The sequence below is a fragment of the Tenacibaculum finnmarkense genome, from assembly GCF_900239185.1.
GTDB lineage: Bacteria > Bacteroidota > Bacteroidia > Flavobacteriales > Flavobacteriaceae > Polaribacter > Polaribacter finnmarkensis.
The window spans coordinates 115344-173014 of sequence record NZ_OENA01000053.1 but is presented as its reverse complement, the minus strand read 5'-3'; the positions used below and the strand labels follow the sequence as shown (position 1 = coordinate 173014).

Annotated in this window: 57 protein-coding genes and 3 tRNA genes (2 of these 60 cut by a window edge); 35 read left to right on the top strand and 25 right to left on the bottom strand. The window is 31.7% G+C overall.

The window, feature by feature from the left end; translation table 11 throughout:
* The 4 genes from AQ1689_RS06655 to AQ1689_RS06640 all read right to left on the bottom strand — a co-directional run.
* Positions 1-41 carry the beginning of a KTSC domain-containing protein gene (locus AQ1689_RS06655; RefSeq protein WP_101914913.1) on the bottom strand. It extends 406 nt beyond the left edge of the window, so only the first 41 of its 447 coding nucleotides appear in the window; its start codon is at positions 39-41; the stop codon falls past the left edge of the window.
* 131 nt (positions 42-172) lie between these two features.
* Positions 173-793, bottom strand: coding sequence for a hypothetical protein (locus AQ1689_RS06650; RefSeq protein WP_101955574.1), 621 nt, complete (start codon positions 791-793; stop codon positions 173-175).
* Positions 794-880: 87 nt separating this feature from the next.
* Positions 881-1183 (bottom strand): hypothetical protein, encoded by a 303-nt coding sequence (locus AQ1689_RS06645; RefSeq protein ID WP_101955573.1) that lies wholly within the window; start codon positions 1181-1183, stop codon positions 881-883.
* A 21-nt stretch (positions 1184-1204) separates the two neighbouring features.
* On the bottom strand, positions 1205-1438 hold the full coding sequence (locus AQ1689_RS06640) for a hypothetical protein (protein WP_058885834.1): 234 nt from the start codon (positions 1436-1438) through the stop codon (positions 1205-1207).
* Between the two features lie 438 nt (positions 1439-1876).
* On the opposite strand from AQ1689_RS06640, the gene AQ1689_RS06635 reads away from it, so the two are divergent.
* The 9 genes from AQ1689_RS06635 (at position 1877) to AQ1689_RS06595 (ending at position 12990) form a co-directional block, all read left to right on the top strand.
* Complete coding sequence (locus AQ1689_RS06635) at positions 1877-4966, top strand: SusC/RagA family TonB-linked outer membrane protein (RefSeq protein WP_101955572.1); 3090 nt, start codon at positions 1877-1879, stop codon at positions 4964-4966.
* 9 nt (positions 4967-4975) lie between these two features.
* Positions 4976-6547, top strand: a complete 1572-nt coding sequence (locus AQ1689_RS06630; RefSeq protein ID WP_101955571.1) for a SusD/RagB family nutrient-binding outer membrane lipoprotein — start codon at positions 4976-4978, stop codon at positions 6545-6547.
* 21 nt (positions 6548-6568) lie between these two features.
* Entirely contained in the window at positions 6569-7429 is an 861-nt protein-coding gene (locus tag AQ1689_RS06625; RefSeq protein ID WP_101955570.1) for a hypothetical protein, read from the top strand.
* Positions 7430-7438: 9 nt separating this feature from the next.
* Positions 7439-8371 carry a hypothetical protein gene (locus AQ1689_RS06620; protein ID WP_145993634.1) on the top strand — a complete coding sequence of 311 codons (933 nt, stop codon included), beginning with the start codon at positions 7439-7441 and terminating at the stop codon, positions 8369-8371.
* Positions 8372-8497: 126 nt separating this feature from the next.
* Positions 8498-9583: a diphosphomevalonate/mevalonate 3,5-bisphosphate decarboxylase family protein gene (locus AQ1689_RS06615; RefSeq protein ID WP_101914920.1), complete on the top strand. Its 1086-nt coding sequence runs from the start codon at positions 8498-8500 to the stop codon at positions 9581-9583.
* A gap of 13 nt (positions 9584-9596) precedes the next feature.
* Complete coding sequence (locus tag AQ1689_RS06610; protein WP_101955569.1) at positions 9597-9920, top strand: toxin-antitoxin system YwqK family antitoxin; 324 nt, start codon at positions 9597-9599, stop codon at positions 9918-9920.
* A gap of 51 nt (positions 9921-9971) precedes the next feature.
* Complete coding sequence (locus AQ1689_RS06605) at positions 9972-10898, top strand: mevalonate kinase family protein (protein WP_058885841.1); 927 nt, start codon at positions 9972-9974, stop codon at positions 10896-10898.
* Between the two features lie 11 nt (positions 10899-10909).
* The gene (locus tag AQ1689_RS06600; protein WP_101955568.1) at positions 10910-11827 is read left to right on the top strand and encodes a geranylgeranylglycerol-phosphate geranylgeranyltransferase; all 918 of its coding nucleotides are present in this window, start codon (positions 10910-10912) and stop codon (positions 11825-11827) included.
* Positions 11828-11874: 47 nt separating this feature from the next.
* Positions 11875-12990 (top strand): pseudouridine synthase, encoded by a 1116-nt coding sequence (locus AQ1689_RS06595; RefSeq protein ID WP_101955567.1) that lies wholly within the window; start codon positions 11875-11877, stop codon positions 12988-12990.
* A gap of 69 nt (positions 12991-13059) precedes the next feature.
* Here AQ1689_RS06595 and AQ1689_RS06590 read toward each other — a convergent pair whose 3' ends face one another.
* From AQ1689_RS06590 to AQ1689_RS06580, 3 genes are all read right to left on the bottom strand, one after another.
* Positions 13060-13434: a heavy-metal-associated domain-containing protein gene (locus tag AQ1689_RS06590; RefSeq protein ID WP_101914924.1), complete on the bottom strand. Its 375-nt coding sequence runs from the start codon at positions 13432-13434 to the stop codon at positions 13060-13062.
* A gap of 55 nt (positions 13435-13489) precedes the next feature.
* Positions 13490-15736: a TonB-dependent receptor gene (locus AQ1689_RS06585; protein WP_180947546.1), complete on the bottom strand. Its 2247-nt coding sequence runs from the start codon at positions 15734-15736 to the stop codon at positions 13490-13492.
* A 94-nt stretch (positions 15737-15830) separates the two neighbouring features.
* On the bottom strand, positions 15831-16244 hold the full coding sequence (locus tag AQ1689_RS06580; RefSeq protein ID WP_101955565.1) for an HYC_CC_PP family protein: 414 nt from the start codon (positions 16242-16244) through the stop codon (positions 15831-15833).
* A 424-nt stretch (positions 16245-16668) separates the two neighbouring features.
* Here AQ1689_RS06580 and AQ1689_RS06575 point away from each other — a divergent pair, with 424 nt between their 5' ends.
* The 7 genes from AQ1689_RS06575 to rodA all read left to right on the top strand — a co-directional run bounded on the left by AQ1689_RS06575 (position 16669) and on the right by rodA (position 24464).
* A complete protein-coding gene (locus tag AQ1689_RS06575; protein ID WP_101914927.1) occupies positions 16669-17121 on the top strand; it encodes a GAF domain-containing protein in 453 nt (150 codons plus the stop codon).
* 173 nt (positions 17122-17294) lie between these two features.
* A complete protein-coding gene (gene purH / locus AQ1689_RS06570) occupies positions 17295-18821 on the top strand; it encodes a bifunctional phosphoribosylaminoimidazolecarboxamide formyltransferase/IMP cyclohydrolase (protein ID WP_101955564.1) in 1527 nt (508 codons plus the stop codon).
* Between the two features lie 83 nt (positions 18822-18904).
* Positions 18905-19933, top strand: a complete 1029-nt coding sequence (locus AQ1689_RS06565) for a rod shape-determining protein (protein ID WP_101914929.1) — start codon at positions 18905-18907, stop codon at positions 19931-19933.
* Positions 19934-19992: 59 nt separating this feature from the next.
* Positions 19993-20766: a rod shape-determining protein MreC gene (gene mreC, locus AQ1689_RS06560; RefSeq protein WP_232112220.1), complete on the top strand. Its 774-nt coding sequence runs from the start codon at positions 19993-19995 to the stop codon at positions 20764-20766.
* The gene (gene mreD, locus AQ1689_RS06555; protein ID WP_101914931.1) at positions 20759-21265 is read left to right on the top strand and encodes a rod shape-determining protein MreD; all 507 of its coding nucleotides are present in this window, start codon (positions 20759-20761) and stop codon (positions 21263-21265) included. The genes mreC and mreD overlap by 8 nt, the downstream gene beginning before the upstream one ends.
* Positions 21266-21322: 57 nt before the next feature.
* Positions 21323-23206 (top strand): penicillin-binding protein 2, encoded by a 1884-nt coding sequence (gene mrdA, locus AQ1689_RS06550; RefSeq protein WP_101914932.1) that lies wholly within the window; start codon positions 21323-21325, stop codon positions 23204-23206.
* Positions 23187-24464, top strand: a complete 1278-nt coding sequence (gene rodA, locus AQ1689_RS06545; RefSeq protein WP_101914933.1) for a rod shape-determining protein RodA — start codon at positions 23187-23189, stop codon at positions 24462-24464. Before mrdA ends, rodA begins: the two co-directional genes overlap by 20 nt.
* A 61-nt stretch (positions 24465-24525) precedes the next feature.
* Here rodA and AQ1689_RS06540 read toward each other — a convergent pair.
* The 3 genes from AQ1689_RS06540 to AQ1689_RS06530 all read right to left on the bottom strand — a co-directional run bounded on the left by AQ1689_RS06540 (position 24526) and on the right by AQ1689_RS06530 (position 25800).
* A tRNA-Tyr gene (locus tag AQ1689_RS06540) sits at positions 24526-24608 on the bottom strand.
* Positions 24609-24661: 53 nt separating this feature from the next.
* Positions 24662-24734 (bottom strand) — tRNA-Lys (locus tag AQ1689_RS06535).
* A 472-nt stretch (positions 24735-25206) separates the two neighbouring features.
* Positions 25207-25800: a thioredoxin family protein gene (locus AQ1689_RS06530; RefSeq protein ID WP_101914934.1), complete on the bottom strand. Its 594-nt coding sequence runs from the start codon at positions 25798-25800 to the stop codon at positions 25207-25209.
* A 308-nt stretch (positions 25801-26108) separates the two neighbouring features.
* Here AQ1689_RS06530 and AQ1689_RS06525 point away from each other — a divergent pair, with 308 nt between their 5' ends.
* The gene (locus AQ1689_RS06525; protein ID WP_101955562.1) at positions 26109-26639 is read left to right on the top strand and encodes a hypothetical protein; all 531 of its coding nucleotides are present in this window, start codon (positions 26109-26111) and stop codon (positions 26637-26639) included.
* Here the strand turns inward: AQ1689_RS06525 and AQ1689_RS06520 are convergent.
* From AQ1689_RS06520 to AQ1689_RS06500, 5 genes are all read right to left on the bottom strand, one after another.
* A complete protein-coding gene (locus tag AQ1689_RS06520; RefSeq protein WP_101914936.1) occupies positions 26626-27108 on the bottom strand; it encodes a regulatory protein RecX in 483 nt (160 codons plus the stop codon). The genes AQ1689_RS06525 and AQ1689_RS06520 overlap by 14 nt on opposite strands.
* Positions 27109-27189: 81 nt before the next feature.
* The gene (locus AQ1689_RS06515; RefSeq protein WP_101914937.1) at positions 27190-30654 is read right to left on the bottom strand and encodes an efflux RND transporter permease subunit; all 3465 of its coding nucleotides are present in this window, start codon (positions 30652-30654) and stop codon (positions 27190-27192) included.
* 5 nt (positions 30655-30659) lie between these two features.
* Positions 30660-31871 carry an efflux RND transporter periplasmic adaptor subunit gene (locus AQ1689_RS06510; protein ID WP_101955561.1) on the bottom strand — a complete coding sequence of 404 codons (1212 nt, stop codon included), beginning with the start codon at positions 31869-31871 and terminating at the stop codon, positions 30660-30662.
* Positions 31872-31879: 8 nt separating this feature from the next.
* The gene (locus AQ1689_RS06505) at positions 31880-33130 is read right to left on the bottom strand and encodes a TolC family protein (protein WP_232122513.1); all 1251 of its coding nucleotides are present in this window, start codon (positions 33128-33130) and stop codon (positions 31880-31882) included.
* A gap of 90 nt (positions 33131-33220) precedes the next feature.
* Positions 33221-33826 (bottom strand): TetR/AcrR family transcriptional regulator, encoded by a 606-nt coding sequence (locus tag AQ1689_RS06500; RefSeq protein WP_101914952.1) that lies wholly within the window; start codon positions 33824-33826, stop codon positions 33221-33223.
* 126 nt (positions 33827-33952) lie between these two features.
* On the opposite strand from AQ1689_RS06500, the gene AQ1689_RS06495 reads away from it, so the two are divergent.
* From AQ1689_RS06495 to AQ1689_RS06480, 4 genes are all read left to right on the top strand, one after another.
* The gene (locus tag AQ1689_RS06495; RefSeq protein WP_101914940.1) at positions 33953-34936 is read left to right on the top strand and encodes a polyprenyl synthetase family protein; all 984 of its coding nucleotides are present in this window, start codon (positions 33953-33955) and stop codon (positions 34934-34936) included.
* Between the two features lie 48 nt (positions 34937-34984).
* Positions 34985-35058: transfer RNA gene (locus tag AQ1689_RS06490), tRNA-Ile, on the top strand.
* Between the two features lie 215 nt (positions 35059-35273).
* Complete coding sequence (locus tag AQ1689_RS06485) at positions 35274-35465, top strand: hypothetical protein (protein WP_101915922.1); 192 nt, start codon at positions 35274-35276, stop codon at positions 35463-35465.
* A gap of 137 nt (positions 35466-35602) precedes the next feature.
* Positions 35603-36430: a DUF4846 domain-containing protein gene (locus AQ1689_RS06480; RefSeq protein WP_101955559.1), complete on the top strand. Its 828-nt coding sequence runs from the start codon at positions 35603-35605 to the stop codon at positions 36428-36430.
* 115 nt (positions 36431-36545) lie between these two features.
* Here the strand turns inward: AQ1689_RS06480 and AQ1689_RS06475 are convergent, their stop codons facing one another.
* Entirely contained in the window at positions 36546-37280 is a 735-nt protein-coding gene (locus tag AQ1689_RS06475; RefSeq protein ID WP_180947545.1) for a Fic family protein, read from the bottom strand.
* A gap of 143 nt (positions 37281-37423) precedes the next feature.
* Positions 37424-38011 (bottom strand): riboflavin synthase, encoded by a 588-nt coding sequence (locus AQ1689_RS06470; RefSeq protein WP_101955557.1) that lies wholly within the window; start codon positions 38009-38011, stop codon positions 37424-37426.
* 75 nt (positions 38012-38086) lie between these two features.
* Between AQ1689_RS06470 and pdxA the strand changes: the two genes are divergently transcribed.
* The 9 genes from pdxA (at position 38087) to AQ1689_RS06425 (ending at position 45310) form a co-directional block, all read left to right on the top strand.
* Positions 38087-39124: a 4-hydroxythreonine-4-phosphate dehydrogenase PdxA gene (gene pdxA, locus AQ1689_RS06465; RefSeq protein WP_101915172.1), complete on the top strand. Its 1038-nt coding sequence runs from the start codon at positions 38087-38089 to the stop codon at positions 39122-39124.
* 73 nt (positions 39125-39197) lie between these two features.
* Positions 39198-39734, top strand: coding sequence for a YceD family protein (locus tag AQ1689_RS06460; protein ID WP_101915173.1), 537 nt, complete (start codon positions 39198-39200; stop codon positions 39732-39734).
* A 6-nt stretch (positions 39735-39740) separates the two neighbouring features.
* Positions 39741-39935, top strand: coding sequence for a 50S ribosomal protein L32 (gene rpmF / locus AQ1689_RS06455; protein WP_028892219.1), 195 nt, complete (start codon positions 39741-39743; stop codon positions 39933-39935).
* A gap of 151 nt (positions 39936-40086) precedes the next feature.
* A complete protein-coding gene (locus AQ1689_RS06450; protein ID WP_101915174.1) occupies positions 40087-41085 on the top strand; it encodes a beta-ketoacyl-ACP synthase III in 999 nt (332 codons plus the stop codon).
* Positions 41086-41112: 27 nt separating this feature from the next.
* Positions 41113-41583: an acetyl-CoA carboxylase biotin carboxyl carrier protein gene (gene accB, locus AQ1689_RS06445; protein WP_101955556.1), complete on the top strand. Its 471-nt coding sequence runs from the start codon at positions 41113-41115 to the stop codon at positions 41581-41583.
* 69 nt (positions 41584-41652) lie between these two features.
* Entirely contained in the window at positions 41653-42996 is a 1344-nt protein-coding gene (gene accC, locus AQ1689_RS06440; protein WP_101915176.1) for an acetyl-CoA carboxylase biotin carboxylase subunit, read from the top strand.
* 68 nt (positions 42997-43064) lie between these two features.
* Positions 43065-44303: a 3-deoxy-D-manno-octulosonic acid transferase gene (locus AQ1689_RS06435; protein ID WP_101955555.1), complete on the top strand. Its 1239-nt coding sequence runs from the start codon at positions 43065-43067 to the stop codon at positions 44301-44303.
* Positions 44303-44866 carry a YeeE/YedE family protein gene (locus AQ1689_RS06430; RefSeq protein ID WP_101906934.1) on the top strand — a complete coding sequence of 188 codons (564 nt, stop codon included), beginning with the start codon at positions 44303-44305 and terminating at the stop codon, positions 44864-44866. The genes AQ1689_RS06435 and AQ1689_RS06430 overlap by 1 nt, the downstream gene beginning before the upstream one ends.
* Positions 44867-44896: 30 nt before the next feature.
* Positions 44897-45310: a DUF6691 family protein gene (locus tag AQ1689_RS06425; RefSeq protein WP_058885867.1), complete on the top strand. Its 414-nt coding sequence runs from the start codon at positions 44897-44899 to the stop codon at positions 45308-45310.
* 150 nt (positions 45311-45460) lie between these two features.
* Here the strand turns inward: AQ1689_RS06425 and AQ1689_RS06420 are convergent, their stop codons facing one another.
* The 7 genes from AQ1689_RS06420 to AQ1689_RS06390 form a co-directional block, all read right to left on the bottom strand.
* Complete coding sequence (locus tag AQ1689_RS06420; protein ID WP_101955554.1) at positions 45461-46072, bottom strand: DUF4230 domain-containing protein; 612 nt, start codon at positions 46070-46072, stop codon at positions 45461-45463.
* A 95-nt stretch (positions 46073-46167) separates the two neighbouring features.
* Positions 46168-46740, bottom strand: a complete 573-nt coding sequence (locus AQ1689_RS06415) for a lipoprotein signal peptidase (protein WP_101955553.1) — start codon at positions 46738-46740, stop codon at positions 46168-46170.
* Positions 46741-46808: 68 nt separating this feature from the next.
* On the bottom strand, positions 46809-47732 hold the full coding sequence (locus AQ1689_RS06410) for a PorP/SprF family type IX secretion system membrane protein (protein ID WP_101915181.1): 924 nt from the start codon (positions 47730-47732) through the stop codon (positions 46809-46811).
* A gap of 46 nt (positions 47733-47778) precedes the next feature.
* Complete coding sequence (locus AQ1689_RS06405) at positions 47779-49257, bottom strand: gliding motility-associated C-terminal domain-containing protein (RefSeq protein ID WP_101955552.1); 1479 nt, start codon at positions 49255-49257, stop codon at positions 47779-47781.
* Positions 49258-49359: 102 nt separating this feature from the next.
* A complete protein-coding gene (locus tag AQ1689_RS06400) occupies positions 49360-49737 on the bottom strand; it encodes a TraR/DksA family transcriptional regulator (protein WP_101915183.1) in 378 nt (125 codons plus the stop codon).
* A gap of 3 nt (positions 49738-49740) precedes the next feature.
* A complete protein-coding gene (gene ileS / locus AQ1689_RS06395; RefSeq protein WP_101955551.1) occupies positions 49741-53139 on the bottom strand; it encodes an isoleucine--tRNA ligase in 3399 nt (1132 codons plus the stop codon).
* Between the two features lie 123 nt (positions 53140-53262).
* Entirely contained in the window at positions 53263-54021 is a 759-nt protein-coding gene (locus tag AQ1689_RS06390) for a TerB family tellurite resistance protein (RefSeq protein ID WP_101955550.1), read from the bottom strand.
* A 277-nt stretch (positions 54022-54298) separates the two neighbouring features.
* Between AQ1689_RS06390 and AQ1689_RS06385 the strand changes: the two genes are divergently transcribed.
* Positions 54299-54709, top strand: coding sequence for a BrxA/BrxB family bacilliredoxin (locus AQ1689_RS06385; protein WP_101915186.1), 411 nt, complete (start codon positions 54299-54301; stop codon positions 54707-54709).
* 52 nt (positions 54710-54761) lie between these two features.
* Here the strand turns inward: AQ1689_RS06385 and AQ1689_RS06380 are convergent, their stop codons facing one another.
* Entirely contained in the window at positions 54762-55199 is a 438-nt protein-coding gene (locus AQ1689_RS06380) for a LexA family protein (RefSeq protein WP_101915187.1), read from the bottom strand.
* A gap of 450 nt (positions 55200-55649) precedes the next feature.
* On the opposite strand from AQ1689_RS06380, the gene AQ1689_RS06375 reads away from it, so the two are divergent.
* From AQ1689_RS06375 to AQ1689_RS06360, 4 genes are all read left to right on the top strand, one after another.
* The gene (locus tag AQ1689_RS06375) at positions 55650-56111 is read left to right on the top strand and encodes an Lrp/AsnC ligand binding domain-containing protein (protein ID WP_058885880.1); all 462 of its coding nucleotides are present in this window, start codon (positions 55650-55652) and stop codon (positions 56109-56111) included.
* Positions 56112-56161: 50 nt separating this feature from the next.
* Positions 56162-56743 (top strand): HupE/UreJ family protein, encoded by a 582-nt coding sequence (locus AQ1689_RS06370; RefSeq protein ID WP_101955549.1) that lies wholly within the window; start codon positions 56162-56164, stop codon positions 56741-56743.
* Between the two features lie 70 nt (positions 56744-56813).
* Entirely contained in the window at positions 56814-57239 is a 426-nt protein-coding gene (locus tag AQ1689_RS06365; protein ID WP_101915190.1) for a deoxycytidylate deaminase, read from the top strand.
* Positions 57232-57671 carry the 5' portion of a S41 family peptidase gene (locus AQ1689_RS06360; protein ID WP_101955548.1) on the top strand. The gene runs 1123 nt beyond the window's last position, so 440 of the gene's 1563 nt are visible here — the first part of the coding sequence; its start codon is at positions 57232-57234; its stop codon lies beyond the right edge, outside the window. Before AQ1689_RS06365 ends, AQ1689_RS06360 begins: the two co-directional genes overlap by 8 nt.

Here is a 57671-nt window from a genome sequence, read left to right as displayed (position 1 = left end):
TCTACCTTAAAAAGCTTCTTATATTCTTTTATACGTTTCATCTGTATGAAATAATTTAGCCCGCGAAATTACTCAAATTATCTGAATATGAGGCGCAAAGCTGTTAAAATTTAAAATTTTTTATTTTTTTTAGGAAAAATTCATGCTAAATACTTCAAAAACAATTCCTAATTTAATAACTCATAACCGTACCGTAATACAATAACTGAAATGTTTTCACCTCTAAAAGCAAGCAATTTAATGCCATCATAATACCATAATTAGATCTATCGGTAAAATGATACTCAAAATAATTTAATTGATTTTCTTCAAAATCATAATAAATGGTATCTGTTTTAAAATGATCTTTATAAAAATTGTCTAATTGCGATAATTTGTGTCCATTAATTTTTACTGCAAAGGCATATAAATCATCTATTTTTAATTTTAGTTTCCTTCCTTTAAAACTCAACTCATTATTACTTGTAAAAAGTATTTTTTTATACGCGTCTTCAGCCAACATATTGTATAAAATTTGCTCGGTATTTATTTCTTTCTGAAGCGTTTCTATGTATTTTGATAAAATATTAGATACTTTATTTAGCCCAGCAATTTTCAGTTTCGTATGCTGAAACATCAATGGTTTTTCTTGTGATTGTTTTTCAAAAAAAGCCGTTCTGCAAGAAATAATTTCATTGTTTATACGAATTGCCGTTGTGATTGATGTATGCGCCGAATAGCTAGTAAATTTATGCTGACTAAACCCACTAATCGATAGCAAAAAAAGAACCCTAAAAATAACACTACGCTTCATAAATATACAACTTAATTAAGCAGCTAATAAAAGAAAAATATTTTGGTTCGCTTGCGGTTATAAAACACAAACGAACCAAAGCAAAAATTATTCTTCTTCCTCTTCTCCTTCTTCCTGGTAACAGTTAAATACAATTGTATAGCCGTATTCTACCACTTCTTCGTATAATTCTTTTTGTTCTTGATCAACATCATTTATAGAATCGAGTGTAAAATACTCCTCCTCTATTTCTGTTAATTTCCATCCTTCATCTTTTATATAATATTTTGCAAGTTCAAGAGCGCCTGAAATATCTTTATAATCGATATACAAACTTACATAAGCCCCTACAACTTTATCATAATGTTCTGATGATTTCTTTGGTTTTGCTAAAGCATTTATTAAAAACATATTTTTATTTTTTAAGTTAAATTAAGCGATTTCTCCTCGGTGAGGCTTTAAAGCATCTCTAAAAATTTTCATATCATTTTCAGCGACAACAATAAAAGCAATACTGTGCATAGGATTCAATTCTTGGTGATTTACCTGATCATACTCCAAACCATCTATTTGCGCAAATTCTTTTAAATGAATGCAATGATGCTTTGCCGTGGCTAAGCCATCTGGTCCTTTAAAATCCCAAAGTAGTTTTATTTTCCTGCTCATATATCTTGTACTATTGTTACAAAACAAAAATACTTATTTAGATGCTAGAAACCGATTAAAAAATAATTTTATTGTTTAAATTTAATAATTTTTTGAAGCTATTTCCCGCTTTTCGCACTCGCTTTTTTTATTTTTCAAAAGAAAAAAATAAAAAAGAGCTCAAACAATTGCTACAATCGGGGCTAGGAATTTTAGTTAATTTTCAAAAATTAAACACTACTATTTTAATCAAAAAAAAGAAAGTCAAACTTTAAAAAATTAATTTTAAAATAACACTAACTACTTTTTTTTATTAAGTCACAAGGAAACTGTTAAATTTTTCTCAAAAACACTCATTAATATATACATTTTTACCCCATGCAGGTACTTTATTGATATTAATTAGGTAACAGCTATATTATTTAAGTTATTTGAGTAAATAATTTAAATTTTTTTAACATGAGAGTAACATTATTATGGCTACTTTTTCTTGTATCGCAGTTTACATTTGCACAAGAAAAAACGATATCTGGGGTAGTCTCAGATGAATCTGGAGGACTTCCAGGAGTTAGTATTATTATTAAAGGAACCACTACTGGTGTAGAAACTGATTTTGATGGTAATTATTCAATTAACGCTAAACAAAATGACATCCTTATTTTTAGTTTTGTAGGTAAAGCTACAACTCGTAAAACAGTAGGAGCTTCTAACAAAATTAATGTCGTATTAGCTGATGATGAAAACTTATTAAACGAAATTGTAGTTACTGCTTTAGGGATTAAAAGAAAATCAGATGAAATTACTACGGCAAATCAAGTAGTAAAAGCAGACGAAATTACCAAAGCTGAAGTACCTACGGTTACTCAAGGTTTAGTTGGTAAAGTTTCTGGTTTACAAATTAACACGACAAGTCAAGGTGCAAAACCAACTTTTGATTTAAGATTACGTGGTAATAGATCTTTAACTGGTAACAACAGTGCTTTAATCGTAATTGATGGTGCTATTTCTTCTAGTGTTGTATTAAACGCTTTAGATCCTAAATCTATCGAAAGTGTAAACGTTATAAAAGGTGCAAATGGTGCTGCTTTATACGGTTCTGACGGAAGTAACGGGGTATTAATCGTTACTACTAAAAAAGGAAATAATGACGGTAAATTTAGAGTAACAATTGGTACTTCTGTACAAGTTCAAGAATTAGCATATTTACCAGAAAGACAAACTACTTACGGTCAAGGTTGGGGTACTGGTATCAACTTAGCTGAAAATGGTGGTTGGGGTCCTGCATTTGATGGTTCACTACAACCTATTGGTGTAGCTGCTCCAGGATCTGCACAAATGTATGCGCCATACGTTGGAAATGCTGATAATATTAACGATTTCTTTAACACAGGTTTTCAAAGACAACATAATATTGGTCTTTCAACGGGTAGTTTAGCAGATGGTTATGTAAACTTTTCAGCTGGTTTATTAGATGTAACTTCTATTATACCTAATGAAAAATATAAGCGTAGTTCTTTTAATTTTAAAGCTGGTAAAAAAGTAGGGAAACTTACCGTAGATGGTGCTGTTTCTTATATTGTTGATAGTGAAAAAGTAGCAAGTTCAGAAACTGATCGTGGTGATAACTCTGTATATGGAGCTTTATTACAAACACCAACAAATATAGATGTTAATCGTTTTAAAGATCTTCAAGGTGATGAAAGAAATACACGTCACTGGAATTCATATTATTTAAGCCCTTCTTGGGTATTAGACAATGTAAGATCTACTACTAAAAGTGATATTATTAATACCTCTATAAACTTAGGTTATGAAATTAATGATAATATTAACTTTAGTGTTTTAGGAAATGCTGTTTTCCGCCAAACAAATAAAGAATACAAAAGAAATGCTTTTACCGAGCCAGTAGTACGAGTAGGTGATAGAACAGCTTCTTCAACTTTTTCTACTCGTAACAGAACAACAAGAGAAATTTATAGTAACTATAAATTTAATTTTGACTATAACTTAACAGAAGATATTACTTTTAAAGCAAATATTGGTGGTGATATTAGAGAATTTAACCGTAAATATTTATATTCATCAGTTGATAATTTAGCCATTGAATCTTTAGCAAATATCGCTTCTGGTGCTTCTGCTCCTTCAGTTACTGATGCTAAATATTTAAGAAGAGCTTTTGGTGTTTTTGGAAACTTTGATTTCGGTTTTAGAGATTATTTATTTTTAAACCTTACAGGTAGAAATGATTGGACTTCTAAATTATCGAAAGACAACAATTCATTCTTTTATCCATCAGCAGGGGTATCTTTTGTACCAACAAAAGCATTTCCTAGTTTAAAAAATGATGTATTAAACAAAATGAAATTATCATACTCTTTCGTAAAAGTTGGTAATGACGCTGCAGGTACTTATGCTATTAATGCTATTTATGAAAAGCCAGATGCTTTTCCTTATGGAACTGTTACTTCTTTTCGTCCTGACAGAACTATTACAGACCCTAACTTAACACCTGAGTTTACAGCTTCTCATGAATTTGGATTAAATGTAGATTTATATAGAAGTCGTATTACTTTAGATGCAAGTGTGTTTTCATCTAAAAATACTGATCAAGTTGTTCAGGTTGCTGCATCTAGAGCGAGTGGTCTTACAACTGCAGGTATTAATATTGGACAAACTTCTTCTACTGGTTTTGAAATTGATTTAGGTTTCGTTCCTATTAAAACTGAAGATTTCCGTTGGGATCTTAGAGCTAGTTACTCAACAAATAAAACTGTCGTTGATAAAATTTCAGATTCATTAGACGAAATTGTAATTTCTAACGATAATTCTGTTGATATTGTAGCTCAAAAAGGACAAGAATTCCCTTTAATTAAAGGTATTGCTTACCAAAGAGATGACAAAGGAAGAGTTATTATAGATGCTAATACAGGAAACCCTTTACAAACAGATGCTAAAGTAGTATTAGGAAAAGTTACTCCTGATTATGTTTTAGGATTATCTTCTAGTTTTAACTATAAAAACTTTTCTTTATCAACAACACTTGATTATAGAACAGGACATAGTATTTACAGTAGTGTAAAACAAGAATTATCAAGAAACGGTTTAGCTGTTGAAACAATTCAATCGGGTCGTAAAGGTTTTATATACCCTAACTCTGTAATAAAAGGTGCCGACGGAAAATTCACTCCTAATACAAACGTTATTACTGGAGGAACAACTGCAAATTCTATTACAAATTACTACACAGGTAGTTTTAACGATACACAAGAGAACTTTGTTTTAGATGCAACTGCTTTAAAAGTACGTGAAATTTCATTAAGCTATGATATGCCAAAAGACTTCTTAAAAAACACAGGAGTTAGTACTTTACAGATAGGTTTAAGCGCAAGAAATCCTTTTGTTATCTTATCTAAAGAAAACAGAGGTTTTACAGATCCTGAGTATAATTCTACAGGTGGTGATAATTCAGCAAATGCTGGTGGAGCTGCAAGGTATGATTTATTACCTCCTACAAGGTATTATGGGCTTAGTGTTAACTTATCTTTATAAAATTAAATTATGAAATTATTTAGAAATATATTATTAGGAACCGCCGTTATTTCATTAGGGGCATGTTCTGATTACTTAGATGTAAATACGGATTTAAACAATCCTACACAAGTAACAAAAGGAATTCAATTACCAGCTGCTTTACTTGATTCTTATTCAGGAAAAGTTGTAAATGGAAACATTTACGGAAACGTATTAATGGGGAGTTGGTCTGGTAACATTCTTAACTTTACAGGAGCTTATGACCCATGGACTAAGTTAGATATTAAAACTGGTGATGTTTCTTGGTTATGGAACTCTATGTATTTAGGAGTTTCTGAATTAGACAATATTATTCAAACAAGTACGCCTGGTGTAGATGATTATTATAAAGCAATTGCTTTAATTAATAAATCTTTTTACATGCAAACAATTGTTGATTTATGGGGTAACGTACCTTATTCTGAAGCTTTTAAAGGAGGTAAAAACTTATCGCCAGCTTACGATGATCAGAAAGAAATTTATCGTGCATTAGTTGCTAACTTAAACCAAGCGATTTCTTTAATTAATAATGCAGACCCTGTTCTTTCTAACATTCCTAGTACAGCAGAAGAAACAGATAAAGAAACAGGTGTTGTAATAACCCCAAGTATATCTCAAGATATTGTATATCAAGGAGACATGACCAAGTGGGTTAAATTAGCAAACACCGTTAAATTACGTCTTTTAGTAAGACAGTCTGATTTAACGGATGCTGAAACAGTAGCTCACATCAATAAAGAAAAGGCTTCTTTAACTCAAAATGGAGGTTTAATTGGCGTAGGAGAAACTGTTACTATAAACCCAGGATTTAACAATTCTAACGAAGACAAAAACAGCCCGTTTTATAATCGTTTTCACGATTCTGAAGGAAAAACCAACAATTGGTACGCACAGTCTGCTGCTGCTCAGCATGCTATTAATTTTTTAAATGGAAATTTAACAGGAGTTGCTGACCCTCGATTAAAAACACTTTATAATAGTTTTAAAAATGATGCTGGAGATGACGAATATGCAGGTATTAAGCAAGGTGCGTTAAAAGCAGAGTCGCCTAAAAAAGTATCTAGTATTGGAGCAATTCCTTTTAAAGGAGGCGCTGAAGCTAATGGTATTTTAATTAGTTCGGCACAATCATTATTCTTACAGTCAGAGGCAGTAACTAAAGGATTAATTTCAGGAGATGCTAAGGCATTATTTGAAAGTGGTGTTAGAGAATCACTTAGTCACCACGGTATTACTAGTGACGAAATTGAAGCTTACATGTCTAAAATTAGCACAATTAATAAATTAGGTTGGGATGCTTCTACGAATAAAATAGAAGCAATTATGACTCAAAAATGGATTGCTTTAAATAGTGTAAATGCTATTGAATCTTTTATTGAGTATAGCCGTACCGGATTTCCTGCTACTCCGATGCCTTTAAGAGCAACTAGTAATAAAAAACCAAATCGTTTTCCTTATCCAGATTCGGAATACTCAGGTAACACTGCTAATGTAACTGCTCAAGGGGTGTCTCAAAATGATATTTTTACCAAAACGATATTCTGGGATACTACAAAATAATTTTTTAAAATTAGAAAAAAAATGAAAACAATTAAAATAACACTATTTTTTATAGTAGCGCTACTTGCTTTTTCTGCATGTCAAGAAGATCAAGAGTTTACTAGTGTCGATAAAAACGGAGCCTACATCGTAGGTTTTGAAGGAGCTAAAACAATTTCTCATTTTGAAGATAAAGGAGCTGTAGTATCAAAAATCCCTCTTAAATTCTTAGGAGGAGGAGATGGTCAATTTTTGAAAGAAGATTTAGAGGTAACAATTAAGGTTCTTGCAGATAAATCTTCAGCAACAGAAGGTACTGAATTTTCTTTAGAGACTAAAAAAGTTACACTTAAAGCAGGTGATGATTTTGCACTAATCCCTTTAACAGTAAATACAGGTTCTTTAAATTTATCTGTTCCTTCTAAAGTAGTTTTAGAAATTAGCATTGAACAAGGTAATAATGTTGTAATAGGATCTAATAACAACCAAATTGCAATAACTTTTGTTGGATGTAAAGCAAATGTTGAAGATTTTACTTACGATAACAAAATGGTAGGTGCTAAATACGATGGATCTCCTTTATTGATAGATTATCCTGGAGAAGCTATTGTTTTACACGATGGAACACCTAACTTATACAGAACAGAATCAACTTATAAATGGGGAGTAGGTTCTTTGAGCCCTGCGAAGTATGATGGTTTTATATTTGAAGTTATTTGTGGTGAAGTATTTATTAAAGATCAACAACTAGGAGGTCATTGGGGTAATGTAGTTCAATCTTTAGACGGAGATGCTTCAACTAAAGCAGGTGAAGTTGATGCAGATGGAAATATTACTATTGAATACAAAGTTGTTTTTGATGGAAAATTCTATAAAGTAAAAAGTACATATACTAAAAAATAAATTAAAATAATGATGAAACATATTTTATATAAAACAGCCTCAATAGCTCTTATAGGGCTAGCGATGGCGTCATGTGACCCAGAATTCACAGAAACAGGCATGTTAACAACAGAGGATAAAAGACCTGTTGCTACAGCTTCTGTATCTTCTTTACTAATAGAAGAAGGGAAAGATGCTACTATTAAATTTACCCTTGATAAAGCAATTATTGAACCTTCTATCTTATTAGTTTCTGTAGTAGGGGCTGAAAACGATGAAGAAAACAACCAGGTTTTAGAAGATTTATCTTTAAACATTCAAGATCAAACATCTTCATCTCTTGAGCAGGGTCGAGGTTTTGAATTAAAAATTCCTGCTTATGCTACAGAAGTAGAGCTTAATATTTCAGCTCTTGTAGATAGTTATAGTGAAGGTAATGAGAAACATGTATTACGTATTGAAGATCACACATACAATCGTGTGAAAACAAGCAAAGAAGGAAATCCTATTTTTATACCTATTACAATTAAAGATATTCCTAGTTTAGATTTAGCTATAAACCATGAAAGTGTATTAGGACCAAACGGAACTGATTTATGTGAAGCAGGAGTTGAATTTTACTTATACTTAGTAAGTGCTGATGGTACTTATATTGATCCTGTTCAAGATGACTGTTCTTCAAAATTCACATTAAATGCAAACACTTTAAAAAGTGGTGAATATACTATTGAAGGATACATTGGAGGTTATGGTGATTTTCCTAGAGATCCAGTTGTTAATTTAACTGTTCCTTTTAGTATGGGTGTAGCGAAGAAAGCATCTAATTCTGTAAATTTAACATTTAATACTGCTAATGATAAATGGACTGAATTTGTAGATGCAGGAACTGTAACTGTAAATGAGGATTCTACGTATATCGTAAAAGATGCTAATGGAAAAGTTTTAGTAGATACTACTAAATAATATTATATAATTATTTGAATTAATATATTTTATTTATTACTAAAAAGGCTGTCTTTAAAAAGACAGCCTTTTTTTATTTTCAAATAACTGCTACAAAACATATCTTTGTTATAAATAGCAACAAAATTGAATACAGCAGATTTTATTTCAAAAAAAGTAACAGAAACAATTCAAAAAGCCACTTACACTTGGCAAACACCTAGTAATATCGCCTTGGTAAAATATTGGGGAAAAAGCGAACCGCAAATCCCTAAAAATGCGTCTATCAGCTTTACGCTAAATAATTGCCATACCATTACTACTATTGAATTTGAAAAAACAGCAAAAAGCAATACCCCTACTTTTGAGTTATTTTTCGAAGGAAAAAAGAAAGAAGATTTCAAGCCGAAAATTGCTAAATTTTTTGAAAGAATACAAGAATACTGCCCGTATATTTTAGACTATAAAATGATTATTTCTTCTGAAAATTCATTTCCTCACAGTAGCGGAATTGCATCATCAGCAAGTGGAATGTCGGCAATTGCCATGTGTTTATTGAGCTTAGAAAAAGCCTTAAACCCTGCTTTAACTGCCGATTTCATCCATAAAAAAGCCTCTTTTTTAGCCCGTTTAGGTTCTGGAAGCGCTAGTAGAAGCATAGAAGGAAAATTAGTAGTTTGGGGAAAACATCCTCAAATTGAAGGAAGTTCTGATTTATTTGCCGTTAAATTTCCTTATAAAATACATCCTATTTTTGAAAATTATTGCGACACCATTTTATTGGTCGATAAAGGCGAAAAACAAGTTTCATCTACCGTTGGGCATAATTTAATGCACGAGCATCCCTACGCCGAACAGCGTTTTATACAAGCAAATGAAAACCTGTCGAAATTGTCTGAAATTCTTCAAAACGGTAAGATCAACGAATTTATCACTTTAGTAGAAAGCGAGGCGTTAACCTTGCACGCAATGATGCTTACTAGCAACCCGTATTTTATATTGATGAAACCAAATACGCTTGAGGTTATCAATAAAATATGGGAATATAGAGCCCAAAATAATAGCAATATCTGTTTTACTTTAGATGCTGGGGCAAATGTTCATGTATTATATCCTGAAAACGAAAAGAAAAATGTGGAGCTGTTTATCAAAAATAAGCTAGCCGATTATTGCCAAAAAAATCAGTATATTACAGATTATGTAGGTTTGGGAGCTAAGGAAATACATGCTTAATTGATCAAAAAACATGAAAAAATCAACAATAACAATCCTGTTATTTTTGAGCTTATTAAGCACTGCTGTTAGCGCTCAAAAAACAATTTGGCTCGATAAAAATAAGCAAGAAACCGTTAAAGAAAATCATGAATATTACAGTATTCAAGAATTTAAAGGCACGCTAAAAACATTTTATAAAACAGGTCAGCTTTTAGAGCAAGGAAAATATAACAACAATCAAAAACAAGGCGTTTGGAAAACCTTTTACAAAAACGGCAAAATAAAAACCAAAGGAAAGTACCGAAACAACAAAAAAATAGGGGTTTGGAAAACTTTTTACAAAAACGTGTACTAGTTTGTAAACTAACAGTTTTACCTGTACTTTTGCAAAGTAATTAAAACAGCTATGAAAGGACCTTTATTTTACGCAAAAATATTACTTTTTGGAGAATACGGAATTATTAAAGACTCAAAAGGCTTGGCAATTCCTTTTAATTCTTATAAAGGCGTATTAAAATCAGCCAATACCTTAACAGGGGAAGCTCAAAAATCAAACGCTAATTTAGCAAAGTTTCAAGAATATTTAAGTACGCTAAATTCTGATATTGTTTGTTTTGACACAGCATCGTTTAAAAATGATATTGACAAAGGAATGTATTTCGATTCGTCTATTCCTCAAGGCTATGGCGTTGGAAGTTCAGGTGCTTTAGTTGCCGCTATTTACGATAAATATGCCGCTGATAAAATTACCGTTTTAGAAAACTTAACCCGTGATAAATTATTAGTTTTAAAACAAGTTTTTTCATTAATGGAATCTTTTTTCCACGGAAAAAGCTCTGGTTTAGATCCGTTAAACTCGTATTTAAGTTTGCCAATTTTAATCAACTCGAAAGAACATATTGAAGCTGCCGGGATTCCTTCTCAAAAACAAGGAAAAGGCGCTGTTTTCTTATTAGATTCTGAGCAAGCAGGAAAAACCGAACCGATGGTTAACATCTTTATGAACAAGATGAAAAACGAAGGATTTCGAAAAATGCTAAGCGAAGAATTTTCATTACATACCGATGCCTGTATTGATGATTTTTTACAAGGAAACGTAAAATCGTTATTTGGCAACGTTAAAAAATTATCAAAAGTTGTTTTAACAAATTTCAAACCGATGATTCCTACGGCATTTCATAAAATTTGGGAAAAAGGAATTCAAAGCAACGAATACTACTTAAAACTTTGCGGTTCTGGTGGCGGTGGTTATATTTTAGGATTTACCGAAGATTATGAAAAAGCAAAAACAAGCTTAAAAGACTATAAATTAGAATTAGTGTATCGATTTTAAGATGTATTTTTATGGATAGGCTATCAGCAAAAATAATTGTAAAAAAACTATTCAGCCTTCTATCAGTAGTTAGAGGTTATAATATATTAGTACTAATAGCAGCCCAATATTTGGCTGCTATTTTTATTTTTTCTGATCAAAAATCAATCAAACCCGTACTTTTTGACTGGCATTTATTGTACCTAGTTATTGCCACTATTTGTGTGGTTGCGGCAGGCTATATTATCAATAATTTTTATGATAAAAATGCTGACAAAATAAACCGCCCCATAAAAACAAGCTTAGATTCTTACGTAAAACAAGAAACGAAATTATCCATCTATTTTTTTTTAAATTTTACAGGTTTTGGCTTCGGATTATTAGTTTCTTGGAGAGCCGCCTTCTTTTTTGCTGTTTATATATTTAGTATTTGGCTATATTCTCATAAGCTTAAAAAACATCCTTTTACAGGCTTAATAAGCGTTACTACCTTAACCATACTTCCTTTTTTTGTGCTTTTTGTACATTATAAAAATTTTTCAAAAGTAATTTTCGTACATGCTATTTTTTTATTTTTAATTATATTAATTCGTGAATTGATTAAAAATTTAGAAAACATTAAAGGCGCTATTATTAATAATTACAACACATTTCCTGTAAAATATGGCGAAAAAAACACCAAAAAATTAATCATTTTATTAATGTTTTTAACCCTTGCCCCTATTTGTATTTTATTTAATTATCCCGCTATCGAATACATGAAATATTATTTCTATTTAGCCGCATTTGTTTTAATATTTATTGGTTTTTACACTTGGAAGGCAAGCAAAACAAACCAATACCGTCTGTTACACAACATATTAAAAGTATTATTATTAATAGGCGTATTTAGTTTACTTTTTATTGATAAGACTTTAATTTTAGATAAAGTAGTTACTGCTTTAGATTAAAAAATCATATAATTAACCTATATTTGCACCCTTTTTAAAAATACATTATGAACTCAAAAAACTCGTCGAGAGGACGACAGGCTGACAAGAACAGCAATCCTCGTGAAAAAAAATCATCTGACAGAAATAGAACATCTTCTAGATCGGACAGAAGTTCTTCTGATAGAAACAGTGGTTCTTCAGAAAGAAACAGATCTTCTTCGGATAGATCATCTGATAGAAACAGAACATCTTCTGATAGATCATCTGATAGAAACAGAACATCTTCTGATAGATCATCTGACAGAAACAGAACTTCTTCTGATAGACCTGATAGAAACAAGACATCTTCGGACAGACCTGTTAGAAAATCATCAGAAAAGCCAAGATTTGCAACTAGTTCTTCGGATAACAAAAAACAGTTTAGAAGTGATGCCAGAAAACCAGCCGTTGAGCAAGTATGCAAGGATGATACCGCAGGAATTCGTTTAAATAAATACATTTCTAACTCAGGAATTTGTTCTCGTAGAGAAGCCGATACTTATATTGAACACGGAAGTGTTTTTATAAACGGAAAAATTATAACTCAAATGGGGTATAAAGTACAACCTGGCGATGAAGTTCGTTTTGATGGTACTTTAATTTCTATCGAAAAAAAGCGTTATATTTTATTAAACAAGCCTAAAAACTATATTACTACCATGGAAGATGAACGTGGGCGTAAAACAGTAATGGAACTTGTAGATAATGCGACCAAAGAACGTATTTATCCTGTTGGAAGATTGGATAGAAACACCACTGGTTTATTATTATTTACAAACGATGGGGAGTTGGCAAAAAAATTAACACATCCAAAACATAACGTGCGTAAATTATACCACGCTTCTTTAGATAAAAAATTGTCAATTTCTGATTTAGACAAATTACGTGACGATGTTGTTATTGAAGGTAAAAAAGTTTTTATTGATGCCGTTTCTTATGTAGAAGGTGAAAGAAAAACCGAAGTTGGTATTGAAATTCACTCTGGAAGAAATAGAATTGTACGTAAAATATTTGAAAACTTCGGATACGCAGTTTCAAAACTAGACCGTGTTATTTTTGCAGGAATGACTAAACGTAATTTACCTCGTGGTAGATGGCGTGAGTTAACCGAGCAAGAAGTAAACACTTTAAAAATGTTATAAATATTGCTTTAAAACATATTTTAATAAAAAATCCCGAATGTAAAATTCGGGATTTTTTTTGCTTTGTTATTACTGTTTTTTCACTGTTTTATGATCGTCTTGAATTTCTTCACTTCTATATTTACAACATCCGTGTAAATCATTATAAGCTTCCGAACTTGCTTTTATCGCCTTGGTATCATGCCCTGCATTGGCTACTTTTTGTTGAATAGTAGCAACATCGGTTTTACGCTGATTAATAATTAATTTTAACTCATGTGTGTTCACATTCCAATTTGCATATTTTACACCTTTACAATTTAAAGCGGCTTTTTCAATTCGATTTTTACACATTTTACAAACGCCATCAACTTCTAAAGAAATTTTAGCATTTTTGTTCTTTTTTTGTGCCGATAAAGACACACTCATTAATAAAATTACGAATACTATTGCTATTTTTTTCATCTTAAATTGTTTTATTTTTATTTTATAATTTCGTTTTAATCACTTTTGATTTAGGCTACTCTATTTTAAATCGTAAACCTGCATAAAAATTACTTCCAAATATGGGCGCATATATCATTGTTGTATCAAAATTTGCAGCAAACGGATTTTCACTTCCTTGAATCGGGTTTTCTTGTTTGTAATTTGTTATATTTTCAGCTCCTGCATAAATTTCAAACTTCTTTGAAAATACCTTGGTTATTTGTGCGTTTAACAAGTTGTAACTTTCTGAATATTTAGGCTGATTTACTACTGAATTCACTTGACTGTTTGGCAAGCGTTGCTCGCCTATCCAATTATAGGTTGCGTCAAATTTCCAATGGGCATCATTTTCTTTTTTAGGTGTTTCGTACGATACATTTGCAAAAAATCGATGTTTAGCCTGTAAAGCTTTATCTAAATTTCCTGATTTAAAATCAGTATTTACATCGTAATGTTTGTAGGAAAAACGCGTATTAAAAAAAGGAATTATATTTTGATTTACTTCTAATTGAAAGCTATTTGCAACGCTTTTTCCGTTTAAATTATAAAATGCTATTTCCTGCGGATTTTCCCAATCAACAACAACTTGACTCGTAAAATCTGTTCGATAAAAATCAAAAGTAACATCTCCTTTTTTACCAAATAATTTATATCCTTGTAAAAAAGATACGCCATAATTCCAAGCCGTTTCAGGATTTAAACCATACAACTCTTCGCCTTGATTTTCTATTTTTAAAGCTCTTGATGAGGCAAAAAACTGTTGATTTTCGGCAAAAATATTCGCACTTCTTTTCCCTCTTCCTACCGATGCTCTAAAAACTCCTTTTTCCCAAGCCGTATAACGAATGTGTAAACGTGGCGTTAAAAAAGTTCCTAATAAATTATGAGTATCAATTCTTAAACCAGCGGTAATACTCAAATTTTCAGAATTATCATACACATATTCAAAGAAAGCACCGAACGAATTTTCTTTTCTATCAAAATTTTGAGCGTTGCTTACTTTTATAAATTCATCGTAAGCATCGTACGTAAAATTGATCCCTGTTTTAAATTTACTGCGAGTATCGCCAATAATTGAATTGAAAATAAGGTTGCTATAAAAACTTTGATGTTGAATATTATAATCTCTTAACCCAAAATAAGAATCTTGTTTATGATTGCTATAAGCCGCTTGAAAACCCATGCTTTGAAAAGGTAAATCAGGAAAAACATAGCCTAATTTAGTAGAAGCATCAAAACGATTTGTGTTAATTTCACTTCCCCAAATAGTAGCAGAACCTTTGTCTGTATCAGGATTAAACGCTAGTTGTCCTAGTTGTTTTTTATCCTCTAAATATCTAAAATTGACAAAACTAATCCATCCTTTTTCGGCATCGACATATTGCCAGCGATTCATTATATTTACTTGTTTTGCTAGCGGATTGTCTAAAAAACCATCGTCATTTTTATCAAACTTCTGATTTCTAGAATTTCCGTGGATATAAAGCCCTGTTTGCCATTTATCGCTTACTTTTTGATTAAAATGCGTGTTAAACTCTAGCCTTCCTCCTGCTGAACCGTAAATATTTGCAAAAAATCGATAGTTTGTAAACGGTTTTACCAATTCGGCATTTATTTGCCCAGAAATACTTTCATATCCATTAACAACACTTCCTGCTCCTTTGGTTATTTGAATACTTTCTACCCAAGTTCCTGGCGTAAAAGAAAGCCCAAATGCTTGCGATGCGCCTCTAATAGATGGAATATTCTCTTGAGTTATTAACAAATACGGGCTTGTTAAACCTAACATTTGAATTTGTTTTGTACCTGTTAAAGCATCCGAAAAATTAACATCAATCGATGGGTTTGTTTCAAAACTTTCAGCCAAATTACAGCAAGCTGCTTTTAATAATTCGGCACTATTAATGGTTACTAAATTTTGCGATGTTAAATAGGATTTTTGAGTCGCACTTTTTTTAGATGTAACAATTACTTCATTTAAATTGTTACTTTCCGTTAAAAAATGATGAATTGGTTTTAAATTATTTATAGTAATTGTATCCATTTTATAGCCGACAAAACTTACTACTAATTTTTTATAGGATTTTTTATACGGAATTGTAAACCAGCCTTTTTGATTGGTTGTAACGCCTATATTTGTGTTTAACCAATGGATATTTGCACCGTAAACACCTAAATTATTTTTTGGATTATCTTTGTTCATAATCATGCCTTTAAATTCATTTTGAGAAAAGACAACAGCAGAAATCAGTATAAAAATACCGAGTATATTTATTTTCATAATTTTATATTATTAAATTCGACAAGATTTTATGGCGTATTTATAAGGCATTTAATACATTAAAATGCCGTAAATACTTAAAAAAAATGCTAAATCATATAATAAAAACTTCGTGAAGTACCTGAATATCAGTAATTAAATCAGGAGGTAAATAATATTGATGTGTTGCTAATTGCGTTTCAATTTCTTGAAATAACAATTGATAAGAGGCGTGAAAAGCAACAAATAACTTGACGGTTTCAAAGCTTATTTTAGTAGAAGAAACTTTTTGTAAATCGTCCTGCCCATCAATTTGATACACCTCATCTTTACAGCATTTCTTTTTTTTAATTAGCGTTTCACAAGTATTTTTAGTTACTAATGTACCGCAATTATCAGCTTCACCTAAATAAGAAATATCTACTAAAAAATCACCACAATAATGTTTTTCTACCGTAAATGAAAAGGTAGAAATCAATACTAGCAAGGCTAATATAATGGTTGCTATTTTTGTAAATAGTTGGTTCATTGCATACAAAGATACGAAAAATTAAAAAGCTATTTTTGTAAATAATTGTTAAAGCTATTTTTAAGAGCCTGTTTAAATTTTATTAAAAATAAGTTTTATATCAGAAAAATAAGAAATCGAATCCATCAAACTGAATTTATTTCAATTTCGCATCCTGATTTGCCGTGATTTTTAGTTTTTTTTGATAGATTCTTGTCAATTCGAGTGATTTTAATGACTAAAAGGAATTAAAATTGTATCGAGAATTTGAATTATTTTATCTTAATTTATTTTGAGGTTAAAAAAGTTCTCGATACAATTTTTTTGAAGAAAAAAAATCACTCGAACTGACAGCTTATTTAATTTTTAAACAGGCTCTAAAAAAAGTATTTCTTTATCTTGCAAAGATAAAATCGAATTTAAAAAGATATTAAAAATTAATATAATGAACCTACACGAATTAAAAAACAACATTGATATCATTGCCGAAAAAAACAATTCTAAAGAAGAAAAATTACAAGAAATTTGTGATTATTTAGCTTCAGAAATTTCATATTATGACTGGGTTGGATTCTATTTTAAAAACGGCGATAAAGACGAACTGAAATTAGCACAGTTTAATGGCGAACCTACCGATCATACCATTATTCCTTTCGGAAAAGGAATTTGCGGGCAAGTGGCGGTTAGCAATGAAAATTTTGTAGTGCAAAATGTGCAAGACCAAGACAATTATATTTCTTGTGGATGGAAAGTGAAATCGGAAATTGTGATTCCTATTTTTGTTGATAATCAAAACATCGGACAAATTGATATTGATTCGCACACCGTAAATCCTTTTACTGCCGATGATGAATCTTTGTTAGAATATACCTGTAAAAAAGTGGCTTTATTTATCTAAAGAAAAAACATTTAGTGCCTTTTTAAACTGCTTTTTTAAACAGGATTAAAGCTAAAAAACACTTCAAAATTGACACAAATTTTTGAGGTGTTTTTGTTTGGTAACAATCCAAAATATTTATTGCGTAACCATTAGCGTTTTAGTAGCTTTGCGTGCTTAACAACACAACAACAATGAGCAATACAAAAACAATCAAGTCTGCCCTAATTTCAGTATTTCACAAAGATGGATTAGCACCAGTGGTAAAAAAACTGAATGATTTAGGCGTAACTATCTACTCTACAGGTGGAACAGAAACTTTTATAAAAGAATTAGGTATTAATGTAGTACCTGTTGAAGAGGTTACTTCATACCCTTCTATTTTAGGTGGACGTGTAAAAACATTACATCCAAAGGTTTTTGGAGGTATTTTAAATCGTCAAGATCATGATGGTGATGTTGCTGAAATGAAAGAATATAACATTCCTCAATTAGATTTAGTAATTGTTGATTTATATCCTTTTGAAAAAACAGTAGCTTCTGGAGCTCCTGAACAAGATATTATTGAAAAAGTAGATATCGGTGGAATTTCATTAATCCGTGCAACGGCAAAGAATTTTAAAGACACGGTAATTGTTTCATCAATGGAACAGTACGAAAGTTTTTTAAATTTAATTACTCAAACTAACGGAAACACAACAATTTCTGATAGAAAAAAATTAGCTGCTAAAGCTTTTAATATTTCTTCTCATTACGATACCGCTATTTTTAATTATTTTAATGAAGATGAAGTTGTTTACAAAGCAAGTGAAACCACTTCTAAAACTTTAAGATACGGTGAAAACCCACATCAAAAAGGGTATTTCTTTGGTGATTTAGACGCAATGTTCGATAAATTACACGGAAAAGAATTAAGCTACAACAATTTATTAGATGTTGATGCTGCTGTAACTTTAATCAATGAATTTAAAGGAGAAGCGCCAACATTTGCTATTTTAAAGCATAATAATGCTTGTGGTTTTGCACAAAGAGACACTATTTATCAAGCATATACCGATGCCTTAGCGGGTGATCCTACTTCTGCTTTTGGTGGTGTTTTAATTTCAAACACTAACGTAGATAAAGCTACTGCTGAAGAAATTCATAAATTATTTTGTGAAGTAGTAATCGCGCCTTCTTTTGATGATGATGCTTTAGCTATTTTAAAAGGGAAGAAAAACAGGGTATTGTTAATTCAAAAAGAAACTGCTTTACCTACACAAACCGTTAGAACTGCTTTGAATGGTGTTTTAATACAAGATAAAGATATGATTACCGATAAATTAGAACATTTATCGTATCCTACAAATACTAAACCATCAGAAAATGAGTTAGATGACTTGTTATTTGCCTCTAAGCTATGTAAAAACACCAAATCGAACACTATTATTTTAGTAAAAAACAAGCAATTGTTAGCTGGTGGAACAGGGCAAACAAGTAGAGTTGATGCCTTAACACAAGCAATTACCAAAGCAAAAACGTTCAATTTTGATTTAAACGGAGCGGTAATGGCAAGTGATGCTTTTTTCCCGTTTCCTGATTGTGTAGAAATTGCAAAAAATGCAGGAATACAAAGTGTAATTCAGCCAGGGGGTTCTATTAAAGATCAATTAAGTATCGATTACTGTAATGAGAACAATGTTTCTATGGTTTTTACAGGAACAAGACATTTTAAACATTAATTTATATTGAATGTAAATTACCCACAGATTTTCATTAAATTTGTGATATTACATTAAAAACAAGTAAAAACAACGGACTTTATATGGGATTCTTCGATTTTATGACGGAAGATATTGCAATCGACTTAGGTACTGCAAATACACTTATAATCCACAATGGAAAGGTTGTCATTGACAACCCTTCTATTGTTGCACGTAACCGATTAACTGGTAAAATTATTGCTACCGGTCATGAAGCTAGCAGAATGCAAGGGAAGACTCATGAAAATATAAAAACAATTCGTCCGTTGAAAGATGGCGTAATTGCAGATTTTCAGGCATCCGAAGAGATGATTAAAGAGTTTGTGAAGCAAATCCCTGCTATAAAAAAACGATTTTTCCCGCCTTCATTACGAATGGTTATTTGTATTCCTTCAGGAATTACAGAGGTTGAAAAACGTGCCGTTATTGACTCAGGAAGACACATGAATGCCAAGGAAATTTTTTTAATTTTCGAACCAATGGCAGCAGCTATCGGTGTTGGTATTGATATTATGGAACCCAAAGGAAATATGATTATTGATATCGGTGGTGGTACCACTGAAATTGCAGTAATTGCACTTGCGGGTATTGTATGTGATCAATCGGTAAAAGTTGCGGGTGATTTATTTACCAACGACATTATGTATTATATGCGCACGCAGCACAATTTATACGTAGGAGAAACTACTGCCGAAAGAATTAAAATACAAATAGGTTCTGCTACCGAAGATTTAGAAAGTCCACCTGATGATATGATGGTGCAAGGGCGTGATTTATTAAGCGGAAAACCAAAACAAGTACAGGTTTCTTATAGAGAAATTGCCAAGGCGTTAGACAAATCAATATTACGTATTGAAGATGCGGTAATGGAAACTTTATCAAAAACACCACCTGAATTAGCTGCCGATATTTATAATAGTGGTATTTATTTAGCCGGTGGAGGTTCTATGCTTCGTGGATTAGATAAGCGTTTGTCTCGTAAAACAGATTTACCCGTTTATGTAGCCGAAGATCCTTTACGTGCCGTGGTACGTGGAACAGGAATTGCCTTAAAAAACCTTGAAAAATACAAATCTGTATTGATCAAATAAATTTTGAATGATTATTTATGCAACAGCTTCTTTATTTCCTTCAGAGGTATAAAAACTTCTTGTTTTTTCTATTTCTAGAAATTATTGCTGTTGCATTAATTATCAACAATCATTCTTTTCATAGAAGTAAATTTATCAGCTCTACAAATTTTATTACAGGCGGATTTTATGAAAAATCAGCCAATTTCTCTGAATATCTATATTTAAAAAGCCGCAATAAAGAGCTTTCTCTTGAAAACAGCATTCTTAAAAATAAACTAGAAGTACTTGCTACTATTGTTGATACCGTCAATATAGATACGTTAAATTCAACGCAACAGTTTTTATATATCAATGGAAAAATAAATAACAATCCTTACAATAATATTGATAATTTTATAACTATAAACCGTGGTAGTAATCATGGAGTTACCAAAGAAATGGCGGTTATAAATAGCAAAGGAATTATAGGTATTACCGACAATGTTGGTAGTAAATATTCAAGAGTTCAATCTATTTTAAACTCTAAAAGTAAAATTAATGCAGGGTTTAAAAACAATAATTATTACGGAACTTTAAAGTGGAATGGTAACAATTATAACACCGTACAACTAACCGATATTCCTCGTCAGGCAGTTTTAAAAATTGGCGACACGATTGTTACAGGCGGAAAATCTACTATTTTTCCTAAAGGAATTCCTATAGGAAGTATTCGTAAAATACCTGAAAAATTATCGGCAGCAAATACTATTGATATTAAATTATTTAATGATATGGCTAACTTAGGGCATATTTACATTGTTACAAACCTTGATAAAGAGGCAATTAAAAGCATCGAAAACAACAATGAATAAAACCATTTACATCCTCTTTTTATTTGTTTTTTTATTATTACTACAAGTATTAGTATTAAATAATGTTTTGTTTTTAGGCTATATAAATCCTTATTTATACATCTGTTTTGTTTTTTTATATCCTTTAAAATCAGATCGATTTTCTTTTTTAAGCTTGGCTTTTTTATTAGGTTTAGGTGTAGATGCTTTTTCCAATTCAGGAGGAATACACGCTTTTTCAATTTTATTTATTGCCTATATTAGGTTGTTTTTTATCAAAAAAATATTTAAAAAAAACGAACCTGATTATTTATTATTCAGCTTACGGTTAGAAACTTTTGATAAGGTATTTAATTACACATTAATTTTAACACTTGTACATCACTTTATCTTATTTAGTTTGATTAATTTTAGTTTTTACAATATCACTAAAGTGCTTTTAAACACCTTATATTCTAGTATCTTTACATTAACATTGTATTTCTTAGGAAGTTTTATCTTTAGAAAAAAATTAAAATAAAAAAATACAAAACCCTCCCCTATTACTATTTATTGAACAATACATAAAGTATCAGAAATGAAACGAAGTTTTTTACTCCTATTTTTAATTACGCTAGTTGGAGTCATTTATATAGCAAGGTTATTTCAATTGCAAATTATTGAGGGTGCAAATATTAATCCGATACAAAGTTCTGCCGTAAAAATTGAATATGACTATCCTGAACGCGGCTATATTTATGATCGAAATGGAAAATTATTAGTAGCAAACCAGTTATCGTACGACGTAATGGTCGTTCCTAAAAACGTAACTCATTTAGATACCTTAGAGTTTTGTAATCTTTTAAAAATCGATGTAAAAAGCTTTAAAAAACGCTTTAAAAAAGCCGAAAATTTTGCCCGTTGGTTGCCTTCTGTATTTTTAAAACAATTGGCAAAAGAAGATTTTGCATATCTACAAGAAAAACTACCAAAATACAAAGGATTTTATATCCAAAAACGTATTATTAGAGATTATCCTGTTAAATCAGCAGCAAATATTTTAGGATTTATTGCCGAGGTAAACGAACAAAAAGCAAAAACAAATAATTACTATGAGCAAGGAGAGCTGATAGGGAAAATGGGCGTTGAAAAACAATACGAAAAAATTCTTAGAGGTGTTAAAGGTCGAAAATTCTTCAAAAGAAATAATTTAAATAAAATTACAGGATCTTACAAAAATGGATTGTACGACACCCTTGCGGTAACCGGTAAAGATTTAACCCTAACCATTGATAGTGAACTTCAAGCGTATGGAGAGCTTTTAATGACAGGAAAAAGAGGTGGTATTGTAGCAATTGAGCCAAAAACAGGCGAAATTTTAGCCCTTGTAACCGCTCCTTCTTATGATCCTAACTTATTAGTTGGAAGAAAACGCTCGCCCAATTCTGTAAAATTATTTAACGACACTATTAATATGCCTACTTTTGATAGAGGGCTTCAGGCAATGTATCCTCCAGGATCACCCTTTAAAATACTCAACGGATTAATCGGTTTGCAAGAAGAGGTTATTGATAAAGATTTTGGCGTTTTTTGCCATCATGGATACAGATACGGTAAAGGTAAAAGACAATTAATGGCGTGTCATTGTGGTATTACAGGAAGACCTATTCGTTTAAAAACAGCCATTGCAAAATCGTGTAACAGTTATTTTGCAACTACATATAAAAAAATTATCGACAAAACAGGCGATCCAAAAATAGGAATGGATACCTGGAACAAACACGTAGAAAGCTTTGGTTTAGGTAATTTTTTAGGATATGACTTACCTGTTGGAAGAAAAGGAGCTATTCCTGATGCCGCATTTTATAACAAATGGTATAAAAACAGGTGGAGCGCTACCTATACAATTTCAAATGCAATTGGTCAAGGAGAAATACTAACTACGCCAATGCAATTGGCGAATATGACTACTGCAATAGCTAATAAAGGCTATTTTCATACGCCTCATGTTGTTAAAAAAATTGATAATAAAGCTATTATAGACACTCTTTATACCGCCAAAAGACACACTACCATAGCTCCAAAACACTTTCCAATTGCTATTCAAGCAATGCACGAAGTATTTACCAACGGAACCGCAAGAGGAAGCCAAGTAAAAGGCATTGAAATTTGTGGAAAAACAGGAACTTCCGAAAATAAAACAAAAATGGTCGATGGTAAAAAAGTACAAGCAAAAGACCATTCTATATTTATTGCTTTTGCACCAAAAGACGATCCTAAAATTGCCATTGCTATTTTTGTTGAAAATGGAGGATACGGTTCAACAATAGCAGCACCAATAACGAGTTTATTGATTGAAAAATACCTTACCGGAAAAATTTCAAGAAAATATGTAGAAAACCGTATGATAAAGATGAGTCTTCAAAAAGAATATGAAAAATTAATTAAAAAAAACGATAGCCTTGCGTCAGGAACGAAATAATATTTTTGAGAACATCGATTGGTTGCTAATTTTACTATACGTAGTGCTTGTTGGCTTCGGATGGATGAATATTTACGCCTCATCATCAACAGATACTACCCGACAATTTTTTGATTTTTCAACCAAATATGGAAAACAATTTATTTTTATAGGACTCAGTATTCCACTAATAATTTTGATTCTTTTTTTTAATTCAAAATTTTACGAACGATTCGCTAGTGTTCTATACGTGCTTTCGTTAGTGCTATTAGCAGGGGTTTTTATCTTCGGAAAAAAAATTAATGGCGCAACTTCTTGGTATAATTTTGGTGGAATCGGCTTACAACCTTCCGAATTTTCAAAAGCATTTACAGCACTAGCATTAGCCAAATTAATTAGTGATAGAAAATATAATTTTAAACTACTTAAAAATCAATTAAAAGCATTTTTACTTATCTTTTTACCCGCTATTCTAATTGCCTTTCAACCTGATATGGGCTCTGTTTTAATTTACTTCTCTTTCTTTTTCGTTTTAAACAGAGAAGGTTTAACCTTAAATTATATTGTTTTTGGAACTGTTTCAATTATTTTATTTATTCTAACAATCTATTTCGGTGCAAATTGGATTCTTTTCAGCTGTTTACTACTTATTAGCTCAGGACTTGCTCGTGGATTTTATAAAGACAAGCGATTTTTAAGGTTCAATGCAATTAAAATAATATCATTATACTTATTTACAACCTTATTTATTTACGGTATCGGATATACCTATGAAAACGTATTAGAACCACATCAAAAAGACCGATTTGATATTTTATTAGGAAAAACTACCGACCTTAAAAACAAAGGATATAACACCTATCAATCAAAATTAACCATTAGTTCGGGGGGTTTAGTTGGTAAAGGATTTTTACAAGGCGACAGAACTCAAGGGAAATTTGTACCCGAACAAGAAACCGATTATATTTATAGCACTGTAGGCGAAGAATGGGGCTTTTTAGGCAGTTCCACCGTAATTATAGTATTTATGTTATTACTTTATCGAATTATTTATTTAGCAGAAAATCAAACCAATAAATTTGGGCGGGTATATGGCTACGGCATCGCTTCTATTATATTTTTTCATATTGTTGTAAATATTGGAATGGTCATCGGTTTATTACCTACTATTGGTATTCCGCTGCCCTTTTTTAGCTACGGAGGTTCATCTTTATGGGGTTTTACCGTACTATTATTTATTTTTATCCGCCTAGATGCGCACAAGAAATATGATTTTTAAAAACACTCTTTCTATTTATTAAACAAAAAAAACCTCCATCAAGTAAATGATGGAGGTTTTGTGGGGAGAGCAGGATTCGAACCTGCGAAGTCGTAAGACAACGGAGTTACAGTCCGTCCCAGTTGGCCGCTTTGGTATCTCCCCAAAGCTAGAAAAAAAAATAAAAGCTTCCCTTATAAATATAAGAGAAGCTTTAGTGACCGGGCTGGGGCTCGAACCCAGGACCCTCTCCTTAAAAGGGAGATGCTCTACCAACTGAGCTACCAGGTCAATTATTGTTTTCTCCTTAGCGGTTGCAAATATAGAACCTATTTTCGGTTTTACAAAACTTTTTAGAGAAAAAAATCAATAAATTTAGTGCAAAAATCTGAATAAGCTCATTATCTGCATGTTAATTATCTATTATTTTTTACTATTTTTTTAAAAAAACAAAATAATCAAGAATATTCCGTTATAAAACTCAAAAAAATATTTGTGAATCTGTTTAAATTTCATCTAAAAAAGTTTTATTTCAGTTTTACAGCCTAATTTTTTCGTAGTTATTCCCTTTTTTTTAATGGCTCTTGTTAATTCGAGTCATTTTAATAACTAAAAGGAATTAAAATTGTATCGAGAATTTGATGCTAAAAAATTCTCGATATATTTTTTTTGAAGGAAAAAAATCACTCGAACTGACAGTTTTTTTTAATCAATCCTTGTCATAAAATAATACGAAATAAAATTTAAACAAATACTTCAAAAATTAGTGTTCAAATAAAGAAACAATATCCTCTTGAAGATTGATTCCTTTATTTTTATTATACCAAACCTGCAAAGATTCTTTAAATTCAGCATCTAAACCGCCATGCTCGGCTTTGTAATCAGCCACCATTTTAGTAGCCTTACTAGGTCTTGGACCCCAAGTTCCTACTACTTCGTTGTTTTTATCTAAAGCAATTAATTTAGGAATAGCCTTACCACCATTGGTTAAAAAAGCATTCATTAATGCTTCGTTTTCATCTCTTAAAACAATTTTTAAGTCAATAGCATCATTTATTTGGGCTATTTTATTAATAACAGGCAAGTTTTGAGCAGCGTCACCACACCAACCCTCTGTTAAAACCAACCAGGTTTGCGGCGCTTTAACTGCTGTTAATTTAGCAATTGTTTCTTCCGATATCTTTATGGTTTTGTCCAGGCGTTTCATGCGTTTATCGTTTAATAAACTATACTTTAATAAATCGTCCGATTGGTTATTTCCTGTTGATTTTTTAGCCACTAACAACGCTTTTACAAGTGTTCTATATGCGGTGTATGAAATGGCTTTTTCTAAACTATTTTCTATAATTTCTTTCATTTTGCTAGTAAATCTGTGTAACACAAAGATATTTCATAATAACGCTATTTAAAGCAACAAAAGTTACACTACTTAAAAAATGTATCTGTATTTTTTTTTGGAGCTATTTCCCGCTTTCCGCACTCGCTCTTTTTTGAAAAAAATCAAAAAAGGAGCTCAAACAATTGCTACAATCGGGGCTAAACAACCCAACCAAATTTAAAGCGTCAGTAATAAAAACCCGTTTTATAAATTAGCCATTATTTTAACACAAAATTCTCTATTACGAGTTGCTATTTTGCTACTTTTATCGTTTTAATTTTATTTTGATGAAATACCCTTTATATCTTTTAGTTTTTTTAGTTTTAATTGCTTCTTCTTGTAAAAAGGAAGCACCTCAACAACGTGTTGCTGTTAAAAAAACAGGCATGGATGGCAGTGTAAAGCATTTAAAATATGCCACGCTACATAAAGATGCTGCTAAAAATATAGAAAATTGGAAAGGATATGCCCTTGTAGAAAATTTTTTACAACAATTTAAAAATAGCACCCCAACAGCTGCTTTAAATAATGCTATCGAATTAAAAGAATTAACCAAGCAACTAAAAGACAGTTTAAAAATAAAAACGCTTCAAAAACCTGCTTTTAAAGCACGTATAAATGTTTTTGAAAATGAAGTTTTAAGACTTGCCGACATGACTTATATACCGGCAATTACCTCTAGAGAAATAAATATTCAAGTAGCTAAAATACACTTGCTTTTTGGAAGCATGAATACCAAAATAAATACCGTTTATACCAAACAACAATTCGATAAAGAAATAAACCTAGACAGTTTATTTAATTTTAAAGAGCGCTAAGCGCTTCGTAAATTAAATGAGGTTCAAAACCTCTGTATAGTACATAATCTAGAATTTTCTTTTTTCGTTTAAAAATATTTGTTTCGGTTACTAACTTGTTTTTTTTAGCAACTAAATTATAAAGTGTTGTAATATATTCTTCTTGATCAATTTCTTTTAAGGCTGTTTTTATATTATATGCTGATATATCTCTAAATTTTAATTCTCTTACAATTCTGTTTTTCCCCCATTTTTTAATGCGGAATTTTCCTCTTGCAAAACTTTTAGCAAAGCGTTCTTCATTTAAAAAATTATCTTGCATTAAGCTTAACAAAATTAATTCTCTAGCATCAGCAACAGTATTATACTCCTTTAATTTTGCTTCTACTTCTTTATGGCAACGATCTTGATAGACGCAATAATATTCTAGTTTTCGTTTTATTTCAGCTACCGTAAAAACACCTTTATTAGTATTATTTTTATCGTTCATAAGTTCAAAAATATAAAAAAGGGTTAAAAGCAACCTGCCTTTAACCCTTTTTTATCTATCAAAAAAAATTAGATCCTAAATTTAGAAAACACGATGTAACCACATCTTTAATTTAGTTACTAAATAAAACAATATCGGCACTACAATTAATGTTAAAAAAGTTGCCACAAATAGCCCGTAAATAACCGTCCAAGCTAAAGGACCCCAAAAAATAACATTATCACCACCAACATATATATTTGCATCAAATTCTGTCACCAAGGTAAAGAAATTAATATTTAAACCCGTTGCTAAAGGAATCAATCCTAAAATTGTGGTAATTGCCGTTAATAAAACTGGGCGTAAACGTGCCTTTCCTCCCTTTACAATAGCTTCGTTTAATACCGAAACCTCTAAAAAGTCGTCTTTACCTAAATTATATTGTGCTTTTTGCCTGTCTATTAATAACTGTGTATAATCTAACAATACTACACCGTTATTTACCACAATACCCGCTAAAGAAATAATTCCCATCATAGTCATCATAATTACAAATGATGATCCTGATGCTACAATTCCTCCAAATACTCCTATCAAACTTAAAAAGATAGCCAACATAATAATTGCTGGTTTTGAAATAGAATTAAATTGGAAAATTAGAATTAAGAAAATTAAGCCTAATCCAGAGAAAAATGCACCTATTAAAAAGGTCATTTGTTTGTTCTGCTCTTCAATTTGTCCTGTGTAATCAACATGTACTGTTTTAGGCAAACCTGTAAACGATTTCATTTCACTCTGAATTTCACTTACAATAGCAGCAGCATCCGTATAACCTGGCGCTAATGCCGAATATACCGTTGCTACACGCTTCACGTTTTTATGCTTAATAGCACTAAAACCTGATCTGTTACGTTGTTTTGCAACTGCTGAAATAGGAATAGACTTCACTTTTCCTGTTGACATATCTTTAAAGGTAACCGTTTGATTAAAAATAGCGCTTGAATTGTAGCGGTTATCTTTATTAAAACGAACATAAATATCATAATCTTCACCAGCCTCTTTATATACCCCAGCTTTGCTTCCAAAGATAGAATTACGCAGTTGTTTTCCTACTTGCGCTACACTCACTTTTAATTCACCTGCTTTTTTTCTATCAACATCAACCAATGTGGTTGGCTTCGATTTGTTTACGTCTATTTTTAATTCAGCAATACCAGGAATTGATTTGGTATTGATAAAATCACGCATTTTTTCAGCAGTAATAATTAATTCATCGTAATCTTCACCTTCTAATTCAATATTAATAGGATATCCTGCCGGCGGACCTACGGGGTCTTTTTCAACAGAAATAGACAGCCCAGGATAAATCCCTTCCAAAGCATCCGTTACCTTTTTCTTTAATACTTTACTATCTAAACCCTTACGGTATTTGTACTCACGCATAGAGGCAACTATTTTACCTCTATGTGGCATTTCGGCAGCCGAACCACCATCGGTTTGAGGATTTCCTGACCCCGCTCCTATTTGTGCTATAGAACTCTCTACCATAAAATTACGGTCGCCATCCATATACATATCTTCATTTAAAACCTTGGTCACTCGAGCTTCTAAACTTTTCATGATGGTATTGGTTTTTTCAATATCTGTTCCCTGCGGATATTCTACATATACCACAATTTGATTGGGCGTATTATCAGGAAAAAATTCAATTTTTGTTCGCTTACTTTTTACAGAAGCTCCAAAACCGATAAACGCTACAAAAAGTAAAATAATCGTTACAATTGTTATTCCGTAAGGACGCCATCCTTTTAAAGAAGCACGAATCATTTTTTCATAAAGACGTTCCCAAAGTGGAAGTATTTTATTTTGAAAACCATTTGCCATTGGGCGTAATACATATCTGTAAAGCCAAAAATTTACCGCAGTAAAAACCATTAAAGTTCCCAGCGGGCTTACAGCACCACCGAAAAGTAAAATCAAAATACCAATAACACCAATACTCGCGGTGATGATAATTAATTTTTTTAAGGGGATGTTTTTATCTTCAGTACTCATAAATTGAGAAACCATTACCGAATTAAAGAAAATAGCCACAAATAATGACGACCCTAATACAACCGATAAAGTAATTGGGAAATAAATCATGAACTGCCCCATAGTTCCTGGCCACATTCCTAAAGGAATAAACGCCGCTACCGTAGTTGCTGTTGATATAATAATAGGAAATGCAATTTCACCAATTCCTAATTTTGCCGCCTCTAAGCGGGTCATTCCTTCTTCATCCATTAAACGATACACGTTTTCAACCACTACAATACCGTTATCTACCAGCATTCCTAGCCCCATAATTAACCCGAAAAGAATCATGGTATTCATGGTGTAGCCCATTAAATGTAAAATCATTAACGACATAAACATTGACATCGGAATGGCAAAACCTACAAATAATGAATTTTTAAATCCTAAGAAAAACATTAAAACAAGTACCACTAACATCACTCCAAAAATGATATTATTTACCAAATCGTCTACCTGTCCAATTGTTTTTGACGATTGATCGTTCGCAATTGTTACCGTTAAATTACTTGGGAATATATTGGCTTTGGTATCTTTTACAATTTGCTGAATTTTTTCAGCAGCGGTAACCATATTTTGCCCTGCACGTTTTTTAACATCAAGCATTACCACCGGATCACCAAATTGACGAGCGTAGGTAGTTTTATCTTTATCTTTAAAGGTTATTTTAGCAATATCTTTTAAATAAATGGCATTTCCTTTTTCTGATTTTACCACAAAATTCTGTAATTCTTGAGGAGTTTCAATTTCCCCTAAAATACGCAAAGTTCTACGCTGTCCGCTGGCAATAATATTTCCTGCCGACATGGTTACATTTCCGCCCTGAATAGCTCTTAAAATATCATCAAAGCTAACCTTTGCAGCCATCATTTTATAAATATCAACAGCCACCTCAACTTCTTTATCTTCAGCACCTCGAATATCTGCTTTTTTTATTTCAGATAAATCTTCTATTTCATCTTGTAAAACCTCTGCAAATTCTTTTAATTGATGCACGGTATAATCGCCCGAAATATTAATATTTAAAATAGGTGTTTCTTCCGATATATTTAATTCAAAAACATTTGGCGCTACTTTAGCCCCGTTAAAAGTAGGCCAATCTTCACTTGAAACCTGCTCATCTATTTCATCTTTTACCTTTTGCTTTGCTTGTTCAATAGGTATTTCATCATTAAATTCAACAGTAATAATTGACACATCTTCCTGCGAGGTTGATGTTATTTTGGTCATATTACTAACCGTTTTTAATTTATCTTCTAAAGGATCGGTAATTAGTTTTTCTATATCTTCCGCTGTATTACCAGGATAAATAGAACTTACATAAATTTTAGTATCCTTTATTTCAGGAAAGTTTTCACGTGGCATATTTAAAAATGCCGAAATACCAGCATATAAAATAATTGCCATCATTATATAAATGGTGGTTTTATTATTAATAGCCCATGAAGACAGCCCAAATTCTTTATCTACGTGCTTTTTTTGCTCGCTCATTGTCTTTATTTTTTAGCGTTAACAGTAGTTACCTCTTCCGAAGATAAAATTTCTACTTGCTGCCCATCTTTTACACTTCGAGCACCTTCTTTAATAATTTTATCACCTTTACTAAGCCCTGCTAAAACCTCTATAACATCGCCCTGGGTTTTTCCGGTGGTAATAATAATTTGTTTTGCTATTCCTTGAACCTTACTTCCTTGCTTTAAAACATCGTTTACTACAAAAATATACTGTTCTCCTTTGGCATTTTCTGAAATAATACTTTGCGGAATTAAAATAGCATCAGGGTTTGTATAATCGTTAATTTTTAACTTAGCCGTTAAATTCGGCTTAATACTTTTGTCTTTATTATCAACCGCTATTTCAACTTTAAAAGTACGATTTGCAGGATTGATAAAATTACCCGCCTGACGAATTTCTGAAGTAATAGCCTTTCCTAAAACAGGAAACTCAACCAATACATTTTTACCTTTTTTAATTGATAAAATATAACTTTCAGGTACGGCTGTTTCAATATACATTTTAGAAAGATTTACAATTCTAAAAACTTCGGCACCAGCTCCTGGCGCTACCACCATTCCTTGCTCTTTAATTACATCATCAATAATACCCGAAAAAGGCGCTCTTATAACCGATTTACCTAATTTTTTTCTTAATTGGTTTACGGCATTTTTTTGAGCATCATACGTAGTTTTCGCTTGTAAAAACTGAATTTCTGAACCAATTTTCTGATTCCATAAACGCTCTTGACGCTCGTAAGTTGTTTTTGCCAAAACTGCCTGCACTTCTATTTGCGCTAACTGATCAGAAAGCCCTGCATCATCTATTTTAGCCAAAGCCTGTCCTTTTTTTACATACTGTCCTTCTTTTACATAAATTTGAACCAATTGCCCTGGCATTTCAGGATATATCAAAACATTTTGTGTTGTTTTAACAGCTCCTTGCAATTCTAAATAATGCTTAAAGTTGGTTTTATTAGCCGATACCACCGTAATTAAAGGCACTTTTTTTGAAGTATCTAAGGTTGCAATTTTAGTATCTAAGGCTTTAATTCCTTCGGATAAAACCTGAATTTGACTATTTAACTTGGTTTTCTTAGCACGAATTTTTACCAAATCGTTAGAAGCAATTACCGCCTCAACGGAATGTTTTTTACTCCCTGAACAGGATGCTAAAAATACTGTTATTGCTAGTAGTGAATATATTTTTTTCATTATCTTTTTTATTTTAAGGGTATATTTAATGCGTTTTCTAAGGCTGCCTTTTTAGTAATAACGTTTAACATTGACTGCACGTAGTTATTTTGTTGGCTGTATAATTGATTTTGTGCTTGCGATAAATCAAAACTTGAAGAAATTCCTTCAAAAAATTTAATTTGTTGCTTTTTTTCAATGCGTTCTGCCAATTTCATGTTTTTCATAGCAGATTCATAGTTTTCAATACTTAACTGATATTCACTTTTTGCCGATTGTGTTTGTAAATTTAATTGTTGCTTAATTTCTTCCAAACGGATATCAGCCGATTCTAATTCGATTTTTGCCTGTGCCGTTTTAGCAGATCTTCCTAAGCTACTAAATATTGGAATATTCAAATTAACCCCTAACATCGAAGAAGCAAACCATTTTTGATCTTCCTCTAAAAAAGTAAAAGAATTAGAGTTTGCTGCAAGCCCATAATTTAAAAAAGCACTCAAGCTAGGTAAGCCTTTACTTTGCTCTAAACGCATTAATAGGCGCTTACTTTCTCTACTATTTTCAGCAATTCTAAAATCGATATGCCCATTTAAATTAAATGTTTTTGATAGCAATGCTAAACTACTGCTATTAAGCATCAAACTATCTAAACTATCGGTTAATGTTAATTTTGTATTGATATCATTTCCTAAAGAAAGATTTAACATTTGATAGGCAATTTCCTTTAATCTAACAGCGTTTCTTAAACTATTTTGAACATTTCCTAAGGTGATTTCTAATTGCTCAACCTGCTCTTCTTCATTTAATCCGTTCTCATTAATTTTCTTTGCATCCTTGTAATTTTTTTCTAAAACCCTCGTGTTTTTTTCAAGAATTTCAATTAATCTTTCAGAAACAAGGATATTTCCATAAGCGTTTATAATTGCTTCTCTAGTTGCTAAAGCTGTTTTTTGCTTAGCTTGTTCTGATATTTTTAAATAGGTTTTTGCTGCCTGTAAACCTACCAAATACGAACCGTCAAAAATTAACTGGCTTAGCGTTGCCGTAGCATTCATGGTTTGTTTTTTACCAAAAATTAATTCTTCATCAATACCATCATTATTAAAATCTGTTAATAAAACCGCTTGTTTTAAATTATTTTGATACGCCACCTTTCCATCAATTTTAGGCAAACCGATAGTCGTTGTTTCCCATTTTCTTTTAATTGCTACCTTAATATCATTTTTAGCAATTTTATTGGCATAGCTATTTTTTATAGCATAATCAATAGCTTCTTGCATTGATAAATTAAGTTGTTTTTGCGCAAATAATGAACTTGTGCAAAAGCATATAAATACCGTGTATATGTATTTCCTCATTGTTTATTAAGTTTATAAATTTATAGTTTGTAGTTGTTTCGATAATTCGTCTAATCCTTTTTGAGTGGCAATTGCTCTAATATGATATTCTAAAATTTCATATTCGACTTTCATTACCTCCTGCATTTCGCTACCGTACATTTCTGTTTCAAAAACGCCAAAAATTAAGGTGAAATAAAAATTCACCATCAAATCTATCTTTAAATTTTCACGGTAAAACCCTTCTTTAATACCCTTTGTTAAATTGTCAATATTACAATCTCGAAATAAGCATACCTCACGATCCATTAATTTTGTGTACGTTTCAGGATAATATTTTTTAAGCTGAAACATTGGCGAAGTCTTGGCATTTTTAAACATTTCTTTAAAAATTGCCTTTACTGCAAATTCCTCTTCAATGGCATTATATCCTTTCTCTTTTATTTTTGTAATGGCATCGTTTATCGTGTTATGAACCGCTTCTGTACTAGCATCTACCAATTCTGTTTTCTTTGAAAAATATTTATACAGTGTTTTTTTTGAGATGCCAAGTTCACCTGAAATATCATCCATCGTAACGCTTTTAAAACCAAAGTTTAAAAACATTTCTCCCGCTTTATTTAAAATTTTATCTCTCATAATTATTTGCAAATGTACACAAGGAAACTTTAAAAACAATAAAAGTTTCCTTGGTTTTGTTGTTTTTTTAACATTACCTAACAATTAGAATTTTTGTTTATCTTATTTTTACAAAAAATTTAAGATTTGGACATACTACAATATCAGTCAGACTTTTTAGCTTACTTAGCTTCTAAAAAAACACTAAAAGAGCCTAAAAACCTTTATGAACCGATAGATTATATTCTTCAAATAGGCGGAAAAAGAATTCGCCCAATGCTAACACTTATGGCTTCCGATATTTTTTCTGGAGATTACAAAAAAGCCATGCCAGCCGCATTAGCCGTAGAAGTTTTTCATAATTTTACGCTAGTTCACGATGATATTATGGATGACGCACCTTTGCGCCGTGGACACGAAACGGTTCATGAAAAGTGGGATATTAACAGAGGGATTTTATCTGGCGATGCCATGTTGATTTTAGCCTATCAATATTTTGAAAACTACGAACCTATAATTTTTCAAAAATTAGCACAATTATTTAGTAAAACAGCCTTAGAAGTTTGCGACGGACAGCAATTAGATGTTGATTTTGAAACCAGAAACGACGTTACTATTGCTCAATATATTAAAATGATTACGTTAAAAACGTCGGTTTTAGTAGCAGCCGCCTTAAAAATGGGCGCTATTGTAGCCAATGCAAATGAAGAACAAGCCCAACATTTATATAACTACGGCTTACATTTAGGTGTTGCTTTTCAGTTACAAGATGATTATTTAGACACTTATGGCGACCCTGAAACTTTCGGAAAGCAAGTTGGTGGCGATATCATCGAAAACAAGAAAACCTACCTCTATTTAAAAGCTTTTGAAGTAGCAAATACGGATGATAAAGAAAAATTAACCACGCTTTACAACAATAAACAAGAAAATAAACAAGAAAATATTCAAGCAAAAATAGCGACGGTTTCTGCGATTTTCACCAAAAACAACATCCCCGAATACACACATCAACTTATTGAATACTATACAAATAAGTCGTTTGAAAGCTTGGCACATTTAAACATTAGCGATACCGCAAAAAGTGGACTTCGTTTGTTTGCTGAAAATTTAATGAGCAGAAAAGTTTAAAAAAGCTTTTTTATTTAAAAAAAGTTCTTATTTTTGCAACCCTAAAACGGTCTTATAGCTCAGTTGGTTAGAGCACCTGACTCATAATCAGGTGGTCCCAGGTTCGAGTCCTGGTGGGACCACGTTTAAACCTCATAATCTTAATTGATTATGAGGTTTTTTCTTGTTTTGAAGCTATTTCCCGCTTTCCGCACTCGCTCTTTTTGTTTAAAAAAACAAAAAGGAGCTCAAACAATTGCTTCAATCGGGGCTAGAAATTTATCGTTATCCTACAATAAAATTATTTTAATATGATATTTATTACATTATAAATAATATATTTACCGGTAAAAAAACTATGAAATTACTACTATCTGTAATAGGTATTGCTTGTTTATTATCCTTTAAAACACTTGAAAATCATCAAACATTTAAAAATACTTTAGACTGTAAGTATAATCAATGTCAAGCAACCGCAAAAAGCACAGGAAATCAATGTAAACACTGTGTATCGAATTCAGGAGATTCTTTTTGTTATCAACACGATTAAAAGTTGCTAAAACTGACAAAAAACACATCAAAAAATGTAGTGAAATCAGAAATAAAATTGCGCTGACTAATAGAAGAACCAAAATAAAAAAACTATCAGTTCGAGTGATTTTAAACCTTCTTATAATTTTATAAAAAATGAAAATTCACCAATTACTATTTTATTGCTTTTTTCTAATTTCAATTTCATCTTGTAAACCAGACGTAGAGAAATCAAATACCAACAAATCTGCTGAAACTATTCGTGGTAGAATTTCATGCCCTACGGATTATTCTCGTGAAAATTACGATACATCGTCTTGGAAATTTTTCCTTCAAAACTTAAAATTACTGCCAGATAAATCAAAAATTTTAGACTTTACAGGAAACCCTATTTCGAATCAATCAAGCCATGTTGCTATTATTAATTACGATGTCGGAAACAGAGATTTACAGCAATGTGCCGATGCAATAATTCGACTTAGAGCAGAATATTTGTATGAGCAAAAAGCATTTGATAAAATCGAATTTAAGTTCACAAGCGGACACAATTACAAATGGACAGACCACGCAAAAGGAATTAGACCAAAAGTGCAAGGAAACAGCGTAACTTTTCAACAAACTACAAACGCAGATGCTAGTTATTCTAATTTCAGACACTATCTTGATATTGTTTTTATGTACGCAGGAACAATTTCTTTAAATAGAGATTTGAAAAAAATATCCCGAAATAAAAACTTAGAAATTGGGGATATTATCATAAAAGGAGGAAGCCCTGGGCATGCGGTTTTAATTGTCGATAGCGCACACGATGCGAACGGAAATTACTTGTATTTACTTGCGGAAAGTTATATTTCTGCGCAATCGATACATATTTTAAAGAGTAGCAATAGCGAATCATCACCATGGTTTAAAATAAATAAACAAGGAGCAATTTCATCTGAAAGATATTATTTTAGTAACCCAAATATTAGACGATTTTATTAATTAGAAAATACATAAATTATAAACATCAATAAACCCTGTAAGCATTCTGTTTACAGGGTTTTTATTTACAGATATCAATTTAAACGATCAAAACTGTTATTTATGAAGCTTTCATTTATTCAAAAACAGCTAAAATACGCTTTATTGTATCTTCAATATTTTTAGCAATTAACGCAATAAATACTTTTTTATTATTTTCTGTTTGCGCTACTTCTAAAGCATTATAATACGCTAATCTACTTTTGTCATCTCCTTTTAAAATAGCAATCGGATAGCCGTTTTGTAATAAAATTAAATTCATTAACAAGCGTGAAGTTCTACCATTACCATCAATAAAAGGATGTATGGTTACTAATCGTTCGTGTATTTCTGCCGATAATTCAACAGGATGTAAAACGTCTTTACTTTTAGCGTACCATAATAGTAAACCTTCCATCTTTTCCGCAATTAAAAATGGCTGTGGTGGCATGTGTTTTGCACCACTTATAATTACAGGTACTTTTCTATAAACCCCTGCATTTGGCTTGTCTATTGCTTGTAATATTAAACTATGAATTTGTAAAATATCTCTTTCAGAAATAGTATTTTTAGATTTTGCCAAGCCTTTAATATACTCTATTGCTTGGCTATGATTGATTACTTCTAAGTGTTCGGTCATTGTTTTACCTCCAACCGTTAAGCCTTTTTCAATAACCAAAGCTGTTTCTTGAAGCGTTAAAGTATTTCCTTCTATTTTATTACTTTCGTACGTATATTCAATTTCTAAAGCCCTTGTAACCTTCGGATGTTCGTTTTTACGATATTCATTTAAACGGTCTTTTAAAATATCTAATTCGGCATATTTGTTCATTATAATTTATTTCTTAATATTAGAGCCTGTATAAATTTGTAAATATATATTTTATAAAACAAGACCTCACAGGTTTTAAAAACCTGTGAGGTCTATAAGAGTTTGTTTAAATTTCATTTTGATATAAATAATCCTCAAAAACCCTATTTCAACTGCGTTAAACGCGCTACATATTTACCGATTACATCAAATTCTAGGTTTACCTCTGTGCCTATTTTGAAGTTTTTAAAATTCGTATGTTCTAAAGTATAAGGTATAATTGCTACGCTAAATTCATCTTTTTTTGAATTTACAACGGTTAAACTTACCCCGTTTATAGTAATCGAACCTTTTTCAATAGTAATCGCACTTGGGTCAAAATTATAAGAAAAAGTAAACACCGTACTTCCGTTTTCATCTTTTATCGCCTTGCAAACCCCTGTTTTATCAACATGCCCTTGCACGATATGACCGTCTAAACGAGCGCCCAATTTCATGGCTCTTTCTAAATTAATTTGATCGGCAACCGCTAAACTACCAATCGTGGTTTTATCAAGCGTTTCTTTAATTGCCGTAACCGTATATTCATTGTTATCAATAGCAACAACGGTTAAACACACCCCATTATGTGCCACGCTTTGGTCAATTTTTAATTCATTAGTTATATCACTTAAAATAGTCAGCTGTAAATTCTCTTTATCACGCACGACTCTTTTTACAATTCCAAGAGTTTCAATTATTCCTGTAAACATTCTCTAAATTTTTAGTTACTTTTGTTTGTACCAAAAATACAACTTTACACACAGAAACACGCACGAAAAATAACTATGGATAGTAATACAAGCAAAATTATTGTTGGAATTTCAGTTGGAGATACAAACGGAATTGGTATTGAAATTATTTTAAAAACTTTTGAAGACAAGCGCATGCTTGATTTTTGTACGCCCGTTATATTCGCCTCTAATCGATTGGTTTCTTATCATAAGAAAAACCTAAAACTAAACAACAATATTTTTAGTATCAATTCACTTGATAAAATTGCTGATAATAAAATTAATTTAATGAACTCTTGGACAGAAGATGTTAAAATTGAATTGGGTAAATTAACAGAAATTGGCGGAAAGTTTGCATACAAATCATTAGAAACCGCTACCAATGCTTTAAAAGATAACCATATTGATGTGTTACTTACCGCACCTATAAGTAAAGAAAATATTCAATCAGAAACATTTAATTTCCCTGGGCATACCGAATATTTAGAAGATAAATTAGACGGAAAAAGCCTCATGATTTTAATTGCCGACAAATTAAGGGTTGGTTTAATTACCGGGCATATTCCTATTTCAAAAGTAGCACAAAGCATTACGCCTGAATTAATTAAGGCGAAAGTAGCAATTATGCACGCATCATTAAAGCAAGATTTTGGCATTACCAAACCAAAAATTGCTATTTTAGGGCTAAATCCTCATTGTGGCGATAACGGAATTATTGGCGGAGAAGACAATGAAATTGTACGCCCAACAATTGCCGAAATTAAGGAAACAGGCAAATTGGTTTTCGGACCTTATGCTGCCGATGGTTTTTTCGGATCTGAAACTTACACGCAGTTTGACGGTGTTTTAGCCATGTATCATGACCAAGGATTGGCGCCTTTTAAAGCCTTATCATTCGGAAATGGCGTAAATTTTACCGCTGGGCTAAACAAAATAAGAACCTCACCCGACCACGGAACAGGTTTTGACATTGCCGGTAAAAACAAAGCAAACCCTGCTTCTTTCAAAGAAGCTTTATTCACCTCATTACAAATATTTAAGAGCAGAAAAGAATATACCGAACTAACAAAAAACGTTTTAAAAGTAAAATAGTTTTTTTTTAAAAGTAAAATATAAATTTATAAACATTTTTTATATCTTTGCAAGCTCAAATTGATTAATATAAATGAAAGACTTAAAAAATTTCGATATCCCTTTTGTAGGTTTGAAAGAAGGAAGTCATTTGTTTACCTATCAAATTGACAAAAAGTTCTTTGAAGCATTTCAGTTTGATGAATTTGACGACGCAAACATTATTGCTACCCTTAATTTTGTAAAAAAAAGTACATTTTTTGAACTTTCTTTTGCAATAAAAGGTACCGTAAACGTACCTTGTGATAGTACTGGTGAGCCATTTGATTTAAAAATTGATGGTGGTTTAGATTTAGTTGTTCAATTTGGAGATGAATACAATGATGAACACGATGAAATTTTGATACTTCCACATGAAAGATATCAATTAAACGTAGCGCAGTATGTTTATGAATCAATCGTATTATCAGTTCCTAACAGAAGAGTACATCCTGATGTTTTAAATGGAACAATGGAATCTGAAGCTTTTCAAAGGCTTAATAAATTAAAAATAAAAGACGAAAAAATTGTTGAAGAGGTTTCAACAGACCCAAGATGGGATAAATTAAAGGACTTACTAACAGATAAATAAAACATAATGGCACATCCTAAGAGAAAAATATCGAAAACTAGAAGAGATAAAAGAAGAACTCATTATAAAGCTTCTGTACCTCAAATAGCTGTTGATCCTACAACTGGAGAAGCTCATTTATACCACAGAGCTCACTGGCATGAAGGAAAATTATATTATAGAGGTCAAGTTGTGTTAGAAAGCGCAACTGCTGAGGCTTAAAAAATAGTTTTTACAAAATAAAAAAACCCTCTTTTTGAGGGTTTTTTTGTGTTTTTAATTAAAAATTATTATTTTTTGATGTTCCATCCTTTAAAAGCTGATATATTTTTCATTACTTTTGAAAACTGATTTTACCACTAAACAAACAATTATGACTAAAATAACTGCAGCGATTTCCGCAGTAGGAAAATTTGTTCCTGAATACGCCTTAACTAATAAGGAGCTAGAGACAATGGTAGATACAAATGATGAATGGATCACTAGCAGAACAGGTATCAAAGAAAGAAGAATATTAAAAAAAGAAGAAGGAGAAGGTACTTCATACATGGCTATTAAAGCTGCTGAAGACTTGCTTCAAAAATCTAATATCGACCCGAAAGAGATTGATTTGGTTATTGTAGCTACTGCAACTCCAGACATGCTAGTTGCCTCAACAGCAACTTATACAGCAACTCAAATAGGGGCTGTAAATGCTTTTTCTTACGATTTGCAAGCTGCATGTTCGAGTTTTTTATTCGGAATGTCAACAGCGGCTAGTTATATAGAAAGCGGGCGTTACAAAAAAGTATTATTAATCGGTGCCGATAAAATGTCGTCAGTAATTGATTATACCGACAGAGCAACCTGTATTATTTTTGGTGATGGTGCTGGTGCGGTATTGTTTGAGCCAAATACAGAAGGTTTAGGCTTACAAGATGAGTATTTAAGAAGTGATGGAATTGGTAGAGATTTCTTAAAAATTCAGGCAGGAGGTTCTCTTTTACCTGCATCAGAAGAAACACTTAAAAACGGACAACATTTTATAACCCAAGAAGGTAGAACTGTATTTAAATATGCGGTTTCTAACATGGCTGATGTTTCTGAAAAAATTCTAACAAGAAATAACCTTTCAAAAGATGATGTCGATTGGTTGGTACCACACCAAGCAAATAACAGAATTATTGAAGCAACTGCAAATAGAGTTGGTTTAGAGCCTGAAAAAGTAATGGTAAACATCCATAAATATGGAAATACCACTTCAGCAACCTTACCTTTATTGCTTGCTGACTATGAAAAAGATTTGAAAAAAGGAAATAATTTAATTTTTGCTGCATTTGGTGGAGGCTTCACATGGGGTTCTATCTATTTAAAATGGGCATACAATTCATAAAAAACCAAACAACTAAATATTAGGAATATGGATATTAAAGAAATTCAAAACCTTATTAAATTTGTAGCAAAGTCAGGTGCAAGTGAAGTAAAGTTAGAAATGGAAGATATTAAAATCACCATTAAAACTGGAAGCGAAACTCCTGAAACTACAATTATTCAAACAGCTGCTCCAATGGGTGTAGCGCCTCAAATGATGGCACAAGCTCCTGTAGCAGCGGCATCAACTGAAGCTGTTACTACCGAAAAAGACGATAAATATATTACCATAAAGTCTCCAATTATTGGAACTTTTTATAGAAAACCATCGCCAGATAAACCAAATTTTGCTGAAGTAGGTACCGATGTAAAAATAGGTGACACAGTTTGTGTTATTGAAGCAATGAAATTATTTAACGAAATTGAATCTGAAATTTCAGGTAAAATCGTTAAAGTATTAGTAGATGATGCTACTCCTGTAGAATTTGATCAACCATTATTTTTAGTAGATCCATCTTAATTTACATATAACTCCAAATAAAACAAGTACTTACTTCTTTTATTTGGAGTTTTAAAATTTTTAGAACCTATGTTTAAAAAGATATTAATTGCCAATAGAGGTGAAATTGCACTACGTGTAATTAGAACCTGTAAAGAAATGGGCATAAAAACTGTTGCTGTTTATTCAAAAGCAGATGCAGAAAGTTTACATGTAAAATTTGCTGATGAAGCAGTTTGTATTGGACCAGCCGCAAGTAGCGAATCTTATTTAAAAATGGATCGTATTATTGCTGCTGCCGAAATTACCAATGCAGATGCCATTCACCCTGGTTATGGTTTTTTATCGGAAAATGCTAAATTTTCTAAATTATGTGAAGAACATGATCTAAAATTTATTGGTGCTTCTCCTGAAATGATTAACCGTATGGGAGATAAAGCAAATGCAAAATCTACCATGATATCAGCTGGTGTACCTTGTGTACCAGGAAGTGAAGGTGTTATCGAAACTTTTGAAGATTGTATCGAAACAGCCATAGCAACTGGTTATCCTGTAATGTTAAAAGCATCTGCAGGTGGTGGTGGTAAAGGAATGCGTGCTGTATGGAAAGCGGAAGATTTAAAAGACGCGTGGGATTCTGCTCGTCAAGAATCAAAAGCGGCATTTGGTAATGATGATATGTATATGGAAAAGCTTATTGAAGAGCCTCGCCATATTGAAATTCAAATTATTGGAGATTCTTACGGAAAAGCATGTCATTTATCAGAAAGAGATTGCTCGGTACAACGTCGTCATCAAAAATTAACCGAAGAAACTCCTTCGCCGTTTATGACCGATGAATTACGTACTAAAATGGGGGATGCAGCCGTAAAAGCTGCCGAATTTATTAAGTATGAAGGTGCTGGAACTGTTGAGTTTTTAGTCGATAAACATCGTAATTTCTTCTTTATGGAGATGAATACTCGTATTCAGGTAGAGCACCCAATTACCGAAGAAGTTGTTGATTACGATTTAATTCGTGAGCAAATTTTAGTTGCCGCAGGTGTGCCAATTTCAGGAAAAAATTACTTCCCAAAATTACACGCTATTGAATGTAGAATTAATGCAGAAGACCCTTTTAATGGTTTTAGACCTGCACCAGGAAAAATAACCTCATACCATGCACCAGGAGGTCATGGAGTTCGTATTGATACGCACGTATATGCTGGTTATATGATTCCGCCAAACTACGATTCAATGATTTCAAAATTAATTGTAACCGCACAAACTCGTGAAGAAGCAATTAACAAAATGAAGCGTGCCTTAGATGAATATATTATTGAAGGGATTAAAACAACCATTCCTTTTCACAGACAATTAATGGATCATCCAGATTATATTGCGGGTAATTATACCACCAAGTTTATGGAAGATTTTGAAATGAAAGTAGAATAAATTTTCAATTTATATAAAAAAAATCAGTGATTAAACCCACTGATTTTTTTATTTCCTAAATTTGCGTTATGAATTTTATTTATAACCTATTACTTTTTAAAGTATCAATACTACTTCGCTTTATAGCCTTATTCAATAAAAAAATAAAACTTTTTGTTGATGGACGAAAACAAACATTTTCGAAATTAGAAAATATCAAAAAAACCGATAAAGTTATTTGGTTTCATGCCGCTTCATTGGGCGAATTTGAACAAGGAAGACCTATTATTGAAGCCTTAAAAGAACGCTATAAAAACCATAAAATAGTCGTTACTTTTTTCTCTCCTTCAGGCTATGAAATCAGAAAAAATTATCCTCTAGCCGATGTCGTTTGTTATTTACCTTTCGATACAAAATCGAATGTTCAAAAATTTATTGCTAAAATACATCCCGAAATAGCCATTATTATCAAATACGAATTCTGGCCAAATCTTTTATCCGAAGTAAAAAAACAAGGAATTAATACCATTTTAATTTCAGGAATTTTCAGAAAAAAACAATCATTTTTTAAATGGTATGGTGGTTTTATGCGTAATAAATTAAAAGCTTTTAATCATTTTTATGTTCAAAATGAAGCCTCTAAAAAACTACTTTCTAGCATTGGTTTTCAAAACACAACTATTGCTGGCGATACCCGTTTTGATAGAGTTCACGATATTTTAAAACAAGATAATTCGCTTGATTTTATCAATGAATTTAAAAACAACAGCTATACCGTAGTTGCAGGAAGTACTTGGAAAGAAGATGAAAACCTATTCGTAAATTACATAAATAATCACGCTTCAGCCGATGAAAAATTTATCATCGCACCGCATAACATCAATCAAAAACAAATAAAGGAACTTCAAAAATCTATCAATAAAAAAACAATTTTATATTCTGAAAAAGAAGGTCAAAATTTATCAGAAAATCAAGTTTTTATTATTGATACCATTGGTTTGTTAACCAAAATTTATTCCTATGCCGATGTAGCTTACGTAGGCGGAGGCTTAGCCACAGGACTTCATAACATACTCGAACCCGCAACTTTTGGAGTGCCAATCGTTTTTGGAGCCAACAAATACAAAAAATTTCAAGAAGCTACTGATTTATTAAAACTAGGCAGTGTTACAATTGTTACAAATAATGAGGATTTTTCTAGTAATTTTACAACTTTAAAAGCAAACGCTAATTTGAGAGCAAAAATGGGCAGTAAAAACTATCATTATATTAAAAACAATATTGGCGCGACTAAAATTATCATGAACTATATAAAAAACACCTTATAATGGATATTATTTTACAACCTTGGGCATGGTATGTTGCTGGTCCTTTAATTGCCTTTGTACTTTTCTTATTTTTTTACTTCGGAAAAAGCTTTGGCGTATCGACTAACTTAGAAACCATGTGTACCATTGCGGGCGCAGGAAAAGTTTCTGATTATTTCAAAAAAGACTGGAAACAACGCGATTGGGCACTTACTTTTTTAATCGGATTAATTATTGGTGGTTTTATCGCTATTAATTATTTATCGGCAACAAAAACGATTCAATTAAACCCAAAAACAGTACAAGAATTGGCTAATTTAGGCTTTGCAAACGCAGGAAATTCTTTTGTTCCTCCTGAAATTTTCAGCATCGAAAATATGCTAACTTTTAAAGGATTTTCACTATTATTAATTGCAGGAATTTTAATTGGTTTCGGAACTAGGTATGCTGGCGGATGTACATCTGGGCATGCAATTACAGGCTTAAGTAGTTTGCAATTACCTTCTTTAATTGCCGTAATCGGTTTTTTTATTGGAGGTTTACTAATGACATGGGTCTTTTTCCCATTAATTTTTGGGCTTTAATTTTTAGAACTTTAATTTTTGAAAAACAGTATGAAAAATATAAAATTTTTAATAATCGGTATTTTATTTGGTATTATAATGACCAAATCGGAAGCAATTTCATGGTACAGAATTTATGAAATGTTTAAATTCCAATCCTTTCATATGTACGGAATTATAGGATCGGCAGTAGCGGTTTCTATGCTATTTATGTATCTCTTTAAAAAAGGTACAATTAAAGATTATCTAGGAAATAAAATCAATATAAAAGATAAGAAAAAAGGATATATAAGAACCCTTGTTGGCGGAACTATTTTTGGGCTCGGATGGGCGTTAGCAGGTGCTTGCCCCGCTCCTATTTTCGTATTAATTGGTCATAGTGTGTTTCCTATTATTATTGTTTTAATAGGTGCAATATTGGGCGCTTTTATCTACGGATTACTAAGTAAAAAGTTACCGAATTAGGTTTAGAATACTAAAGATTATTTGAAGCAATTTCCCGCTTTCCGCACTCGCTTTTTTTTGAAGAAAAATCAAAAAAAGAGCTCAAACAATTGCTTCAATCGGGGCTAGGCATTTGTACTAAATTTTAACAATCAGCAAGCTTGTTTATGCCTAGTCTTTCAATAAAACAGTATCAACTAGCCTTTTCGAATTAGTTTTATCAACCACTTTCCAATTATAAATTTTAGAAAGTTGATAAATTTTTGATAACTCTTCAAACAAGCGTGTTTTGGCAGCTATTTTTAATCTAGAAACGGTAACTGTTTGTTTGATATTTTCAATAGCTTTAGTATTTAAATTATTCAAATCTGATTTTGAAAACGTATTAAATTGACTTTGCTGCAAGTCAAAATATTTAATATCAGGAGCAATAACCACCGATGCTGCTGGTATTTTATGAATAATTATTTGCTTGCCGATGCTATCAATTTCAATAGTTAATTTTGATAAATCATAGCCAACCTCCACTTTTGCATTGACCGACAATATGGCTTTTTTTTCAAAAGCTACATAATCATAAAAGTATTTTTTAGTATCAGAAAAATGATACATTTCAGAAAAGCTCCCTTGCGAAACTACCAATTTACGTAGGTTTTTAATACCGTTTAAAACCACTTGAATTTCTTCCTTTTGCTGTGTTTTCTCTATCTTTTTTTCATACCATAATTTGGCAAGCAAAAAACCGAGTAAAAAAATAGCGATATACTTAAAGAAACCTATCATTTTGTTTTTTTATAAATATAATAAAAGAACCTGAAAGCCTGTTTAAATATCAGCTAAAAAAAATACAATTCAAAATAAGAGCCGTTACTTTAAAACTATTCTTCTTTAGGAAAAGCCTGTTTATTAAACAAAAATAACAAGGCAACACCGATGCTAATCCAAGCATCGGCACCGTTAAATATAGCGTTAAAAAAAGTAAAATTCTCACCTTCATACATCGGAAAATAAAGCATATCTACTACTTTACCATGAAATAATTCACCATAAGGTTTATCTGAAAATAAGCTGGCTAAATTATGATATGAACTATCGAAAATTACTCCATAAAAAACAGAGTCAATAATATTTCCAATAGCCCCTGCTAAAACCAAAGAAATAGCAATAACTACCGCCGTATGCACTTGTTTTTTTATGGTTTGCCATAACCAATATACAATTCCTGAAACCGCAACAACCCTAAACAATGTTAAAAATAATTTTCCTGCTCTACCGCCAAATTCAAAGCCCCAAGCCATACCATTATTTTCAGTAAAATGGATTTTAAACCAATCGGCAAAAACAACTACTTCTTCGCCAAGTTGAAAATGTGTTTTAACATATATTTTACTAATTTGATCTATTAAGATTGCCAGAATTACGGTAACTATTGCAATGGTTTTTTTAGACATTTTTTTAATTTAAGAGTAACAAAAATAAGCATATTCTTAGTTAATTAACAAGCTTTATTCGCTTTGCTTTAAAAGAAACGATTGTAATAACAACGACTACTTCTTTCTTTTCTAAAGTTATAAAGCATAAAAAATTCATGCGATCCATTACTTAAACTTCCTAGGCTATTAAACATTTTACCGTATGAATATCCTAAAGCGATGTTTTGTGAAACATTAAATTTAAACAACGCATTTAAACTATTGCTAAAATTATAGCCCAAACCTAATTCTAGTTTATTGTTTATTAACACATTGGCGGCTATATCTACTGATACAGGAGCGTTTTCTAAATAAGAAACTAAAATAGAGGGTTTTACTTTTAAATTTTGATGAACTTCATGTACATAACCAGCGGTTGCATAATAATGGTTTTCTAAGCGACTTTCACTTTGTAAAGTATTTTTATAAAGTTCGCTTTTAATTAAGTTAGGGCTTGATAGTCCGATATAAAATTCTTTAGAAAACAGAAATAATCCTGCGCCAAACACCAGGTCTGCCATATTTATATTTTCTTTAAATAAAGGGTCAGTACCTCCTAAGCCCGATGCTAAAGTTAAAGTATTAAAAGCTGCTTTATACGATGAAATTCCTGTTTTAATCCCCACTGATAAACGCAGTTCTTTTTGCAATTTAATTACATGCGATAAATCTACGGTAGCATTGGTTGTTTGTATATCATTTCCAATATTATCATATAAAATTGAAAAACCTCCTTCAAAATTTTTATTTAAGGCGCCATGCCCAAAAAGAAGCCCTGTTTTAGGCGAACCTGTTATTCCGCTCCATTGATTTCGGTAAAATGCACCAAATTCAACAACGCTTTTATCGGCATTAGAATATGCTGGGTTTAGCATACTTAAATTATACATATAGTGTGAAAATTGAGGGCGTTGTTGTGCTACCGCACAGCTTACCCAACAGAATATTATGAAAAATAATTTCTTAGTCATGGTGGTGTCGTAAAATTGTATTGAAAATTTATTAAAGTTGTGTTGCTTATTTTCTTAAATGTATGCGTCCTTGTAATAATTCGCTACCAGGTTCATTTAGTTTTATTCGATAGAAATAAACACCTGTAGGCAATACATTTCCTTTGGTATCGGTACCATCCCAAGGGCTTGAGTTTATAGTCCCTTTAAAAACCAAATAACCATATCGATTAAATATCTCTAAACTATGGTTTAAATAAGTATCTAAATTTTTAATAGAAAAAGTATCGTTTATACCATCATTATTTGGCGAAAAACCATCTGATATACTAATCGGTTTTGTTGGTATTGCTACCAATAACGTAGCTTTTGACGTGTTGGGTTTCGCACAAATATTTGCCTTAGGACTTACAAGTACTCTGTATAAATTCCCTGAAAAACTTGCCGCTACGTTTGCTATTGATAAATGAGTTGTATTGGTTCCTGAATAGGTTAAATCATCTGTTAAAGTGTTCCATGAATTTCCATTATCTTCACTTACTTGCCATTGAATACTTACTTGATTTATATTACGTGAAAAGCTAAAACTTGCGGTTTCACCAATTTTAACACTAGTGTTTTTAAGTTTTTTATTAAAAACGATAACAGGAATATCTTGCAGATAATCATTAACCGTATTACTGTCTAAATTAGCAGGTGTTGTGTAACCATCGGGTGCTGATGTTACCAAACCATTGGCATCTTCTTGGGGTGTTCCTGTACCTAAAATACCGTCATTATCGGGGTCTGAAAAACCAGCTTCAAGAACATCAAAACAACCATCGCCATCTGAGTCTAAATCTAAATTATTTGGTATTCCATCATTATCAGTATCTCTACAAGGTGGGCTTGAAAGCACGATAACCTGAACATCGTCAATTAAATTACCTACTGAATCATCTCCACCTGTACTTGATACCGATTTAAAAGCAAATATAGTTTCAGTTTGATTTGAAGGCACGGTATATTCACCATCATAAGTACCCCAAGCCCATTTATCGTCAGACATGGTTTCTTGTAATATTAAAGTACTTAATGAAGCGCCTATTCTAACCTCAGCAACATCGACACCTCTTCTACCTCTATGTTTAACAGACCAAGACACTTTAGTACCTGGAGTTAAACATAATTTTTGAAATAAAGTTGATACTTTATTCGCATTTAGTTCTGCAAATTGATTTCCTTCTGCAGCATTTACGCCTTCTAAAGGACCACGCCAAATTTCAATTTTATCATCTAATGCAGTAGTTTCCCAACCAGGAACCTGATCTTCTTTAATAAAATTATAAGTAGATGCCGATCTAATTGGTTTTTCAAAACCACCATTTATAATTGGCTGAGCGCAGATATTAAACCCACATTCTTCGGAGTCTAAAATACCATCGTTATCGGAATCTAAATCTGTTTGGCTAAAGCTATTGCTTGTAATACATAAGCATGCTAGTATAAAGTGCATATAAATAAAATTTATAGCACCTTTTTTAGGGGTGTTTTTTTCTGGGGACATTATTTTAGGGGGTATTATTAGGGTAAATATTTAAAAAAACTGCTTAATACCATAACGGTATTAAACAGCTTTTTAAGTGTAATTACGTTGTTATTCTATTAATTATTGTTTACGTTTTGCAGCAATACTTAAGGTTGCATGCGGCACTAATTTTAAGCGTTCTTTTTGAATTAACTTACCTGTAACTCTACAAACTCCGTATGTTTTATTTTGAATACGGATTAAAGCATTTTTCAAATCGCGAAGAAATTTTTCTTGACGAATTGCCAACTGCATATTTGCTTCTTTAGCCATGGTATCTGACCCTTCTTCAAACGATTTAAAGGTTGGAGAAGTGTCTTCTGTACCATTGTCAGAACCATTTTTGTAAGAAGATTGTATTAATAGTAAATCTTCTTCGGCATGCTTAATTTTTTTCGAAATAATTTCTTTAAACTCCTGTAAATCACTATCGGAGTATCTTATATTAAGATCATTCATAACTTATGCTTTTTCAATTAATATGCTACTTTTTATGGTATCAAACTCAATTTCTATACCATTATTTAGTTCATCAACAAAAATCAATTCATTTGTTAATGTTTCTGCTTTTATATAACTTTCATTTTCAGTTACAGACGCTTCTAAATCAGCCGTTTTTAAGATGCTTAATTTAATTTTATCAGTAACTTCTAAACCTGTTTCTTTACGCCCGTTTTGAATTCTGTTAATTAATTCTCTAGCAACTCCTTCTTTACGTAAAACTTCGTTTATAGTAACATCTAATGCTACAGTTAAACCATCGGCATTTGCCACTAACCAACCTTCAATATCTTTTGATGAAATTTCAACATCCGCAGTTTCTAAGCTGATATTTTTACCGTTAACATCAACAGAAAGACTTCCTTCTTTTTCAATTTTGATGATATCGTCTTGGGTAAATTGTTTAATTTTCCCCGCAACTAACTTCATGTCTTTACCAAATTTTGGTCCAAGTGCTTTAAAGTTTGGTTTAATTTGTTTTACTAAAATATCAGAAGCATCATCTAATAACTCAATTTCTTTAACGTTTACTTCCGATTTAATTAAATCGGCAACCGCTAAAATTGCTGCTTTTTGAGTCGCATCTGAAACAGGAATCATTATTTTTTGTAATGGCTGACGTACTTTTATTTTTTCCTTAGCTCTTAACGACAAAACTAGAGAAGATATTGTTTGAGCGTTTTCCATTTGACGCTCTAATGATTTATCAATTAAAGCCTCATTACAAACAGGAAATTCTGCTAAGTGAACACTTTCAAAACCTTCACCATTTGTAGTACTTGTTAAATCTTTATATAATTTATCCATAAAGAAAGGCGCTACTGGCGATGCCAATTTAGCCACCGTAAGCATACAGGTATATAAAGTTTGATATGCCGATATTTTATCTTGTGCATATTCACCCTTCCAAAAACGTCTTCTACATAAACGCACATACCAGTTACTTAAATGATCTTGTACAAAATCAGAAATTGCTCTAGTTGCTTTTGTTGGTTCATATTCAGCATAAAAAACATCTACTTTTTGAACAAGCGTATTTAATTCTGATAAAACCCAACGATCAATTTCTGGTCTTTCAGCTAACGGAACCTCAGCTTCACTATAATTGAAGTTATCTAAATTAGCGTATAAACTAAAAAACGAATACGTATTATAAAGTGTCCCAAAGAACTTTCTACTTACTTCGGTAATTCCATCTAAATCAAACTTTAAATTATCCCAAGGATTTGCGTTTGAAATCATGTACCAACGTGTAGCATCAGGACCATATTTATCTAACGTAGTAAACGGATCAACTCCATTTCCTAAACGTTTCGACATTTTCTGCCCGTTTTTATCTAACACTAATCCGTTAGAAACTACATTTTTATAGGCTTTATCATCAAAAACCATAGTAGCAATAGCGTGTAAAGTATAAAACCATCCACGAGTTTGATCCACTCCTTCGGCGATAAAATCGGCAGTTTTCCAACCATTATCAACTAATTCTTTATTTTCAAAAGGATAATGCCATTGTGCATACGGCATCGCACCTGAATCGAACCAAACATCAATTAAATCAGATTCACGTTGCATTGGCTCGCCAGAAGCTGATACCAATGTAATTTTATCAACTACATTTTTATGTAAATCAACGGTATCATAATTTTCATCAGACATATCTCCTGATACAAAATCAGCAAAAATATCTTCGGTCATTACGCCTGCTTTTACAGCAAGTGCCATTTCTTCTTTTAATTCAGCTACAGAACCTACTATTTTAGTTTCTTTACCATCTTCTGTTCTCCAAACTGGCAACGGAATTCCCCAAAAACGAGAACGAGATAAATTCCAATCATTGGCATTTTTCAACCAATTTCCAAAACGACCTGTTCCTGTTGATTCAGGTTTCCAGTTAATTTCTTCGTTTAAAGAATGCATACGGTCTTTAACTTCCGTTACTTTAATAAACCAAGAATCTAAAGGATAATATAAAATAGGCTTATCAGTTCTCCAACAATGTGGATAACTATGGACATATTTTTCAACCTTAAATGCTTTATTTTCTTCTTTTAATTTGATGGCAATTTGTACATCTACTGAACGCTCAGGAGCTTCTCCATCAGCATAATATTCATTTTTAACGTACATTCCTGCAAACTCACCCATTTCCTTGGTAAATTTACCTTGTAAATCAACTAAAGGAACTAAGTTATCATTTTCATCCTTAACCAACATTGGTGGCACACCTGCATCTTTACAAACAATAGCATCATCTGCTCCAAAAGTTGGCGCGGTATGTACGATTCCTGTACCATCTTCTGTAGTTACAAAATCTCCAGAAATTACTCTAAAAGCTTCTTCAGGGTTATCGTGTGGTAACGCATAAGGTAATAATTGCTCATATTTAGCACCGACTAAATCAACACCTTTACATTCTGCAATTACTAAATAAGGTATTTGTTTATCTTCTGATTTATATGTTGCTAAATCAGCTTCATTTTCAACAGCTTTAAACTTTTTTCCTGCAAATTGTTTTGCAAGTAAAGGTTTTCCTAAAACTACTTGTGTAGCTTCAAAAGTATATTGATTGAATGTTTTTACTAAAACATACTCAATTTTATTTCCAACGGTTAAAGCGGTATTACTTGGCAGTGTCCAAGGAGTTGTTGTCCAAGCTAAAATATGAACATCATTTCCATTTTGAAAAACACTAGGCAGCGTTTCAGTAATTGCTTTAAATTGAGCAACGACAGTTGTATCGGTAACATCTTGATATGCTCCTGGCTGATTTACCTCATGAGAACTTAAACCTGTTCCTGCTTTTGGTGAATATGGCTGAATTGTATATCCTTTATACATCAAATCTTTGTTATAGATTTGCTTTAACAACCACCAAACAGTTTCCATGTATTTTGGTTTATAAGTAACATACGGATCTTCCATATCTACCCAATATCCCATTTTTTCGGTAAGCGTATTCCAGATATCAGTATATTTCATTACTGCTTTTTTACAAGCAATATTGTACTCTTCTATCGTAATTTTAGTTCCGATATCTTCTTTGGTAATACCTAACTCTTTTTCAACACCTAATTCAACAGGTAAACCATGGGTATCCCAACCAGCTTTACGCTTTACCTGAAATCCTTTTAAAGTTTTATAACGGCAAAAAATATCTTTAATGGTACGTCCCATTGCATGATGAATACCAGGTAAACCATTTGCCGAAGGGGGTCCTTCGAAAAAGATAAACGGTTTATTATCATCACGCGTAGTTATACTTTTTTCAAAAATGTTGTTTTCTTTCCAATAATTTAATATTTCATCAGCAACATTTGGCAAGTTAAGCCCTTTGTATTCAGTAAACTTCGTACTCATTTTTTCTTTATATTTATTGATTTCGCGAAATTACGTATTTTCTTGTAATTGTAGTAGTTGACGCTTAAAAAAAGCCTTTAATTAAATAAGTTAATTAAAGGCTTTCTAATTTAGGCTTCTTTATTAAGAAAGTCCTCTTTCTTTTTTTATCTGTTCGTAAGCTCCTTGAATTTGCTGAAATTTCTGATTCGCTCCTTCTTTATGAGCCGCTCCTAAACCTTCTAATTTATCAGGATGGTATTTTTTAGCCATTTTTCGATACGCTTTTTTAAGTTCGTTATCGGTAGCTTGTTTTGTGATTTCTAAAATTTTATAGGCGCTATCAACCTCTTCATAAAACATGGCTTTTATTGATACATAATCATGTTCATTGATATATAAATATCCTGCAATTTTCTTTATTTCTTGTTCTTCAAGTGCTGTTACTTGTCCATCTGCTTTGGAAATTCCGAATAAAAAATGTAGCAATTGCAAACGAGAAGAATGCGTCATGTGTTGACGGATTTGCATACAAATCTGACGAGTCGATATTTCTTTTTTAATAATGCCGCTAAACAATTTAAACGCATTATTTGCACGCTCTTTCCCGTACATTTCTACAAAATGTAATCGTACAAAATCTAATTCTCGTTGATCGATTTTTCCATCAGCTTTAATAACTACCGATGCTAAAATTAATAAGGTGATTTCAAAATCGCCAGAAGTAACCTTTCTTTTTTCTTTTGATTCTGAATAGCGCTCATATTCCTCTTGTTCTTTGGTAAGATCATCTTTAGAAAGCCCATCAATAAAACGCCCTACGGCAAATCCTATAATTGCCCCAATTGGACCTCCCATTGTAAACCCTACTCCAGCACCGAGCCATTTTGCGAACTTTCCCATTTTATTTTTTATTTTTAAAAGATGTAAATATACTATTCTATTAATACCATTTTTAAATAATTATTTCTTTTTAAATAATAATAAAGATATTTTGAAGCTATTTCCCGCTTTGCGCACTCGCTTTTTTTATTTTTTGAAGAAAAAAACAAAAAAGAGCTCAAACAATTGCTTCAATCGGGGCTAAAATAAAATACCTCTAAAAAAGCATCAATTGTTTTGGTTTGATTCTTGTTTTTAAATAAAGTATCTTTGCAATGAACTATTTAACACAAAAAATATGTACCCAGAAGAATTAGTAAAACCGATGCGTGATCAATTAATCGATGCTGGTTTTGACGCTTTATATACTGCTCAAGATGTTGATACTGCATTAGCAAAAGAAGGAACAACTTTAGTAATGGTAAACTCTGTTTGCGGTTGTGCAGCAGGTACTGCAAGACCAGGAGCTATTGCTTCTTTAGGCGCAGAAAAAACACCTACAAACTTAACCACTGTTTTTGCAGGTGTAGAAAAAGAATCTACTGCTAGAGCTAGAGAATTGATGATTCCTTTTCCTCCATCATCTCCTGCTATTGCTTTATTTAAAGACGGTAGTTTAGTACACATTTTAGAGCGTCACCATATTGAAGGTCATTCAGCTCAAGCGATTGCTCAGAATTTAGCAGCAGCGTACGATGAATTTTGCTAGTCAGCAATTTATACTATAAAAGAAAAATCCAGCAAATTTGCTGGATTTTTTTTTAAACCTTTTTTATCACACTCGTTACAATCCCCCAAATAATAAAATTATTTTCTTCCGTAATATTTATCACAGGATAATCAGGATTTTCGGGTTGTAGCCAAATTTCATCTTTGGTAACTCTTAATCTTTTTACAGTAAATTCTCCATCTAAAAAACAAACGGCTATTTTATTATTTGTTGGTACAATACTTCTATCAATTACTAATAAATCATTATCATCTAAACCTGCGCCAATCATTGATTGCCCGCTTACTTTAGCAAAAAAAGTAGCCTCTTTATTTTTTATTAACTCTTCATCTAAAGAAATACGAGTTTCTTTAAAATCATCGGCAGGCGATGGAAACCCTGCTGAAATACCCATATCTATAAAAATTGCTCCCTCACTTTTACTCATTTCTTTAGGTGCTAAAAAAGTTAATGCTTTTGATGTACTCATACGTTATTTTATGATAATAATGTCATTACTATTACTACGGTACTTTGGTTTTAACTATTTTTATTGAGTTTCCTAAATACATTAGCAATCTTTTTTGGAGGACTGCTAATTTAATACATTAATTTTTAATACTTTAATTGAAATGTATCAAAAAAAGGAGAAAATTTAAAGTATGATTTTATTAAGAACCTGTTTAAATTTCATATAAAAACGTTTTGTAACATAAAAATAAGAAATCGAATCCGTCAAAGGGATTTTAGTTCAGTTTCACATCCTGATTTGCCGTAGTTCTCCTGTTGATGCGATGCTGAAATAAATTCAGCATGACGAGAATTTAGTTTTAATTTAATTTTTAAACAGGCTCTAAATATTAAATAAATTAAGAATAGATAATAAATATTGCATGATAAGCTCAAAAATAATCTACTGAAGTTTTCTTATTTTTGTAAGATGATTAAAAAATTAAAAATTGATGGAATTGATAAAATTATCATCAAACGATTGGTTTCTGATGCTCGTACGCCTATTTTAAGTATTGCTAGAGAAGTAGGAATTTCAGGAGCGGCAATTCATCAGCGATTACGAAAATTAGATGCTTCCGATTTAATAGACGGATACAAAATGGTGTTAAATCCGAAGGCTTTGGGCTATAATACCACGGCTTTTGTGGGGGTGTTTTTAGATTCTTCTAGCTTATATTCGTCGGCTATAAAAAGATTAAAAGAAATTCCTGAAGTGGTTGAAAGCCATTATACAACAGGTAATTATGCTATTTTTATCAAAATACTTTGTAAAAATAATGAAGATTTAATGCACTTACTAAACAAAGATATTCAAAATATAAAAGGAGTTTCAAGAACAGAAACCTTTATTTCTTTAGACCAACAAATAGACCGACAAATAAAAATTTAAATTTTATCATTTTATTTTCTAAATTTCACAAAACACATATATAAAAATCAATGAACGACTTTATTTTCTACTTTAAAATGGGCTTATTTCACGTGCTTGATATTAAAGCATACGACCATATTTTATTTTTAATCGTCTTGGCTATTGTCTATCAATTTAAGCAATGGAAAAAAGTGCTGTGGTTAATTACTTTATTTACCGTTGGGCACTCTATTACCTTAGCGTTATCGGCGTACGGAATATTAAAAGTAAATGCCGATTTGGTCGAATTTTTAATTCCGTTAAGCATTTTTATCACTGGCTTACTAAATGTATTAACCGCTAAAAAAGCATCCGTAGGAAAAGAAAATCAGAATTTATTTTTCGCTGTTTTCTTCGGATTAATTCACGGGCTTGGTTTTTCAAATTATTTTAAAATAATGATTGGTAAAACTTCCGATAAATTGATTCCGCTATTAGAATTTGCAGGCGGTGTAGAAATGGCTCAAATTATTATTGTTTTAGCAATTTTAGGCATCGGAATATTAACAAAATCAGTATTTAAGGTACAGCGTCGTGATTGGATTTTAGTCATTTCTTCCATTGTTATAGGAGTTTCTTTTCAAATGATGATTAACCGTATCTTTTGGTAACAAATTAAGAAAATATTTTTTTAAATCTAACTATCTTAGCTTCTTAAAAAAGCATATCACATAATTTATTATTTTGAATAAAAAACAATTAAAATACGACAAAGCCTATTTAAAAATGGCGCAAGAATGGGGTAAATTATCGCATTGTAAACGAAAGCAAGTAGGCGCTATTATGGTTAAAGATCGGATGATTATCTCTGACGGTTATAACGGAACACCCTCTGGTTTTGAAAATTATTGTGAAGATGAAGAAGGCTACACAAAATGGTATGTTTTACATGCCGAAGCAAATGCTATTTTAAAAGTTGCCGCTTCCACACAATCGTGCAAAGGCGCTACCTTATATATTACACTTTCTCCTTGCCAACAATGCAGTAAATTAATACATCAAGCAGGTATTAAACGCGTGGTTTATGCCGAAGATTATAAAGACACTTCTGGTGTTGATTTCTTAAAAAAAGCAGGCATTGAACTCTTACATTTACCTTATGAATAAAAATAATTTCCCTATTTATTTAGCAATTGCTGTAGTTTTAGGTATTTTTATCGGAACTTTTTTCAGCACAGGAAGTAGTCGTAATTTTATCGGAACAAATTCTGCTTCTCAAAAAAAGATAAAACGACTAATAGACTACATACAGCAAGATTATGTAGATACTGTAAATACCGATGATTTATTAGACGGCGCTATTACCCAAATGCTTGGTAAATTAGACCCACATTCGGTATATATTCCAAAGGAAAACCTGCAATTAGTTACCGAAAACATGCAAGGTAATTTCGTGGGAATCGGGGTGCAATATCGCATGATTTCCGATACAATTATGGTCGTTTCCCCTATAAAAGGAGGCCCTAGTATAAAAGCAGGAATTAAAGCGGGCGATCGAATTTTACAAGCAAATAAAGATACTTTATTTGGTAAAAAATT

Coding starts and splice junctions, on each gene's coding strand:
- AQ1689_RS06650 (WP_101955574.1), bottom strand. CDS start 793: ATGAAGCGTAGTGTTATTTTTAGGGTTCTTTTTTTGCTATCGATTAGT.
- AQ1689_RS06645 (WP_101955573.1), bottom strand. CDS start 1,183: ATGTTTTTAATAAATGCTTTAGCAAAACCAAAGAAATCATCAGAACAT.
- AQ1689_RS06640 (WP_058885834.1), bottom strand. CDS start 1,438: ATGAGCAGGAAAATAAAACTACTTTGGGATTTTAAAGGACCAGATGGC.
- AQ1689_RS06635 (WP_101955572.1), top strand. CDS start 1,877: ATGAGAGTAACATTATTATGGCTACTTTTTCTTGTATCGCAGTTTACA.
- AQ1689_RS06630 (WP_101955571.1), top strand. CDS start 4,976: ATGAAATTATTTAGAAATATATTATTAGGAACCGCCGTTATTTCATTA.
- AQ1689_RS06625 (WP_101955570.1), top strand. CDS start 6,569: ATGAAAACAATTAAAATAACACTATTTTTTATAGTAGCGCTACTTGCT.
- AQ1689_RS06620 (WP_145993634.1), top strand. CDS start 7,439: ATGATGAAACATATTTTATATAAAACAGCCTCAATAGCTCTTATAGGG.
- AQ1689_RS06610 (WP_101955569.1), top strand. CDS start 9,597: ATGAAAAAATCAACAATAACAATCCTGTTATTTTTGAGCTTATTAAGC.
- AQ1689_RS06605 (WP_058885841.1), top strand. CDS start 9,972: ATGAAAGGACCTTTATTTTACGCAAAAATATTACTTTTTGGAGAATAC.
- AQ1689_RS06600 (WP_101955568.1), top strand. CDS start 10,910: ATGGATAGGCTATCAGCAAAAATAATTGTAAAAAAACTATTCAGCCTT.
- AQ1689_RS06595 (WP_101955567.1), top strand. CDS start 11,875: ATGAACTCAAAAAACTCGTCGAGAGGACGACAGGCTGACAAGAACAGC.
- AQ1689_RS06590 (WP_101914924.1), bottom strand. CDS start 13,434: ATGAAAAAAATAGCAATAGTATTCGTAATTTTATTAATGAGTGTGTCT.
- AQ1689_RS06585 (WP_180947546.1), bottom strand. CDS start 15,736: ATGAAAATAAATATACTCGGTATTTTTATACTGATTTCTGCTGTTGTC.
- AQ1689_RS06580 (WP_101955565.1), bottom strand. CDS start 16,244: ATGAACCAACTATTTACAAAAATAGCAACCATTATATTAGCCTTGCTA.
- AQ1689_RS06575 (WP_101914927.1), top strand. CDS start 16,669: ATGAACCTACACGAATTAAAAAACAACATTGATATCATTGCCGAAAAA.
- purH (WP_101955564.1), top strand. CDS start 17,295: ATGAGCAATACAAAAACAATCAAGTCTGCCCTAATTTCAGTATTTCAC.
- AQ1689_RS06565 (WP_101914929.1), top strand. CDS start 18,905: ATGGGATTCTTCGATTTTATGACGGAAGATATTGCAATCGACTTAGGT.
- mreD (WP_101914931.1), top strand. CDS start 20,759: ATGAATAAAACCATTTACATCCTCTTTTTATTTGTTTTTTTATTATTA.
- mrdA (WP_101914932.1), top strand. CDS start 21,323: ATGAAACGAAGTTTTTTACTCCTATTTTTAATTACGCTAGTTGGAGTC.
- AQ1689_RS06530 (WP_101914934.1), bottom strand. CDS start 25,800: ATGAAAGAAATTATAGAAAATAGTTTAGAAAAAGCCATTTCATACACC.
- AQ1689_RS06525 (WP_101955562.1), top strand. CDS start 26,109: ATGAAATACCCTTTATATCTTTTAGTTTTTTTAGTTTTAATTGCTTCT.
- AQ1689_RS06520 (WP_101914936.1), bottom strand. CDS start 27,108: ATGAACGATAAAAATAATACTAATAAAGGTGTTTTTACGGTAGCTGAA.
- AQ1689_RS06515 (WP_101914937.1), bottom strand. CDS start 30,654: ATGAGCGAGCAAAAAAAGCACGTAGATAAAGAATTTGGGCTGTCTTCA.
- AQ1689_RS06510 (WP_101955561.1), bottom strand. CDS start 31,871: ATGAAAAAAATATATTCACTACTAGCAATAACAGTATTTTTAGCATCC.
- AQ1689_RS06505 (WP_232122513.1), bottom strand. CDS start 33,130: ATGCAAGAAGCTATTGATTATGCTATAAAAAATAGCTATGCCAATAAA.
- AQ1689_RS06500 (WP_101914952.1), bottom strand. CDS start 33,826: ATGAGAGATAAAATTTTAAATAAAGCGGGAGAAATGTTTTTAAACTTT.
- AQ1689_RS06485 (WP_101915922.1), top strand. CDS start 35,274: ATGAAATTACTACTATCTGTAATAGGTATTGCTTGTTTATTATCCTTT.
- AQ1689_RS06480 (WP_101955559.1), top strand. CDS start 35,603: ATGAAAATTCACCAATTACTATTTTATTGCTTTTTTCTAATTTCAATT.
- AQ1689_RS06475 (WP_180947545.1), bottom strand. CDS start 37,280: ATGAACAAATATGCCGAATTAGATATTTTAAAAGACCGTTTAAATGAA.
- AQ1689_RS06470 (WP_101955557.1), bottom strand. CDS start 38,011: ATGTTTACAGGAATAATTGAAACTCTTGGAATTGTAAAAAGAGTCGTG.
- pdxA (WP_101915172.1), top strand. CDS start 38,087: ATGGATAGTAATACAAGCAAAATTATTGTTGGAATTTCAGTTGGAGAT.
- AQ1689_RS06460 (WP_101915173.1), top strand. CDS start 39,198: ATGAAAGACTTAAAAAATTTCGATATCCCTTTTGTAGGTTTGAAAGAA.
- rpmF (WP_028892219.1), top strand. CDS start 39,741: ATGGCACATCCTAAGAGAAAAATATCGAAAACTAGAAGAGATAAAAGA.
- AQ1689_RS06450 (WP_101915174.1), top strand. CDS start 40,087: ATGACTAAAATAACTGCAGCGATTTCCGCAGTAGGAAAATTTGTTCCT.
- accB (WP_101955556.1), top strand. CDS start 41,113: ATGGATATTAAAGAAATTCAAAACCTTATTAAATTTGTAGCAAAGTCA.
- accC (WP_101915176.1), top strand. CDS start 41,653: ATGTTTAAAAAGATATTAATTGCCAATAGAGGTGAAATTGCACTACGT.
- AQ1689_RS06435 (WP_101955555.1), top strand. CDS start 43,065: ATGAATTTTATTTATAACCTATTACTTTTTAAAGTATCAATACTACTT.
- AQ1689_RS06430 (WP_101906934.1), top strand. CDS start 44,303: ATGGATATTATTTTACAACCTTGGGCATGGTATGTTGCTGGTCCTTTA.
- AQ1689_RS06425 (WP_058885867.1), top strand. CDS start 44,897: ATGAAAAATATAAAATTTTTAATAATCGGTATTTTATTTGGTATTATA.
- AQ1689_RS06420 (WP_101955554.1), bottom strand. CDS start 46,072: ATGATAGGTTTCTTTAAGTATATCGCTATTTTTTTACTCGGTTTTTTG.
- AQ1689_RS06415 (WP_101955553.1), bottom strand. CDS start 46,740: ATGTCTAAAAAAACCATTGCAATAGTTACCGTAATTCTGGCAATCTTA.
- AQ1689_RS06410 (WP_101915181.1), bottom strand. CDS start 47,732: ATGACTAAGAAATTATTTTTCATAATATTCTGTTGGGTAAGCTGTGCG.
- AQ1689_RS06405 (WP_101955552.1), bottom strand. CDS start 49,257: ATGTCCCCAGAAAAAAACACCCCTAAAAAAGGTGCTATAAATTTTATT.
- AQ1689_RS06400 (WP_101915183.1), bottom strand. CDS start 49,737: ATGAATGATCTTAATATAAGATACTCCGATAGTGATTTACAGGAGTTT.
- ileS (WP_101955551.1), bottom strand. CDS start 53,139: ATGAGTACGAAGTTTACTGAATACAAAGGGCTTAACTTGCCAAATGTT.
- AQ1689_RS06390 (WP_101955550.1), bottom strand. CDS start 54,021: ATGGGAAAGTTCGCAAAATGGCTCGGTGCTGGAGTAGGGTTTACAATG.
- AQ1689_RS06385 (WP_101915186.1), top strand. CDS start 54,299: ATGTACCCAGAAGAATTAGTAAAACCGATGCGTGATCAATTAATCGAT.
- AQ1689_RS06380 (WP_101915187.1), bottom strand. CDS start 55,199: ATGAGTACATCAAAAGCATTAACTTTTTTAGCACCTAAAGAAATGAGT.
- AQ1689_RS06375 (WP_058885880.1), top strand. CDS start 55,650: ATGATTAAAAAATTAAAAATTGATGGAATTGATAAAATTATCATCAAA.
- AQ1689_RS06370 (WP_101955549.1), top strand. CDS start 56,162: ATGAACGACTTTATTTTCTACTTTAAAATGGGCTTATTTCACGTGCTT.